The sequence below is a fragment of the Pseudodesulfovibrio karagichevae genome, from assembly GCF_041414475.1.
Lineage (GTDB): Bacteria > Desulfobacterota > Desulfovibrionia > Desulfovibrionales > Desulfovibrionaceae > Pseudodesulfovibrio > Pseudodesulfovibrio karagichevae.
Genome location: NZ_JBGLYH010000027.1, coordinates 1 through 48,831, shown reverse-complemented (window position 1 = coordinate 48,831; position 48,831 = coordinate 1). Strand labels below are relative to the sequence as shown.

Genomic DNA, 48,831 nt, shown 5'->3' with positions numbered 1-48,831 from the left:
GAGGGAAAGCCCTTTTCAAAGGGTTTCCCTCTCCCCTTCCCCCGGCCGCCGGAGGCATCTTCAAAAAAGAAGGCCTCCCGTCGGGGACGGGAGGCCGGTAACGCGGGGTGATTCCTTAGGAGTATATTTTGTAAGTTGCGGTCACAAAACTCCACCCGCGTTATTGTCTGTTAGCGGCCGTCGTCGCACGGCTCGCCCGCGCCTGGGCTTTCGGCGGAGATGCCGGTGGCGCAGGCGGCCGGGTCTTCGGACTCGGGGGACACGGGCTCGGCCCCGGCCATGCGGCTGAGGATGGCGTAGCGGTTGTCGTAGTCCTTTTCGATCTTGTCGCGGTAGGCCCTGGACAGATCCGGGTGGAACCGCTCGAGCATGGCGTAGCGGTTTTCGCCGGACAGGAACTCCTGGAGCGTGCCGTCCGGGGCCTTGGAGTCGAGCTGGAACGGGTTTTGGCCCTGGTCGGCCAGCTCGGGGTTGAAGCGGTAGAGCGGCCAGTAGCCGGAATCCACGGCCAGCTTCTGTTCGAGCTGGGTCTTGCCCATGCCCTTCTTGATGCCCTGGTTGATGCACGGGGCGTAGCAGATGACCAGGGACGGCCCGTTGTAGGCCTCGGCCTCGCGGAACGCCTTGAGCATCTGCTGCTTGTCCGCGCCCATGGATACCGAGGCCACGTAGACGTAGCCGTAGGTCATGGCCATGCGGCCGAGGTCCTTCTTGCCGGTGCGCTTGCCTGCGGCCGCGAACTTGGCGATGGAGCCGAGCGGCGTGGCCTTGGACGACTGGCCGCCGGTGTTGGAATAGACCTCGGTGTCCAGGACCAGGATGTTGATGTCCTCGCCCGAGGCCAGGACGTGGTCCACGCCGCCGTAGCCGATGTCGTAGGCCCATCCGTCGCCGCCGAAGACCCACACGGATTTCTTGGTGAACAGGTCCGCGTCGGCCGCGATGGCCAGCAGGGCCGGATCGAGGGTGCCTTCCAGGGCGGCCTTCAGGGCCGCGCCGGTGGCGGCGGATTCCTCGGGATCGTCCTTGGCGGCCAGCCAGTTCTCCAGGGCGGTTTTTATCTCGCCGGGGGCTCCGCACAGGGCCTGTTCGCAGTTGGCGATGAGGATTTCACGGCGGTTGTTCAACCCCATCTCGATGCCGTAGCCGAACTCGGCCGCGTCCTCGAACAGCGAGTTGCCCCAGGCCGGGCCGAACCCGTCGCGGTTGACGCAGTAGGGGGTGGAGGGGGCCGAAGCGCCCCAGATGGACGAGCAGCCCGTGGCGTTGGCGATGACCATGCGCTCGCCGAACAGCTGGGTCAGGACCTTGACGTACGGGGTCTCACCGCAACCGGCGCAGGCCCCGGAGAACTCCATGAGCGGCTGGCGGAACTGGGAGCCCTTGACCGTGTCGCGCTTGAAGGCGTCCTGGTAGGCGATGGTTTCGGTGAAGTCGAAGTTGGGCACCTGCTCGCCGGTCTGGGAGGCGATGGGCTGCATGACCAGGGCCTTTTCCTTGGCCGGACAGATGTCGGCGCAGTTGCTGCAGCCCAGGCAGTCCAGGGTGTTGACCTGCAGGCGGTAGCGCATGCCCTTGACGTCCTTGCCCTTGGCCTCGACGGTCACGAAGCTCTCGGGCGTGTTTGCGGCGTCGGCTTCGGTGACGAGCACCGGGCGCAGGGCGGCGTGCGGGCAGACAAAGGCGCACTGGTTGCACTGGATGCAGTTGTCCGCAATCCACTGGGGCACGTTGATGGCCACGCCGCGCTTTTCGTATTTGGAGGTGGCGGCGGGCATGGTCCCGTCCTTGGAGAAGGCCGACACCGGCAGGGTGTCGCCCTTCTGGGCCAGCATGGGGCGCATGACGTTTTTCACGTAATCGGGCTCGTCGGTGGCGGGCGCGGGCTCGTCCTTGAGGTCCGCCCAGGAGGCCGGGACGTCGACCTTGACCAGGGCGTCCGCCGCCTTGTCCACGGCGGCGCAGTTCATTTCGACGATCTTCGGGCCCTTCTTGCCGTAGGCGGCCTCGATGCCGCCTTTGAGCAGGCTGACCGCCTGGTCGAACGGGATGACGTCGGCCAGTTTGAAGAAGGCGGTCTGCATGACCATGTTGATGCGCCCGCCCAGGCCGACCTCGGCTGCGATCCTGACCGCGTCCACGGTGTAGAACTGGAGCTTTTTCTCGGCGATGGTCCGGCGCATGGCGGCCGGGAGCTTCTTTTCGATCTCGTCGCCGGTCCAGGGGCAGTTCAGCACGAAGGTGCCGCCGTCCTTGATCCCTTCGAGCACGTCGTAGAGGTTGACGTAGCTCGGGTTGTGGCAGGCCACGTAGTCGGCGGCGGTGACCAGGTAAGTGGACTGGATGGGCTGCTCGCCGAAGCGCAGATGGGAGATGGTGATGCCGCCGGACTTCTTGGAGTCGTAGGCGAAGTAGCCCTGCGCGTACATGTCGGTGTTGTCGCCGATGATCTTGATGGCCTGCTTGTTCGCGCCCACCGTGCCGTCCGAACCGAGACCCCAGAACTTGCACTGCACGGTGCCTTTGGGGGTTGTGTCCAGGGTCCCGGTCGGGACGAGGGAGGAGTTCGTCACGTCGTCGTCGATGCCCACGGTGAAGCGGGTCTTGGGGGCTGCGGCGGCCAGGTTGTCGAACACGGCCCTGACCATGGCCGGGGTGAATTCCTTGGAGCCCAGGCCGTAGCGCCCGCCGACCACGGCGGGGCCGTGGCCCTGCTCGAAGAGCACGGCGCAGACGTCCTGGTACAGGGGGTCGCCCATGGCGCCGGGTTCCTTGGTCCGGTCGAGGACCGCGAGCTTCTTGCAGGAGGCGGGCAGCACGGCCAGGAAATGGGCGGCGGAGAACGGGCGGTACAGGCGGACCTTGATCAGGCCGACCTTTTCGCCGTCCGCGACCAGCCGGTTGACCACCTCCTCGATGGTCTCGCAGCTGGAGCCCATGGAGACGATGACCCTTTCCGCGTCGGGCGAGCCGACATAGTCGAAGGGCTTGTACGCGCGTCCGGTCAGGGCCGAGACCTTGGCCATGTACTCTTCCACAATGGCCGGGATGGCGTCGTAGTTGGGGTTGGCCGCCTCGCGTCCCTGGAAATAGATGTCCGGGTTCTGGGCCGTGCCCCGGATGTCCGGGTGCTCGGGGTTCATGGCGCGTCTGCGGAACGCGGCCACCTTGTCCCGATTGAGCAGGGGCAGCATGTCCGCGTAGTCGATGGTCTCGATCTTCTGGATCTCGTGGGAGGTGCGGAAGCCGTCGAAGAACGAGACGAAGGGCACGGACGACTCGACCGTGGCCAGGTGGGCGACCAGGGCGAGGTCCATGACCTCCTGCACGCTGGCCGAGGCGAGCATGGCGAAGCCGGTCTGGCGGCAGGCCATGACGTCCTGGTGGTCGCCGAAGATGGACAGGGCGTGCCCGGCCACGGCGCGGGCCGAGACGTGGAACACGCAGGGCATGAGTTCGCCCGCGATCTTGTACATGTTCGGGATCATCAGCAGCAACCCCTGCGACGCGGTGAAGGTCGTGGTCAGCGCGCCGCCGGCCAGGGACCCGTGGACCGCGCCCGCCGCGCCCGCCTCGGACTGCATCTGGCGGATCTTCAGGGTGTGGCCGAAGACGTTCTTCTTGTTCTGCGCGGCCCATTCGTCGGCGATCTCGCCCATGGTGGACGAGGGGGTGATGGGATAGATGGCGGCGGTCTCGCTCATGGCGTAGGCCACCCAGGCGGCGGCGGTGTTGCCGTCCATGGTCTTCATTTTGGACATGTCATACTCCGTTTTTTATGTCTCTGGGGTATTCAGCTATATACTATTTTTCGATCAGGGTCTTGGTGGCGTGGGCGATTTCCAGCTCCTCGTCGGTCGGGACCACGAGCACGGCCACCGGGCTGTCTTCGGTGCTGATGCGCCGCACGCCCGGCTCGCGCCGTTCGTTGCGCTCGGTCGAGAGCCTGATGCCGAGTCCTTCCAGCCCCTTGCAGGCCTCGGCCCGGACAAAGGCGTCGTTTTCGCCGATGCCTGCCGTGAAGACCACGGCGTCGGCCCGGCCGAGCACGGCCAGGTACGCCCCGATCTGCGCCTTGACCCGGTAGGCGAACATCTCGAAGGCGAGCTGCGCCTTGTCGTCGCCCCTTTCGCGGGCCGCGTGCACGTCGCGCATGTCGCTTGCCCCGCAGACGCCGAGCAGGCCGCTCTGTTTGTTCAGCAGGGCGTCCACCTCGGTCACGCTCATCTTCCTGTGCCGGGCGATGAACGGGAACAGGGCCGGGTCAACGTCGCCCGAGCGGGTGCCCATCATCAGTCCGGCCAGGGGGGTCAACCCCATGGTCGTGTCCACGCAGCGGCCGTTCTTGACCGCCGCCATGGAGCAGCCGTTGCCCAGGTGGGCGGTGATCAGGTCGATCTCGTCCACGGGCTTGCCGAGGAACTTGGCGGCCTCGCGGGTGACGTACTTGTGCGAGGTCCCGTGGAAGCCGTACTTGCGGATCTTGAGCTCCTCGTAGAGGTCCATGGGCACCGGGTAGAGGAACGCCTTGGGCGGCATGGTCTGGTGGAATTCGGTGTCGAACACGGTCACGTTGGGCGTGCCGGGAAAGAGCTCCAGCGCGGCCTCGATGCCCACCAGGTTGGCGGCGTGCAGGGGCGCGAGCGGGACGTTCGCCCGGATGGTCTCGACCACGTCCGCGTCCACCAGGACCGGGGCCGAGAAGGACTCGCCGCCCTGGACCACGCGGTGGCCCACGGCGTCGATGTCGGTCAGGGAGCCGATGACGCCCCAGTCCTCGCCGATGAGTTTTTCGACCATCAGCCCCATGGCCGCCTTGTGGTCCGGAATCGTCTTGTGCTCCACGGACCTGGCGTCGGGCCACTTGTCCGGGTTGGACTTCTGGGTGATGGAGCCCATGTCCTCGCCGATGCGTTCGATCAGGCCCGAGGCCATGACACGATCGCCGTCCATGTCGATGAGCTGGTACTTGAGCGACGAACTGCCGGAGTTGATGACCAGGATATGCATGCTAGACGTTCCTTTGGGCCTGCGCCTGGATGGCGGTGATGGCCACGGTGTTGACGATGTCGCGCACGCGGCAGCCGCGCGACAGGTCGTTGACCGGCTTGTTCAGCCCCTGGAGGACCGGGCCGATGGCCGTGGAGCCGGGCACGGCCCGCTGCACGGCCTTGTAGGTGTTGTTGCCGGTGTTCAGGTCCGGGAAGATGAAGACCGTGGCCTTGCCCGCCACCTCGGAGCCGGGCAGCTTGGTCCGGGCCACTTCCGGGTCCACGGCCGCGTCGTACTGCAGCGGCCCCTCGATGGGCAGGTCGAGCCCGCGCTCGGCCGCCAGCTTCCTGGCGATGGCCGTGGCCTCGGCCACCTTGTCCACCTCCGCGCCCGTGCCGGACCCGCCCGTGGAATAGGAGAGCATGGCCACATACGGGTCGATGCCGAAGATGCGGGCGGTCCGGGCCGAGCTGAGCGCGATCTCCGCGAGCTGCCCGGCGTCGGGTTTCGGGTTGACCGCGCAGTCGCCGAAGCAGACCACGCGGTCGCCCATGCACATGAGGAACACGGACGAGACAATGGAGGCGTCCGGTCTGGTCTTGATGAATTCGAAGGCGGGCCGGATGGTCTGGGCCGTGGTGGTCACCGAGCCGGAGACCATGCCGTCGGCGTGCCCGGCGTGGACCATCATGGTCCCGAAATAGGTGGGGTCCACGAGGCGGTCCCGGGCGTCCTCCATGCGGATGCCCTTGTGCTTGCGGGCCTCGAAGTAGCGCTTGGCGTAGTCCTCGAACATGGGGGCCTGGGCAGGGTCCACCACGTCCGCGCCGTTGAGTTGCACCCCGAGGTTGGCGGCCTGGGTCCGGATGGCCTCGGGGTCGCCGAGCAGGGTGATGTCGGCCACGTTGCGCCGCTGCAATATTTCCGTGGCCCGGAGGATGCGTTCGCTCGACCCCTCGGGCAGGACGATGCGCATGCGCTGCGCCCGGGCCTTCTCGATCAGGTTGTACTCGAACATGATCGGCGTGATCTTGGTGGACTGGGTGGTCACCAGCCGGTCGCGCAGCTCCTCAATGTCCACCCGTGACTCGAACAGGCCGATGGCCGCCGCGATCTTGGCCGGGTGCTCGGGGTCGATGGTCCCGTGCAGGGCCTGGAGGGTCTGGGTGGCCTTGAAGGTGTGGTCCTCCACGCTCAGAATGGGCAGCGGGATGCCGGTCCAGCCCTCGATGAGCCGGTGCATGGTCATGGACGGCTGGATGCCGCCGGTCAGGACCATGCCCGCGATGTTCCCGTAAGCGGCGGACTGGCGCGAGGAGATGGCCGCCAGGATGATGTCCATGCGGTCGCCGGGGGTGATGATCAGGGCCCCGTCCTCGATGTACTCCAGGAAATGGGAGATGTGCATGGCCGCGGTCAGGAAGCTGTCCACCTGGGTGTCCAGGCTGCCGTGGCCGTAGAGGACCTTGGCGTCCAGCCACTTGATGACGTCGTGGATGGTCGGGTTGCCCAGACGCTTGTCGTCCGGGATGGCGTAGGTCAAAAGCGGGTGCGAGGTGCTGGTCCGGGCCTCGATGTCCTTCAACGTCTCGGGCGAAAAGTCCGGGCGGGCGCGGTTGACGATCAGCCCCATGACCTCCAGGCCGCGTTCCTCGAAGATGGCCACCGTGCGCTGGGCCGAGCTGCACACCTCGTCGTCGGAGCGGTCCATGCCGTTGACTACGACGAGCACCGGGCAGCCCAGGTTGGAGACGATGGAGGCGTTGATCTCGAACTCCAGGGTGGCGCTGCCGCCGATGTAGTCCGTGCCCTCGCAGAGCACGAAGTCGTACTCCTTCTCCAGCTCCTTGAACTTGTTCAGGGTGCTCTCCAGCAACAGCTCCTTGTTCCCGCCGTTGATCAGCCTGCGGGCCTCGCTCAGGGTGTAGCCGTAGGTCCGCTCGTAGTCCTGGTCGAGCTTGAAATGGCGGAGCATGAGGTCGATGTCGTGGTCCCTGCGGCCGTCCACCGGGTCGCTGATGACCGGGCGGAACACGGCCACGCGCTGGAGGCTGGCGCGCAGCAGGTGCATGACCCCGAGGACGATGGCGGACTTGCCGCTGCGGGCTTCGGTGGCGGCTATGTAGAGGCTCTTGGACATATCGGTCTCCTTGGACCGGCCCGGTGGAGAACCGGGAGAAGGCGGTTGTCGGTTCGCCTCCTCCCGGCCGGATGCCGTGGGTGACGTCGGGGCAGTGACGACGGCATCCGCTATGCTCCGTAGGGCATGGGGTATGGCAATGGGTTAACTTTCCGGGGCGCTTTCCCTTTCCTCGGCCAGGAACGGTTCGTCCCGGTCGTAGCAGACCAGGCCGCAGCGCAGGCAGCGGTCGGCCTCGGCCAGGGCCTGCGGTTCGTCGAGCGGGCCCTCCACCTCGTTGAAGGTGCAGTTGCGCTCGTCGCCGTGGCACAGGTGGGGCAGGACCGCCCGCTTCTTGCGCTCCACGGAATCGATTTCCTTGAACAACGTGTACGGGATCATGCCCTTCTGGGTGGTCTCCGGGACCGGGATGGCCGCTTCGGTCAGGTGGTAATGGATGGACCGGGCCGCCTTGCGCCCGTCGCCGATGGCCGAGATGACCAGGTCCGGGCCGGTGTAGACGTCGCCCGCGGTGAACACGCCGGGGATGGCGGTCTCGAAGGTGTCCGGGTCGGCCACGATGGTCTGCCATTTGGTGGTTTCCAGCGGGCAGGTTCCCTCGGGGCTGTCGTCGTACAGGCAGGCGAGGTCCGGCTTCTGGCCGATGGCCGGGATGATCAGGGTGGCCTCCATGCGCTGCTCGGAGCCCTCCTTCTTGACCGGGCGGCGGCGTCCGGACTCGTCCGGCTCGCCGAGCTCCATTTCGTAATATTCCAGGTGGGTGGCCCGGCCGTTCTCGTCGCCGATGACCCGGGCCGGGGCGGCCAGGAACTTGAACCGCACGCCCTCGTCCTCGGCCCCGACGATCTCCTCCACGTCGGCGGGCATCTCGTTGCGGGTGCGCCGGTACATGAGGGTGACTTCCGCGCCCAGGCGCACGCAGGTCCGGGCCGCGTCGATGGCGGTGTTGCCGCCGCCGACCACGATGACTTTGTTCCCGGTCTCGGGCTTCTGGCCCAGGGCGTGGGCGGTCAGGAATTCGATGCCGCCCATGACGCCGTCCAGGTCCTCGCCCTCGGCGTACATGCCCGACGCCTGCCACGCGCCGATGCCGATGAAAACCGCGTCGAAGCCGTCGGCCTTGAGGGATTCCAGGGTGAAGTCGCGGCCGAATTTGGTGTTCATACGCGCCTCGATGCCGAGGTCCAGGATGCCCTGGATCTCCCAGTCGAGGTCCGCCTTGGGCAGCCGGTACTCGGGGATGCCGTAGCGGGTCTGGCCGCCGAGCTTGGGCATGGCGTCGAAGATGGTCGGGCTGTGGCCCAGGCGGCGCAGGAAATAGGCGCAGGACAGGCCGGCCGGGCCGCCGCCGATGACGGCCACGCGCTTGCCGGTGTCCGCGGCGCAGGGCACGGGCAGGTGCACGCCCGAGCGCAGTTCGCGGTCGGCCACGAACCTCTTTAACATGTTGATGCCCACGGTCTCGTCCACGTACTGTCGGCGGCAGACCGTCTCGCACGGGCGGGGACAGACCCGGCCGCAGGTCACCAGCAGCGGGTTGCGCTCCTTGATGGTCATGACCGCGCCGTCGTAGTCGCCCGCCTTGATCTGTTCGATGTAGCGCGGGATGTTGATCTGGGCCGGGCACTTCTGGCGGCACGGGGCCAGGCAGTCGGTGGTCTGGTTGAGGTGCAGGAGCCGCGCGGACATGCCGGACACGCCGATGACCCCGCGCGGGCAGGCGTCCACGCAGTTGCCGCACGCCTTGCACTGGTCCGGGTCGATGACCGGCAGCCCCTCCGGGCCCATGTGGATGGCGTCGAAGGGGCAGGCACGTACGCAGGAGCCGAGCCCCAGGCACCCCTCGGGGCAGGACTTGGACCCGCCGTAGAGCAGGTGGGCGGCCCGGCAGTCGAGCGCGCCCTCGTAGTGGAACAGGTCCGTCGCCCGCAGCCCGCCGGTGCAGTCGCGCACGGCCAGCTCGGGCTCGCGCTCGATGACCTCCTGGCCCATGAGGGCGGCGATGGTGGCGATGGCCTCGCCGTCGGCCACGATGCAGACCGAGGCCGGGGCCTTGCCCGCCACGATGGCGGCCGCCGCGCCCGAGCAGCCGGGGAAGCCGCAGCCGCCGCAGTTGGCGCCGGGCAGGTTGTCCTCGATGAGCGCGATGCGCGGGTCCTCCTTGACGAAGAGGAGCTTCGAGGCGATGCCCAGGATGGCCGCGGCCAGCAGGCCGATGCCGAACAGAGTCAGTCCCGATGTCAGTATCATGATGTCGTCCCGTTCTGCGTTGCAGTCGTTAAATCATGCCCTTGAAGGCGAAGAAGGCGAGCGACATGAGCCCGGCCATGATCAGACCGATGGGCGTGCCGCGCATGGCGATGGGCAGCCGCCGCACGGCCAGCTTCTCGCGGATGCCCGCCAGCAGGACCAGGGCGAGCATGAAGCCCAACCCCGAGGCGAAGGAGAACAGGACCGTCTTGACGAAGCCGAACTCCTCGCGCTGGCAGATGAGCGCGATGCCCATGACCGCGCAGTTGGTGGTGATGAGCGGCAGGAAGATGCCCAGCGACTTGTACAGCGGCGGGACCATCTTCTTGAGGAACATCTCCACGAACTGGACCAGGGCCGCGATGACCAGGATGAAGGCCAGGGTCTGGAGGAAATCCAGGCCGAAGGGGGCCAGGACGTACTCCTGGACCAGCCAGGTGAAGGCCGCGGCCATGACGGCCACGAAGACCACGGCTCCGCCCATGCCCAGCGCCACGCCCGTGTCCTTGGACGTGCCGATGAACGGGCAGTTGCCCAGGTACTGGGCCAGGACGATGTTGTTGACGAACATCGCCCCGATGAAGAGAAGGAAGTATTCCTGCATGATCAGTTCCTCGGGAGGCTGTTGAAAAACGGCGATCTGCGTCGTTGCTTCAAAAAGTTCAACCCCTCGCGTACAGGAAGTACGTTTCGGCCTTGAGCTTTTTTCGCGCCTGGCATCTCACCATTTTTGAACAGCCTCCGATTTTGACTTTTAAAATACCCGTCAACAGTTCTTGTGGCCACAGCCGCCGCACGCGCCGCAGTCGTGGGTCGGGCCCTGGACGGCGGCCAGCCCCTTGCGCTTGCGCCGGACGTTCTCGACGAAGGTCATGATGCACAGCAGCACGCCCAGCGACACGAACGCGCCCGGGGCCTGGACCATGATGCCGATGGGCTCGAATCCGTCCCAGGCCACGTTGACCCCGAAGATCATGCCCGTGCCGAGCAGTTCGCGCAGGGCCCCCAGGAAGGTCAGGGACATGGTGAACCCGAGCCCCATGCCCAGGCCGTCGGCCATGGACAACAGCGGCGGGTTCTTGGAGGCGAACGCCTCGGCCCGGCCCAGGATGATGCAGTTGACCACGATGAGCGGCACGAAGATGCCCAGCCGCTGGTAGAGCGGGTAGGCGAAGGCCTGCATGAGCAGCTCCACGGCCACCACCAGGGAGGCGGCGACCACGATGAAGCAGGCGATGCGCACCTTGGCCGGGATGATCTTGCGCAGCAGGGAGATCATCAGGTTGGACAGGGCCAGGACGAAGACCACGGCCACGCCCATGCCGAGCCCGTTGTCGGCCGTGTTGGTCACGGCCAGGGTGGGGCACAGCCCCAGGACCAGCTTGAACGGGGGCAGGTCGGTCCACAGCCCCTTGGAGAATTCCTTCCACAATCTGCTGTTCATTGTCGGCTCCATGCGGCGGGGCGGCCTACGACCAGCCGCCGGCGAGTTTGTCTTTCAGGGCGTTGAAGATGGCGATGGCCTGGCGCACGGCGGTCACGGTGCCGGTGGACGAGATGGTCGCCCCGGCCACGGCCTCGATGTCGCCGCCGTTTTTCTTCAGGTCCACTTCCTTGAGCGAGTGTCCCCGGAACTGGGTGGTGTAGCCGTGTTCGGTCACGCGCGCGCCCACGCCGGGCGTCTCCTTCAGGGTGGTGATGCCGATGCCGGTCAGGGTCATGGCGTGCACGTCGAAGCCGACCATGACGCCGATGTCGCCGCCGTAGCCCTTGCCCGAGGTCTCGAAGGCCACCGCGGTCAGCTTGCCGCCCTTGAGGGCCGGGAACACGGTCACGGTCCTGCCGTCCACGTCGAATTTCTTGCGGTCCTTGATGGGGTTGTTGTCGTAGCCGCTTAATACCGACTCGATGGCCGGGGCCTGCACGTAGGTCAGGACCTGCTCCTCGATGATCGGGGCCGTGACCTCCTTCAGGGCGGCCAGGGAGATGCCCGCGATGCCGCAGATGAGCGACAGGACGAGCATCATTTTCATCATTTCCTTCATGGCCTATCTCCTTCCGAACGGCTTGGGCCGGATGCGTTCGAGCACCGGGGTGAACAGGTTGGCCAGCAGGATGGCGAAGGGCACGCCGTCCGCGTACGCGCCGTAGACGCGGATGATGATGATCAGCGCCCCGATCATGAGGCCGAAGAGCAGCATGGGCACCTGCCGGTTGGGGCTGGACGGCCCGTCCGTGGCCAGGAAGAAGGCCCCGAACAGGGTGGACCCGGTCAGCAGGTGGAAGGCCGGGGAGGCGTAGATGGACGGATCGAGCCAGTGGAACAGGAAGGCGGCCAGGGCCGCGCCGCCGATGACGCCCACCGGGATGATGGACGAGATGTGCTTGCGCATGACCAGGAGCATGCCGCCCAGGAGCACGCCCGCAATCTGGACCGCGCCCAGGCCGCCGAGCTGCTTGCCCAGGAAGAGTTGCCGGGTGTCGGTGATCTGGACCGCGTCCAGGCCGAAATCCTTGAGTTGGGCCAGGGGGTAGGTCAGGTCCGTGGCCAGCATGGAGGCGTTCACGTCCATGTAGGCGGGCCAGGAGATGCGGCAGATGGCCCAGCCGATGAGCGGGGCGCAGAACGGGCTGCCGCCCAGCGGCCCGAAGACCATCTTGCCGAGCACGATGGAGGCCGCGCTGCCGAAGGCCGCCAGCCACCAGGGGGCCGAGGCCGGAAGCAGGAAGGCGAAGGACAGCCCCACGGTGAAGGCGTGGAGGTCGTGGACATCGGTCTCCCGGTCCATGAAGCGGTCGCAGGCCATCTCGGCCAGCACGGCGGCTGCCATGGACAGGGCCATGACCCGCACGGCGGGCATGCCGAAGGTCATGCCCGCCATGACGGCGGCGGGCAGCATGGCCACCAGTATGATCAGCATCCGGTCCCGCACGGTGGTGCCGCAGTGGCGGTGGGGCGGGACCGAGACGGTCAGGGCAAAGGGGTTGAGGGGCTTCACGGCTGGGTTTCCTCCCCGGACTGGGCTTTGGCCTTCGCCAATTCGCTTTTGGCGAGCCGGATGTATTGGAGCATGGGGCGGCGGGCGATGCAGAAGAAGCCGCACAGGCCGCACTCGAAACAGGCGTCCACGGCCTCGGCTTCGGCCTTGGCGTATTGGCCGAACTCGGCGTAGCTGGTGATCATGGCCGGATCGAGCCGGGCCGGACAGCGCCGCACGCACTCGCCGCAGCCCACGCAGGCCGCGTCCACGGCCACCGGGGCCGGGTTGCGCACCAGGCTGACGCCGGTGGTGGCGCGGTCCACGCCCTGGCCGGGCGAGGCCGCGGCCAGGCCCCGGAGCACGCCGCCCAGGACGATGCGGTCCCCGTCGCGCAGGGTTTCGCCGTCATTGGTCAGGATTTCGCCCACCGGTGCGCCCAGGGTGATGATCCGGGCCGAGTTGCCCACGGTGACCATGGTTTCCATGACCGGCAGTCCGGAGTCCATGATCAGCCCGGCGTGGAAGACCGTTTCCAGGCCGACCACCAGGGTGTTGTCCGGCATCTCGATGCCGGTCACGGCCTTGGCCACCAGGGGGTCGAGGGGCTGGGGATACTGGTCTGACAGGACCTTGACCTCCATGCCCGGCAGGCTCTCGCGGACGCCCCCGGCCACGGCCAGGAACACGTCCACGGGCACGAAGCCCCGGACCAGGGCCTCGGCCCCGGCCTTGAGGATGTCGAGCTTCTCGGCCATGAGGGTCCGGCGGGAGAGCAGGCCGGGCTCCTCGTCCATGCCGTTGATGATCAGGGTGTCCACCTGGTCGCAGGCCGGGACGTCGGCCCCGAGCTCGCGCAGCCGGGCGAGGAGTTCCGGGCCGCTCAGGCCGTCCAGGATCTCGGGGGCCACGGTCCCGCCCTCCTCGTCGGGGGCGATGCGGATGCGGTACGGGTCCACGTGCTCCACGGTCCCGGCGCACGGGGCGTGGATGTCGCCCCGGCCCGGCGCTGACGCGGTGGCGATGCGCTCGCCGCGCTTGACCGTCTGCCCGCAGGTGACCAGCGGGCAGTGCCGGGCCAGGTTCATCTCCGCCTTGGCGGCGGGTGTCTCTTGAATGGTCATATTCCGTCTACCTGCTGATGTGGCATTGGTTGCAGTGGTCCGGGCCGTAGGGGCCCGCGCCCATTTCCTCGTGGCAGGACATGCACTGGTCGTGGAAGGCGTTCATGCGCGGCAGGACCAGCTCCCTGGTCTCGGCCTCGTGGCACTGGTTGCAGGCCGAGAAGTCGCCGTCGTAGTCGGTCATGTCCTTCTGGATGTGGCAGGACTTGCAACTGGACAGCCCCTTGTCGAACATGTCCTCGTGGCACTGGCCGCAGCTCTGGTGCCCGGCCTCGCGCATGGACAGGAGCTTGTCCGTGCTCTTCTCCGCATGGCAGTTGGTGCACTTCTGCGGCTCGGGCTCGATCTCCTTGCCGTGGTGGCAGTCGGAGCAGTCCGAGGCGTACTCGGTGTGGGCCTCATGGTCGAAGTTGATCTTGTCGTATTCCACGTGGTGGCAGCGCACGCAGTAGGATTCGTTGGGAAAGGAATCCACGTGACTGTCCACGAAATTCTTGTCGAACGTGTTCGGATGGCAGGAGCCGCAGGCCAGGGCTCCGTCCTCGGGGCTGACGATGGGCTGGGCCCTGTCGTGGTGGCAGCGGGAGCACTCGATCCCGTAGTCCCGGTGGTGGACCAGATGGGAGAAAATGACCTTGCCCCCGTTGTTCTGGAACAGGATGCGCACGGGCATCGGTTGCGACTGGCCAGAGCGGACATACCCGACGATGGCCACCGCCAGGAGCACGATGGTTGCCGCAATGACCGGAAATATCTTCGATTTTGAACGCATCTTTCCTCTCCGCCGTTATCGGGACGGCAGCACCGGGTTATTACAGGTGAATGATTTGCGTCGATCTGCGGGCGGCCGGAGCCGCCCGCAGGGTTGTGTCGTTACTTGGGAATGACCGCCCAGCTCGGCACGTGGGTGAGATCCACGCCCCACAGCACCGGGAGGATGTAGACCACGAAGGCCGTGATTATGATCGTTCCGAATATGTTCAGCCAGACGCCCGCCTTGGCCATCTGCTTGATGGTCACGCACCCGCTGCCGAAGATGACGGCGTTGGGCGGCGTGGCCACCGGGAGCATGAAGGCGTAGGAGGCCGCGACGCACGCGCCCACGATGGTGGCGAACGGGTGCACGCCCATGGCGATGGCCGCCGAGCCCATGATGGGCACGAGCAGGGTGGCGGTGGCGGTGTTGGAGGTGATCTCCGTCAGGAAGATGGTGATCAGGACGACCACGCCCACGAAGACGATCATGCTGGTGCCCGCGAGCCCGCCGAGCTGGCTCGCGATGTAGGCGGCCAGGCCGGTCTTGGCGAAGCCGTTGGCGATGGCCAGGCCGCCGCCGAAGAGCAGGATCACGTCCCAGGGAATCTTGACGGCGGTCTTCCAATCCAGGAGGAACTCGCCCTTTTTGAAGTTGGTCGGGATGGCGAACAGGATGAGCGCGCCGAGGATACCGATGGTGGCGTCGCCGATGTACTTGAAGTGGGGCATGATGCCCAGAACGAAGGCGGACTTGGCCATGAAGCCGCGCGCCAGCCAGAAGGCGGCCATGAAGCAGCCCACGATGACGATCTTCTTTTCCTCGCGGGACATGGGGCCGAGCTTCTTCACTTCGTCGTTGATGATCTTGGCGCCGCCGGCCAACTCCATGCCGCCGGTGGGGAACAGGATCTTGGTCAGCAGGACCCAGGCAAAGGCCATGGTGATGACGGCGAGGGGAACGCCGAAGAGCATCCACTGGCCGAAGCCGATCTGCACGCCGAACATCTTCTCGACCATGCCGGCCATGACGGTGTTGGGCGGGGTGCCGATGATGGTGGCCACGCCGCCGATGGACGCGGCGTAGGCGATGCCGAGCATCAGGCCTCGGCCGAAGTTGAACTCGGGGCCGACGTGGACGCTGCACTCACGCAGGTGGTCGGTGTCATAGCCCGTGGCCTGCTGGATGACGGCCAGCCCGATGGGCACCATCATCATGGCGGTGGCGGTGTTGGACACCCACATGGACAAAAAGCCGGTGGCGACCATGAAGCCCATGATCATGCGCGCCGGGCTCGTGCCGATGGCCTTGATGGTGTACAGGGCCACGCGGCGGTGCAGGTTCCACCTCTCCATGGTCACGGCCAGGAAGAAGCCGCCCATGAACAGGTAGATCAGATGGTTGGCGTACGGGGACGTGGACGCCGCGGATTTCATGACGCCCAGCAGGGGGAACAGGGCGATGGGCAGCAGCGAGGTCGCCGGAATGGGGATCGCCTCGGTGATCCACCAGATTGCCATCAGCGCGGTGACCGCCGCCACGCGCCAGGCTTCGACCTTCATGCCTTCGGGCGCCGGGATGAGCAGCATGGCAATGAAGACGATGGGCCCCAGGAAGAACCCCATTCGCTTGCCCTTGTTGGAATCAGCCTGATCAGACATTTTACACTCCTCAATTAGTGATTTTTCACCTCGGAAAGGACCGCAACCCCAGACGGCGCTGAGGAAAAATGCCGGGCGGAGCACCCCGCTCCGCCCGGTACTTATTTTTATATTCCAAGATGATAGGTTTCAACGAATGCGCCGACACGCTTGCCGGACTCGGCGATGCGCTTGCCGAGCGAGGCCTTATACTCGTCCAGGTCGAGCTGCCTGCGGGCCACGCCCTCCTCCATGGCGGCCTTGGCCACGGCCACGGAGACGTACTCGATGAGCCGCAGGTCGAGCGCCTTGGGGATGACGTAGTCCACCCCGAACTCCAGCTTGTCCACGCCGAAGGCGTCGCAGACGTATTGCGGGGCCTCGGTCTTGGCCAGGTCGGCCAGGGCCTGGGCGGCGGCCAGCTTCATGCCCTCGGTGATGGCCGTGGCGCCGCAGTCGAGCGCGCCCCGGAAGATGAACGGGAAGCCGAGCACGTTGTTGACCTGGTTCGGGAAGTCCGAGCGGCCGGTGCCCATGATGCAGTCCGGGCGCGCCGCCTTGGCGTCGTCGTAGGTGATCTCCGGGTCCGGGTTGGCGCAGGCGAAGATGATCGGGCAGTTGTCGGACATGGACTTGACCATCTCCTTGGAGACGATGCCGCCCTTGGACAGGCCCAGGAAGCAGTCCGCGCCGACCATGGCCTCGGCCAGGGAGCCGTAAGCCTTCTCGGTGGCGTACTGCTGCTTGAACTCGTTCAGGTCGGTGCGGCCCTTGTTGATGTGGCCGCGCGAGTCGAACATGGCGATGTTCTCGAACTTCACGCCCATGTTCCGGTACAGGTTGGTGCAGGCGATGGCCGCCGCGCCCGCGCCGGAGATGACCACGCGCATCTGTGCCGGGTCCTTGCCCGAGATCTCGAGCGCGTTCATCATGCCGGCGGCGGTGACGATGGCCGTTCCGTGCTGGTCGTCGTGGAAGACCGGGATGTTCATTTCCTTTTTCAGCTTCTCTTCGATGTAGAAGCATTCCGGGGCCTTGATGTCTTCGAGGTTGATGCCGCCGAAGGTCGGCTCCAGGGCCTTGACCACGTCGCACAGGGCGTCGGGATCGGTCACGTCCAGGTCGATGTCGTAGACGTCCACGTCGCCGAAGACCTTGAACAGCACGCCCTTGCCCTCCATGACCGGCTTGCCCGCCAGGGGCCCGATGTTGCCCAGGCCCAGCACGGCGGTGCCGTTGGAGACCACGCCGACCAGGTTGCCCTTGCCGGTGTATTCGTAGACCAGCTCGGGGTCGGCGTGGATGGCCATGCACGCCTCGGCCACGCCGGGGCTGTAGGCCATGGACAGGTGTTTCTGGGTCTTGCACGGCTTGACCGGAACGACCTCGACCTTCCCCTTCCTGCCCTGGGAATGGTAGTCCAGGGCCTCCTGTTTGGTGAATAATGCCATTTGAAATCTCCTTGATGGTTGTGCGTTATTCGATGCCCGCGGCCTTGCGGTCGGGCACGGCGTACAGTTCGCCGCCGTGGGAATCGTTGATGACGAGCAGGGGGAAGTCCTCGACCTTCATCTCGCGGATGGCCTCGGGGCCGAGCTCGTCGAAGGCGATGACGTTGGACTCCACGATGGAGTTGGACAGCAGCGCGCCCGCGCCGCCGGTGGCACCGAAGTACACGGCGGTGTAGTCCTGCATGGCCTGGCGGGTGGCGGCGTCGCGCTTGCCCTTGCCGATGGTCGCCTTGAGCCCCAGGGAGTAGAGGCGCGGGGCGTAGGAATCCATGCGGTAGGAGGTGGTCGGACCGGCCGCGCCGATGGGACGGCCCGGAGGGGCCGGGGAGGGGCCGACGTAGTAGATGGCCGCGCCCTCGAGCTTGAAGGGCAGTTCCTTGCCCGCGTCGAGCAGGTCCACGAGCTTCTTGTGGGCCGCGTCGCGCGCGGAATAGATGGTCCCGGTCAGGAAGACCACGTCGCCCGCCTTGAGCTGGGCGATGGCCTCGTCGGTCAGCGGGGTGTTCAGTTTGTATTCAGCCATTAGAGTACGACCTCCTCGTGCCGCTGGGAGTGGCACTGCACGTTGACGGCCAGGGGAAGGCTCGCCAGGTGGCACGGTTCCATGGTGATCTTCACGCCGAGCACGGTGATCTTGCCGCCCAACCCCATGGGGCCGATGCCCAGCGCGTTGATGGCGTCCTCGAGTTCCTTTTCCTTGGCCGCGATCTCCGGGTCGGGATGGACGTCGTCGAGCTTGCGCAGCAGGCCGCGCTTGGCGATCTTGGCCGCGTGCTCGAAGGTCCCGCCGATGCCCACGCCGATGACCGTGGGCGGGCAGGGGTTCGGGCCCGCCTCGGCCACGCGGTTGATGACGAACTTCTTGATCCCCTCCCAGCCCTGGGCCGGGGCGAGCATGGTCACGCGGCTCATGTTCTCGGCGCCGCCGCCCTTGGCCATGTAGGAGATCTTGAGCTTGTCGCCGGGCACGAAGTCGAAGTGGATGATCGCCGGGGTGCCGTCGCCGGTGTTGGCCCGGGAGAGCGGGTCGCAGGCGGATTTGCGCAGGTAGCCGTCGGCGTAGCCCTTGCGGGTGCCCTCGTTGATGGCGTCGCGCAGGTTGCCGCCCTCGACCCGGACCTCGTCGCCCACTTCCACGAAGTAGACGGCCAGTCCACAGTCCTGGCACAGGGGCAGCTTGGTGTCGAAGGCCAGGTCCGCGTTCTCCAGGAGCTGGCGGAGGACCTCCTTGGCCGAGGCGCTGGTTTCGTCCGCCATGGCCTGTTCGAGCTTGGCGCGCACGTCGGCGGGCAGTTCGGTGTTGGAGCTGACGCACATCTTGGCGACGGCGTCGACGATGTCGCTGGTTTGGATGGTACGCATGCTATTTCTTCCTGAAGATCTGCTTCATTGCGGTGATGCCCATCTTGCGGCGCAGGAAGCCGAGCTGGTTCTGCAGGGGCAGCCCCTTGGGACAGACGTCTTCGCAGGCCAGCAGGCCCATGCAGCCGAAGATGCCGTTGTCGTTGCCGATGACCTCGAAGTATTCGCGGTCCGTGCGCTCGTCGCGGGGGTCGACCACGAAGCGGGCGATGCGGTTCAGGGCCGCGGCGCCCATGAAGTCGTCGCGCAGCCGCGCGGTGCCGCAGGCCGAGATGCAGCAGCCGCATTCGATGCAGCGCTCCAGCTCGTAGATCTGCTCGGCCACCGAGTTGTCCATGCGCTCCTCTTCCTTGGAGGGGTCGAAGACCTTGTTGGTGTGCACCCAGGACTCGGTCTTGGCGTACATCTCGCGGAACCAGACGCCCGTGTCCACGGACAGGTCGCCGACGAGCTTGAAGACCGGCAGGGGGTGCAGGATGATGTGGCCGGGCTGGTCCTTGGTCTTGGTCTGGCAGGCCAGGCCGGGGCGGCCGTTGATGACCATGGCGCACGCGCCGCAGATGCCCGCCCGGCAGCAGAAGTCGAAGATCAGGCTCGGGTCCTGCTCCTCGCGCAGCCGGTTCAGGGCGATGAACAGGGTCATGTTCGGCGTCTCGTCCAGGATGAACTCCTGCATGTGTGGGACGTCGCCCTTCCTCTCGGGATTATACCGGAATATCTCGAATTTCAGTTGTCTACCCATGATATGTTCCTTTCTTGACCGGGTTACTTCTTCTTCCCGATTTCGGTGACGGGGCTCTTTACGGTGCGCTCCGTCACGTACTTCTCGTCAGCCGGGATGATCTTGCCGCCGCCGTAGCCGCGGTCGCCCGGGGGCAGTTCGAACAGCGGAGTGGTGTCCTCGTACTTGAGGTCGGGCATGTCCGCGCCCTCGGGCCAGTAGGCCAGGGTGCGGTTGAGCCACTCGGCGTCGTTGCGCGCGGGGAAGTCCTCGCGGTTGTGGGAGCCGCGCGACTCCGTGCGCATGAGGGCGGCCTGGGCGATGCACATGGCCAGCCTGACCTGTCCCTCCAGCTTCATGGCGGCGGCCAGCTCGTGGTTGGCGCCCACGCCGTCGGAGACCAGGCCGACCTTGCGGGCCTTCTCCATGGTCCCCTGCAGGGTCTCGACGCATTCCTCGAGGCCTTCCTTGTTGCGGAAGACGAAGCAGCCCTTCATGAGCGCTTCCTGCATCTCGTTGCGCACCTCGTAGACGTTCAGCTTGCCGTTGCGGCCGTGGGTGACGTCGTGGATGCGCGCTTCCTGGCGCTTGACCTCGGCGTTGATCACCCCGGTGTCGAAGGTGGTCTCGTAGCCCTTCAGGAACTCGACGATCTTGGCGCCGATGATGCCGCCCGCGACCACGGTCTCGGCCAGGGAGTTGCCGCCCAGGCGGTTGAAGCCGTGCATGTCCCAGCAGGCCGCTTCGCCGGCGGAGTACAAGCCCTTGAGGCCGTAGACCGCGCCGTCCTTGTTGGTCCGGATGCCCGCCATGGTGTAGTGCTGGGTGGGCCGGACCGGGATCAGCTGGGTGCGCGGGTCGATGCCCAGGAAGTGGTGGCAGATCTCGTCCACTTCGCGCAGCTTGGTGGAGATGTGCTTGTCGCCGAGGTGGCGGATGTCCAGCCAGAGGTGTTCGCCGTAGGGGGACTTCACGCCCTTGCCCGCGCGCATGTGCTCGGTCATGCGGCGGGAGACTACGTCGCGGGAGGCCAGCTCGGCCTTTTCCGGCTCGTAGATGTGCATGAACCGCTCTTCGTTGACGTCGAGCAGCGTTCCGCCGTCGCCGCGGCAGCCCTCGGTGACCAGGATGTCGGTGGGCACGATGCCGGTGGGGTGGAACTGGATGGATTCCGGGTTGCCGATGGGCACCAGGCCGGTCTCGTGGGCCAGGATGTGGCCCGCGCCGTCGCAGATGACCGCGTTGGTGGTGGCCTTGTAGATGCGCCCGAAACCGCCGGTGCAGATGGCGGTGGCCTTGGCCAGGTGGACCTCCAGCTGGCCGTTGCGCAGGTCGCGGACCACCGCGCCCATGCACTTGTCGCCGTCGTGGATCAGGGAGACGGCTTCCTTCTTGTCGAACACGTCGATGCCCAGCTGGGCGCAGCGGTTGTCCATGGTGCACATGACCGCGTGGCCGGTGCCGTCCGAGGTGTAGCAGGTCCGCCACTTGGCGGTGCCGCCGAAGGAACGGGCCGTGATCAGCCCCTCGTTTTCTTCCTTTTCATATTTTTCGAATTTCTCGCCGCCCTTGAAGTAGAAGGACTGGCCGGGCACGACGCGGTTCCAAGGCACGCCCCAGGCCGCCAGGCGGCGCATCTCGATGGGCGCGGCGTCGGCGAAGAGGCGGGCGACCTCCTGGTCGCAGCCCCAGTCCGAGCCCTTGACGGTGTCGATGAAATGGACGTCCGGGTTGTCGCCCTCGCCCTTGGCGCAGTTGCCGAGCGCGGCCTGCATGCCGCCCTGGGCGGCCGAGGAGTGGGAGCGCCGGGCGGGCACGATGGACAGGCAGGTGGCCTTGAAGCCGTTCTGGGCGGCCTCGCAGGCCACGCGCTCGCCGGACAGTCCGGCGCCGATGACGAGCAGGTCGGAATAGAATGTCTGCATGGTGTTCACCTCGTTAGCTCAGCGTTATGAAGCGGATCAGGGTGATGACGCCGATGACCATGAAGATGGTGAACAGGGTCGTCTCGAAGCGCTTGAAGCCCTTCCGCTGGTCGGATTTCACGAAACCCCATTTCACGGCGATGCGGTAGAAACCGACGCTGACGTGAAGCTCCACGCTGGGAAGGAGGATCATGTAGAAAAGGAACCACCAGAAGTGCTGCATGCGCGCGGCGGACTTGGCGGCGGTGATGGGCAGGTCGTTGAGCACGACCCACATGTGGATGGCGCCCAGGATCAGGATGATCATGGCGGTCGCGGCCTGGACGACCCACAGCCAGGTGTCGCGGTGCTTCATCATCCTGGCGTGGGCCAGGATGGTGCCCTGCCCCTCGGCGCGGAAGGGGATCTTGCGCGCGGCCAGGGCGAAGTGGACCAGGAAGGTCAGAAAGATCAGCGGGCCGCCGACCTGGGCCATGTAGGTGGCCTCGAAGAAGCCGGCGATGGCGTTCATGACATTCGGGGAAATGACCACTGAGGACACGAGCAGCATGTGACACCACATGAATAGGATCAGGCTCGCCCCCGTCAGCATCTGCAGCCAGTCGAGGGCGGCATCGGTGAGGGACACGCCTGGAACGGATGTCGTAAAGGTTTTCATCATTCTTCACCTGTTGTTCATGATTGATACGAATTGAAAGAACCCTGCCTCTTCAGTCGCATCGCGACGCGCCCGGAACCCGCCCTCCGGACCGGGTCCGGCAAGCGCGTTCCTTCGCGGCTCGATGCGGTTGCCGAGATCCTCCAAAGAACCTCCTCAACACATCGGATATGGATCGCAACGGTTTCGGAAGAGCAACAGGCATGCCAGAAGAGCGTGACAGAAAAGTCACGCAATTCCACAGCTATAATACGTCGTGATAATGAAGATGAGCGGATTCTTGCCGATCGGGGGGCGTTCGGTCGGCAAGAATCCGCCGATGGGCTATTCGGACCGTTTCAGTCCGTATTTGGTCATCTTTTCGTTCAGGGTGCGGCGGGGGATGCCGAGGTCGTCGATGACGTCCTTGATGACGCCGCCGTTGCGGTTCAGGGATTCCTGGATGAGGTGCCGCTCGAACAGGGCGACCTGTTCGCGGAGGCCGACGGCCTGGGACGCGGTGTCTCCGGTCTTGGCGGACATGATCTTGGCGATGCGCTCCTTGGGCGGCAGGGGCGAGAGGATGTAGCGCTCGGCCAGGCTCTTGAGTTCGCGGACGTTGCCGGGCCAGTCGTGGCTCATCATCAGGGGCAGCCCCTCGGGCCCGAGCGGGGCGGCGATCACGCCGTAGGTGTCGGCCGTGCGCTCCAGGAAGAAGGAGAAGAGCAGGGGGATGTCGTCCATGCGCTCGCGCAGGGGCGGGACGTTCAACTCCACGGTATTGATGCGGAAGTAGAGGTCCTCGCGCAGCCGCCCCTCGTCGATGGCCGTGCGCGGATTCTCGTTCATGGCGGAAATCAGCCGAAAGTTCACCGGCCGGGGCGAGTTGGCCCCCAGCGGGGTGATCTCGCGCATCTCCAGCGCGCGGAGCAGCTTGCCCTGGACGTCCAGGGGCATGGAGTTGAGCTCGTCCAGGAACAGGGTCCCGCCGTTGGCCGCCTCAAGCTTGCCGATGCGCTTGCCCTGGGCCCCGGTGAAGGCCCCGCTGACGTGGCCGAACAGTTCGCTCTCGGCCATGTCCACCGGGATGGTCGCGCAGTTGAGCGCCATGTACGGGCCCTTGTTCAGCAGGGAGAGGTTGTGGATGGCCCGGGCGATGACCTCCTTGCCCGTGCCGGTCTCGCCGAAGATGAGCACGTTGGCCCGGGTGGGGGCGATGTGGGAGATCTCCTTCTTGAGCTCGCGCATGGGCTGGCTGGTGCCCACCAGCCGGGAGTCGATGCCCTCGCACTCGGACAGGGCCATCTTGAGCTGGCGGTTCTCGACCACCAGGCGGCGCTTTTCCAGGGCGCGTTTGATGGTCTCCACGATCTGCTCGGGGTCGAAGGGCTTTTCCACGAAATCGTAGGCCCCGCCCCGGATGGCCTCCACGGCCATGGCGATGTCGCCGTGGCCGGTGAACAGGACCACCGGGATGTGCTCGTCGATGGCCATGATCTTTTTCTGGAAGGCCAGCCCGTCCAGGCCGGGCATCTTCACGTCGGTCAGGACGATGCCCGCGTATTCCGGGGTGATGTCGCGCAACGCGACGCGCGCGTCCGCGTAGTCGGCGACCTCGAAGTCCGACAGCTCCAGCCATTGCCGGGCGGAGTCCCGGACCGACTGTTCGTCGTCCACCAATATGACTTTCTTCATGATTTATTCTTATCCTGTTGCTGCTTGGAAAGGGGAATATGGACAAAGAATTCGGCCCCGTTCGGGTCGCGGTTGGCCACCCGGAAGTCGCCCTTCATGTCCTTGACGATCTTGTAGGAGATGGACAGGCCGAGCCCCACGCCGATGCCCTCCTTCTTGGTGGTCACGAAGGGCTCGAAAATCTTCTTGCCGACCTCTTCGGCGATGCCGGGCCCGTTGTCCCAGACGTGGATGGTGGCCTTGTCGCCCTCCACGGACAGGCGCACGCCGATGAGCGGGGAGTCGACCTCCAGCAGGGCGTCCAGCGCGTTGCGGAAGAGGTTGATGAGGACCTGTTCCATGCGCATGCGGTCGCCCCGGATGAGCACCGGCTGGCCGGGCATGGACAGCTTGAGGTCGCAGTTCTCCACCAGGAACTGGTGCTTCATCAGGTTGACCGCCTCCTTGATGGCCAGGCGCAGGTCGAACTCGATGTCCTTGTCCGTGGTCCGCCGGGCGAACGACTTGAGCTGGCCCGTGACCTTGGCCATGCGGTCGCCCAGCTCCGAGACCTTGACCAGGGTGGGGTCCAGGTCGTCGAGCTTCATGCGCTTGAGCATCAACCGGCAGGAGGCCACGTAGGTCTTGGTGGCCGCGATGGGCTGGTTGAGCTCGTGGGCGATGGCCGTGGCCATCTCGCCCAGGGCGGCCAGCTTGCCCGCCTGGACCAGCTCCTCCTGGGCCGAGCGCAGCTCGTGCTCGGTGCGCTTGCGCTCCTCGACCTCCTGGGCCAGCTGGCGGTTGATGTCCCGGATGCGGTTGGCCTCGGCCGCCTGCTGCTTGGAGAGCTGCCGCTGGCGGCGCTCGCGCAGGAACAGGCGGGTCAGCACGGCCAGTCCGAGGAGCACGAAGGTGGTCAGGGAGACGCCCAGCGTCCGCTCCCAGAGCGGCCCCTGGGGCGTGAGATAGCTGATCTTCCAGTCCGTGCCCGGGATGCCCCGCGTGTTCAGCAGGAACCGCTCGGTGCCGATGGTCGTCTCCCGGACGAAGCCGAAGCGGGTCCGGGTGTGCCAGGCCAGGTGCTTGAGCTGGTACTTGGGATAGTGCTCGCGGTCGTGGATCTCCTGGAGCATGCTCGCGTCCAGCGGCGTCAGGGTCATGTACTTCCAGGACGGGCGGCTGGTCAGGACGATGACCCCGTTGGAGTCGGTCACCAGCAGGGTCTCGCCGCCCTCCTTCCAGAGGTGCTCCAGGGGGGAGAGGGCGATCTTGGCCACGGCCACGCCGATGATCTTGTCCCGGTCCTTGATGGGGTGGGAGATGTAGATGCCCGGCTCGCCCCGGGTGATGCCCACGCCGAAGAAGGTCCCCTGGCGGCCCTCCATGGCGTCCTTGAAATAGGGCCGGAAGCCGAGGTCCAGGCCGATGAAGGCGTTGGGCCGGTCCCAGTTGGAGGCCGCCTTGACGATGCCGTCCGTGCCGATGATGTAGACCACGGACGATTCGGCGATGGTGTTCACGCGCTTGAGGAAACGGTTGATGGGCTCGTCCTCGCCGCCCTTGGTCAGGAAGGCGGTGACCATGCCGTTCTCGGAGATGAGGTAGGGCAGGTATTCGTATTTGCGCAGCTCGGAGTCGAGCGTCATCTCGTACAGGGTCAGCCGCTCGTCCGAGACCCGTTCCAGGTCCTGGAGGTAGTCGTACTGCACCAGCAGGCCGACGATGAACGGCAGGCCTATGAGCAGGAAGATGCCCAGGGTCACGGCCGGGGTGTTGAATCGGGTCTCGTTGAAGGCTTTCATGCTGCCTCTATCCGGGTCCCCGCGTCTGCGGGGGTTGGGGCTGTTTCGGTCCGCTTCCCAACAATAGGCGGAAATCCGCCGATCGGGCAAGGGCAAATGCGGCGGCCCGTGGCCGTTGTTTTGTTCAACAACATGAAATCATGGGTATTGTTGATAAACAGGCGCGGCATCACGCCTAGATGCTAGCAAATAGGATACCGACACTCCGGCTCAGGGCCGATGTTTTCCGGGATCAGTGCGGGAAATTGTCGGTGTAGGCCACGGTCCGGTCGGGCAGAAACCAGATGCAGGCGCTGCTGGGCGAGTATTTCCTGAGGAAGGGCGCGCCCTTGGCCGGGCCCATGATGAACAGGGTGGTGGCCAGGGCGTCGGCCAGTTCGGCGGTGTCCGCGATGACCGTCACGCCGATGGACTTGTGGGCCGAGTCCATGGTCGCGGGGTCGATGATGTGGTGGCGCTCGATGGGGCCGCCCTTCCTGTCCGGGGAGACGAACTGGCGGTAGTCGCCCGAGCCGCACACGCCCTTGTCGCGGATGGTGATGGTCTGGAACACGGCGTCGTTGCGCGGGTGGCGGACGCCCACGTGCCAGTCGCGGTCGCCGAAGCAACGGAAGTCGCCGCCCGCCTCGACGATGCCGGACTTCACGCCGTGCTTTTGCAGCAGGGCCGCGGCCTCGTCCACGATGGCCCCCTTGGCGATGCCGCCGAGGTCGAGCGCCATGCCCTCCTTCTTGAGCCGCACCCGGCCGCCGGGCGGGTCCATGAGGACCATGCGGTAGTCCACCAACCCGGACTTGGCCCGGGCCACGGACTCGTCCATGGCGTAGTAGAAGGGCGAGGTGGTCAGGGCCCCCACGGTCGGGTCGAAGACCCCGCCGGTGGCCGCGCTGGACTTGAGCGCCCGGTCGAGCAGGGCGAAGGCGCGCGGCGTGACCTTGACCCAGGCGTGCCCGGCCGCGCGGTTGATCCGGCCGATGGAGCCGCGCGGGTTGCGGTGGTCGAAGTCCTGCTGCAGGGAGCGCATGGCGGTCATGGTCCGGCGGGCCGCCAGCTCGGCGGACTTGCGGCTCGGGGCCTCGATGGTCAGCTTGACCACGGTGCCCATGGCCACGTCGGTGAAGCGGTAGAGGCCGTCCTCGTGGGCTTCCATGCGCAGTGTGGGCGACAGGCTGAAGGCCAGTAGCAGGCCGAGGACCCCGGCGGCCAGCCCGGTGGCGGTCCAGGCCATGCCGCGCCCCCAGTGGAACTGGTCGCGGAAGACGTAGGCCAGCAGGGGCAGGCAGCAGAGCGCGCCGATCAGGCCCGCGATCTTCAGGCCCGGCACCGGGGAGTGTAGGGTGTGGACCACGGCCCCGCCGAGCAGCGGCCCCAGCAGGAAGCCGAGCCCGGAGGCCAGGTTGGCCGCGCCGAAGACCGCGCCCTGCCTGCGGCTCAGGCTCGAGGCGAAGAACATGGAGGCCGGGATGGACAGGGCCGCGCCCAGGCCGAGGAGCACGCCGAAGGTGGCGAATTGCCAGAGCATCCGGCATTCGCCCAGGGCGTAGAGCGCCCCGGCGCTGACGAGCATGCCCAGGACCACGCGGTCCGTGTCCGGGCTCTTGTTGCCGAACCGCCCGGTGAGCAGCAGCCCCAGGAAGGTGGCCAGCCCCGGCGCGGCGAAGGTGGCCGCGACGACCGGCCCGTGTCGGCCGAGCACGTCGGCCAGGACGATGGGATAGAAGGCGGTGGTCAGCCCGATGCCCAGGCTGCGCCCGCCGATGGCCAGGAGCAGGGAGGCGGCGCGGCCCTTCGACCGGACCGGCTCGGCCGTGGGCGAGTGCGGACGGCTGGTGGTCGCCTCGCCCGGCATGAGCAGGAAGGTGGCGGCCAGGGCCAGCCCCAGGCAGGCGGACAGGCCGATCAGGACCGGCCCCATGACCCCGGTGGTGTAGAGCAGGCTGCCGAGGATGGGTCCGGCAAAGGCGGCCGCGTTGAACAGGGCGGCGTGGGCCGCGAACCGGCGGGACAGGGCCGGACCGCTGGCCGAGCCGCCCAGGGCGGCCAGCCCCACGGGCCGGACCAGGCCGGTGACGATGCCCATGGACACCTGCACCGCGTACAGGGCGGTCAGGCCGGGGGACAGGAAATAGGCCAGGGGGATGATGCAGCCCGCGGCCGAGGCCAGGACCAGGACCGGCCTCGGCCCGAAGCGGTCGGCGGCCATGCCGGACAGGGGCGAGACCAGGAGCTTGGCCAGGTAGTACCCGGCGAAGGCGGTGCCCAGCCACGCGCCGCTGACCCGCTCGTCCAGGCTGAGCAGCGGGATGGTGAAGGCGAACAGCCCCACCCCTAGGGAGGTGAAGAGCCCGCCGGTCAGGACGGCTGCGAGTATGCGGTTGTTTCCGTTGGCGGGCATGGCGTCGTCAGTGGATGAACTGCTCGTTGAAGATGCGCTCCTCCAGGGAGTGGTCCGGGGCGAAGAGGATGCGCGCCGGGTGCGTGTGGTCCTCGTGGACCAGGATGTGGGCCACGTCGCGCACCTCGAGAAAGTCGGCGGTGGCGCTGACCGGCCGCAGCCCCGGCCAAAGAATGTCGAACTCCACGTCCGCGGTGTTGGGCAGCAGGGCCCCGTTCCAGCGCCGTGGCCGGAAGGGGCAGATGGGGGTCAGGGCCATGACGTTGGAGCCCAGCGGGATGATCGGGCCGTGGGCGGACAGGTTGTAGGCCGTGGAGCCCGCCGGGGTGGCGACCATGATCCCGTCGCAGACCAGGTTGTCCAGCCGCTTGCGGCCGTTGATGAACAGCCGGATGTGGGCCGACTGCTGGGAGGTGCGCAGCATGGCCACCTCGTTGAAGGCCAGGGCCGAGATGCGTTCGCCGCCGATGGTCGTGGCGGTCATGGCCAGCGGGTTCAGGAGATGCTCCTGGGCCGCGTTGATCCGCTCGATGAGGTTGTCCGGGTTGTACTGGTTGAGCAGAAAGCCGATGGTCCCGCAGTTCATGCCGTAGATGGGCAGGTCCCGGTCCAGGAACTCGTGCACGGTGCGGAGCATGAACCCGTCGCCGCCCAGGGCCACCAGGGCGTCGGCCTCGTCGATGGGGACCAGCGGGTAGCGCTCCTCCAGCACGGCGAGCCGCTCCCGTGCGGCGGAGGTTTTCGAGGCGACGCAGGCGATGCGGCGGATTGTGGTTTCCATGGCGTGACCCATCCTTTTGCTCGGGTTCTTTGCAGGTCCCACTACCTTGCACGGGGCGTGCCGTAAAGAGGGGCGCGCGGAGTTTTCCCGTCCGGGAACGCGAAAAGGCCGCGCGACGCACGCTGCGCCGCACGGCCCCAAAGAGGAGCGGGGTTCGGGTCAGATGGCCTCGTCGCGGTGGCAGTCCTTGGAGTAGATGTACTCCATGCGCTCGCGTCCGATGCCGTAGCACGCCTGCTTGCAGAACGGGGCGATCCAGATGAAGTCGCCGGACTCGACCGGCAGCCATTTCTCGTCGAGCAGGTAGAGCCCTTCGCCCTGGTAGATGTACATGCCGTGCTCCTGCACGTGGGTCTCCACGAACGGGTGGCAGCCGCCGGGCAGGAAGGCCAGGGTGTGGAAGTTCATGTCAAAGGCCTGGTCCACGGGCAGCAGGTCGCGCACGAAGACGTTCTCCATGGAGTCGTACAGGCTCTCGTCGATGTCGCGGATGGAGCCGGTGACCGTCCACGGGGCCTGGACCGCCGGGTCCGGGTGGGGGATGAAGCGCTGCTTGTAGAGCAGGATCTCCACCGGGGCGTCGCCCGTGGAGGCGAAGGACAGCCCCTTGCCCGGGGGCGCGTAGATGTAGCCGCCCGAGGTCAGGGTCGCGGCCTTGCCGTCCACGGTGGCCGTAAGCGAGCCTTCGCCGGACATGACGAAGAGCAGGGTCTCTATGTTCTCGGCCTGGCCGTAGGGCATGGTCGTTTTGCCCTTGGTGGACACGGTGCCGACCATCTGCACGAAGTTGGCCCCGAGCTTGGGCGAGGCCACGATGGACAGGGCGCAGCCCTCGATGCCGGGGATGACGTTGAAGACCCGGCCCTCGGTGGTGATGACCGCGTACTTGCCGGGTACGTACTCGGAGCGGTTTTTCAGAAAGCCTTCGGGATAAGGCATGGTGGTTGTCCTTGTTGCGTTCGGCCTGCTTGGTTCATGGCCGGGACGCGGAGGAGAGGTCGTTCCCCCCGCGCCCCGGTGTAGGGGGGTGTACTACTTTCCGAACTTTTCGCGCCAGATTTTTCCGGTCTTTTCCATGTCCGAATCCGCCCAGGTGCGGCGCATGCGGTTCAGGGTGGGCATGCCCAGGGAGAACTCCTGGAGCCAGTTGCGGGCGAAGATGCCGCGCTCGGTCTCCTCGAAGATCTCCTCCATGGCCTGCTCGTTGATCACGCGCGGGCCGCTGTGGCGCACGGCGAACTCGCAGGTCCGGCTGGCCCGGGAGGTCAGGTAGAACTCGATGCCCACGGCGTCGATGTCGTCGATGATCGAGCGGATGGAGCGGATCGCCTTGGCGTAGGCAAACGAGCGGGGGTAGCCGTTCTTGACCATGATGTTGAACATGGTCCGCATGAGGTGGATGGTCCCGCCGTACAGGACCTGTTCCTCGTAGTTGTCGCCCTCGGTCTCGTGCTGGAAGGTCATGTCGACCACGCCCACGCGGGTGGAGCCCACGGCCTTGGAGATGGCCAGGGCGGTCTCCCTGGCCTGGCCGCTGACGTCCTGGTCCACGGACACGCAGCCCCAGATGCCGGAGCCGTCCTTGTACTTCTGGCGGGTGACCGGGCCGGGGCCGTTGGGCACGAACAGGACCACGTCCACGTCCTTGGGCGGCTTGATGGTCCCGTAGAGGATGGCGAAGCCGTGGGCGAAGCTCAGGGTCTGGCCGGGCCGCAGGTGCTTGTGGATGGATTCGTAGTAGACGGAGGGCTGGGCCGGGTCCTGGAGCAGGATGTGGACGATGTCCGCCTTGTCCACGGCCTCCTCGATGGAGTAGACCGCAAAGCCGTCGGCCTCGGCCTTGTCCCAGCTGGAGTGGCGGGTGCGGTCGCCCGCGCCCACGATGATGTTCACGCCGGATTCGCGCATGTTCATGGATTGGGCGCGGCCCTGGCTGCCGTAGCCGATGATGGCCACGGTCCTGCCGTCCAGCACGGACAGGTCCACGTCTTCGTCGCGGTAGATTTTCTCGAATTCGATGTCGCTCATGGTTGTTCCTTTTTTCGCTGCCGTCTTGTCCGGTGCGGGGGACGCCTAGGCGTATTCCACGCCTTCCGGGTCGTTGCAGGTCTTGATGATGCAGTTCAGGAGCACGTCGGCTCCGGCCGCGCAGTCCGCCCAGGAAGTCTCCTCCACCTCGGCATGGCTCCGTCCGCCGATACTGGGCACGAAGATCATGGCGCTGGGCGCGAACTGGTTGATGTACACGGTGTCGTGGGACGCTCCCGAGACCATGTCCAGGGCGGGCAGGCCCAGCTCCCCGGCGGTCTCGCGGATCATGGAGACAAGGCCCGGGTTGAAGGGCGCACGCTCCACCTCCCAGGTCCTGCGGATGTCCACGGTGGTCCCGGTGACCTCGGCGTGGGTGTGGATGGCCTTCTCGATGTCCGCGCAGACGCGGTCGGTCTCGGTCTCGTCCCAGCCGCGCACGTCGATGGTGAAGTGGAGGTTCCCGGCGATGACGTTGCGCGAGTTGGGTGAGGGATGGACCTCGCCCACGGTGGCCACCACGTTGTCCGAGGCCAGGCCGATCTCGAAGATCTCCGAGGCCATGCGGGCGAAGGCGTAGACCGCGTCCTTGCGCTCGTTCATGGGCGTGGGGCCCGCGTGGTTGGGCACGCCGGTGATGTCCACGTCGTACCAGCGCAGGCAGACGATGCCCTTGGGCACGCCGATGGTCTTGCCCCGGCGCTCCAGGACCGGGCCCTGCTCGATGTGGTACTCGAAGTTGGCGTGCAGCGGCCTGGGGTCGAAGTCCTCCGCGCCCTTGTAGCCGATGCGCTCGAGCTCCCCGCCGAAGGTCAGCCCCTCGCGGTCGGTCAACCCGTACATGGCCTCGCGGTCGAGCTTGCCCGCGAACACGCCGGAGCCGGTGGTGCCCGGGGTGAAGCGGCTGCCTTCCTCGTTGGTCCAGTTGACCACGATCAGGTCGCGCTCAAGGGTCACGCCCGCGTCGTTCAGGGCGCAGACCGCCTCCAGCCCGCCTATGATGCCGAGGATGCCGTCGAAACGGCCGCCCTGGGGCTGGGAGTCGCAGTGGGAGCCGGTCAGGACCGGCGGCAGGGCGCGGTTCCTGCCCGGCCGGGCAAAGAACATGTTGCCCATGCGGTCGATTTTGGTCTCGCAGCCCGCGGCCTCGAACCATTCCTTGAGTTGGTTGCGGGCGTCCCGGTCCTCGTCGCTCAGGGCCAGGCGGGTCACGCCGCCGTTTTTCGTGGCCCCGAAGGCGGCGATCTCGGTCAGGAACCGTTCAAGCCGCGCGGGGTCGGTTTTCAATGTCGCCATGGTTATTTTCCTTTGTTGTTCACGGGAGTCACGGGTCTGCCGGAACCGGCGCAGCCGGTCAGCCGGTGTGTGCCCGTATCGGAATCGAATCGGCAGACCATCTCGCCCCGCAGCCACGTCTGTTCCACGCGGCCCGTGCAGGACATCCCGGCATAGGGGGTCTGTCGGTGCTTGGTCAGGAGATCCTCGGCCCGGATGGTCCACTGGACCTCGGGGTCGAAGATCACGAAAGTCGCCTCGCTGTCCACTTCGAGGGTGCCCTTGCGCGGATATTGACCGATGAACCGCGCGGGGGCGGCGCTGTACAGCCGGACCAGGAGCTCGGGGGAGAGCCCCCGCCGGACCACGCCCTCGGTGTGGAGCAGGGGGAAGAGGAACTGGACCCCGTTGATGCCGCCCCAGCACTGGTCGAAGGAGTCGCGCTCCTTCTCGAAGGTCTCGGCGGGCGAGTGGTCCGTGCCGATGAAGTCCACGGCCCCGTCCTCGATGCGCCGCCACATGCCCTCCACGTCAGCCGCCGAGCGCACGGGCGGGGTGCACTTGAGCCGCCCGCCGATGCTGCGCAGGTCGTCCGTGGTGCAGAGCAGGTACTGCGGGCAGGTTTCCACGGAGACCGGGACGCCGCGCCCCCTGGCCTCGCCGACCAGGTCCACCACCTCGGGCAGGCTGGCGTGGCAGACGTGCAGGTGCGCGCCGGTCTCCTCGCTCAGGCCGATGACATGCTTGGTGGCCTCGATCTCGGCCTCGGGGCAGTGGACGGCCAGGAAGCGGGAAATGTCGTCTTCGTCCCCATGGTCTTCGGCCGCGATGCGGTCCATGACCGCCTGGTCCTCGCAGTGCACGCCCACGAACGAGCCGAGCCGGTGCGCCTCGGCGAAACCGCGCCGCATGGTGTCGGGCTCGGGCATGGGGAAGCCGTCCCCGGCGTCGCAGGTGAACATCTTGAAGCCGTAGGCCCCGGCTTCGGCCATGGGGGCCATCCGGCCCACGTTGTCCTCCACCAGTCCGGCCCAGATGGCGTAGTCCACCACCGAGCCCCTGGCCGCGCGCTCGAACTTGTCGCGCACATCCGCTTCGGAGAGGGTGTACGGCTCATTGGACAGGGGCATGTCCGCGAACAGGGTCACGCCCCCGGCGGCGGCCGAGGAGGAGCCGGTGAAATAGTCCTCGCGCCGGGTCAGCCCCGGCTCGTTGAAATGCACGTGCAGGTCGATGAAGCCGGGCATGACCAGCTTGCCCGCGCAGTCGAGGACCTGTCTGCCCTCAAGGCGTGTGCCGGGCCCGTCGATGCGGGCGACCTCGCCGCCCCTGATGCCGACCACGCAGTCGCGGGTGGCGTCCTCGAGGACCAGGCGGACGTTTTCGAGCACGAGATCAAACATGTTGTTCTCCATTGGATAGGGGCGTTTTCGCCAGGGGGTAGGCGTACCCTCCGGCCTTGCTCGTCGCAAGCCCCAGGGAGGCGAGCGATTCCACGAATTTGACCGCGCAGGCCACGCCCTCGACCACGGGCAGGCCCAGCTCCCCGGCCAGGCGCGGGGCCAGGTGGGCCATGCCGCCGCAGCCCAGGACCAGGGCGTCGGAGCGGTCCTTGGCCAGGACCTCGCGGGCCGCGTCGCGCAGGACCGCGTAAGCGGAGTCGCCGTCCTCGAAGGCCAGGACCGGCAGCTCGGCGGCGTGCACGCCCCGGCAGCGGGCGGCCAGCCCGTAGCGGGCAGCGTTGTCCTCCAGGATGGGCACGGATCGTTCCAGGGAGGTCAGGATGGAAAAGCGGCAGGCCAGCATGGCGGCCGCGTGCATGGCGGCCTCGCCGATGCCGAGCGTTGGTCCGGCGACCCGTTCGCGCAGGGCGTCCACGCCCGTGTCGTCGAAGCAGGCCAGGACGTACCCGTCCGCCGGGCCGCTCTCGTCCACCAGCTTCAGGGTGTGGAAGGCGGCCAGCACGCCGTCCGAGTGGCCCTCGATGGACAGGGGCGCGCCGGGCGGGCAGATGCCGACGATTTCGGTACCGGGCGCGGCCACGGCCTTGCCCGCGTCCGCGATGGTCCGGGTCATGGCCGGGCTGGAATTGGGATTGATGAGCAGGATGCGCATGGGGATTCTCCTAACCGGCCTGGATGCGGTTGCGGCGGCCCTTGAGCAGATGGAGGGCGGCCAGGGTGCCCACGATGGCCGCGAACGAGATGAGCGTGGTCAGGGTGCCGAGCGCGTAGAGCACGGGCGTGGTCACGTTGGTGGTCATGCCGAAGATCTCCAGCGGCAGGGTGTTCTGCGAGCCCGAGGTCATGATCGTGCGGGCGAACTCGTCGTAGGACAGGGTGAAGCCGAACAGCCCCACGCCCACCAGGCTCGGCAGGATCAGGGGGATGACCACGAAGCGCAGGGTCTGGAACGGGGTGGCGCACATGTCCGTGGCCGCGGCCTCGAAGGATTTGTCGAACCGGTTGAAGACCGCGAACATGATCAGCAGCCCGAAGGGCAGGGTCCAGGTCAGGTGCGCGCCAAACGCCGAGCCGTACCAGGTGGGCTCGATGCCCGCCTGGTTGAAGAGCAGGCCGATGCCCAGGCTGATGAGGATGGACGGAATGATCAGGCTGACGATGGTCAGGTAGAAGAGCAGGCCGCTGCCCCGGAACTTCTTGCGGAAGGCCATGCCCGCCGAGAGCGAGATGACCACGGTGGTGACCATGACCGCCAGGGCCAGGAGCAGGGAGCGGGACAGGGACCCGCCGAAGTCGCCCACGGCCTGCGTTTCGAACAGCCTGAAGTACCAGTGCAGGGACACGCCGTTCATGGGGAAGGTCAGCCCGCCGGACGGCCCCTGGAAGGACAATATGCCGATGGTCAGGGTGGGCCCGTACAGGAAGAGGATGAACAGGGCGAAGAAGGCTGTCAGGAAGTAGAAGCTCTTCGGCCGTTTGCCGGTGGTGTTCATGATGCGCTCCCTGGTTCCTTAGAGGTCTTCGCGGATGTTGGCGAAACGGAAGAGGATGGCGAGCATCATCAGGACCGTGAGCAGCAGGGTCACGGCCCCGGCGGCCGCCGCCGGATACTGCAACAGGGTGATCTCGTTGTAGATGAGCACGCCCACCGAGGCGGACAGCCCGCCGGACATGAGGCGCACGGTGATGAAGTCGCCCATGACCAGGGTGAAGACGAAGATGGTCCCGATGGTGATGCCGGACTTGGACAGGGGGATGATCACCTGGGTCAGGACCTGGACGGGCGAGGCCCCGGCGTCGATGGCCGCCTCGATGAGCTTGCGGTCGATGCGCATCATGGAGTTGAAGATGGGCACGACCATGAACAGGGTGTACAGGTGGACAAAGGCCAGGATGACCGAAAAATCGGAATAGAGCAGGAACTCCAGCGGGTTGTCGATGAGCCCCATGGACAGCAGCGCCTGGTTGACCAGCCCGTTGCGCCCGAGCAGGGGAATCCACGAGATCATGCGGATGATGTTGGACGTCAGGAACGGGATGGTCGCCAGCAGGAAGCAGATGGTCTGGACCTTGGTGGTGCGCAGGTGGAAGGCCATGTAGTAGGCCACCGTGAAGCCGATGGCCAGGGTCAGGGCCCAGGAGGTCACGGCGTAGAAGAAGGTCGTGGCGTAGGCCCGCCAGGTGACCGGCGAGGTCAGCAGGAAATCGTAGTTGTCCCAGATGAAGTCCGGGATGATCGAGAAGGCGTTGTAGTCCCAGAAGCTGACCACCACGATCATCAGGGTCGGGATGACCAGGAAGACCAGCATGATGGTCAGCAGCGGAAACGCCTGGAAATATGAAGTGCGGGATTGCGTCATGTTGCGGCCCGTGTTTCGGCGGCTCCCCGGTAGGCCGGGGAGCCGCCGCGTTGATTCCGTTCTAGGAGGCGATGAACTCGTTCCACTTGCGGATCATGTACTTGTTTTCGTCCATGACCGAGTTCCAGCAGGCCACGTGGCCCATGCGCTCGTCGTAGGAGCCGCCGTCGCGGATCGCGCCCTTCTTCTCCATGGTCACGCCCTCGGGGCTGACGATGTCGGCGCTGGCGGCCTTGCCTTCCATCCAGTAGCCCCATTCGTTTTCGGACATGTACTGCCTGGAGGTTTCCGGAGCCGCGCTGTAGTAGCCCTGGCGGTTGAGGTAGGCGCCGGCCCAGCCGGAGATGTACCAGTTGAAGTACTCGTAGGCGGCCTCGAGCTCCAGGCCGGACAGGTGGCGGGCGATGCCCAGGCCGCCGCCCCAGGCGCGGTAGCCCTCTTCCAGCGGCTGGTACTTGCACGGGATGCCCTTGGCGCGGACCGCGGCCACGGCCGGGGACCACATGGACTGGATGACGACCTCGCCCGAGGACATCAGGTTGACGGACTCGTCGAAGGACTTCCAGAAGGCGCGGAACTGGCCGTCCGCCTTGGCTTTCTTGAGCACGTCGATGGTCTTGTCGATCTCGGCGCGGGTCATGTTGCCCTTGTCGCCGTACTTGATGACGCCCATGGACTCGCAGATCATGGCCGCGTCCATGATGCCGATGGACGGGATGTTCAGGATGGAGGTCTTGCCCTTGAAGGCCGGGTCCATGATGTCGCGCCAGTTGGTGATGGGGCGGCCCACCAGGTCCGGGCGGATGCCCAGGGTGTCGGCGTTGTAGATGGTCGGGATCAGGGTCATCCACTGGGTCTCGCGCTTGGCGAAGGCGGTGTCCTCGTTCTTTTCGACGAAGCCCACGGTGTGCGGGGCCGTGCCCTGCGCGATCTTCGCGCCCGGGGTCAGCTGGCCGGTCTTGAAGAGCGGCGAAATCTTGTCGTAGAGCTTGATCTTGGAGGTGTCCATGGGCTGGATCACGCCGCTGGGGTACACCTTCTTGCAGACCCAGTACTCGATGTCCGCGATGTCGTAGGACTTGGGCTGGGTCACCGCGCGCTGGACCACCGCGTCGGAATCCAGCGCGGTCATCTCGATGGTGAACCCGAGGTCCGCCTTGACCTTCTCCGCGATGGCGTTGACGCTGGCCGTGCCCGTGCCGAACTGGCGCAGCTTGATGTTCTTGATGTTCTGCGCCCAGACCGTGGGGAAGCCCGTGATGACCGGCGCCGCCGCCACGGCGGCGGTGGCGACCGCCGCCTTGCCCAGGAAGCTCCTGCGGCTCATCTTGCCGTCTTTCTTCGTTTCCTTGACCATGACTCTCTCTCCTGTGTCGGTTACTGATTGTCGCCTTTCCCGCCTTGAGAGGGGAAGACGTTCATGTCGGCACAGTCCCAGCCCAGGGTAACCCGATCCCCGGGTGCGGGCGTGTCGGCAAAATATCGGTCGTCGGGCTCGCAGACCTGGACGGTCCGGCCCGATTCGGTTTCGCAGTGCAGGACCACGTGGGTGCCCTGGTATTCGGCCATGGTGATGGTCGCTGGCAGGGTCACGTCCGTGTCGGCCCGGCCCTCGCCCGCCAGGCGGACGCGGTCGGTGCGCACGGAAAAGCCGTAGGTCCCGGAGCCCTTGAGGTTGGGCAGGTCGCAGCAGCGCTCGGCGCGGGCCCCTTCGACGGTGAGCATGTGCCCTTCGGCCTGGACCTCGAATTCGCCCTCGAAGATGTTGTGGCCGCCGATGAACCCGGCCACGAAGGGCGAGACCGGGGACTGGAAGACCTGGCGCGGGGTCCCCGCCTGCTGGATGCCGCCGTGGGCCATGACCACGACCTTGTCGGCCAGGGCGAAGGCCTCCTCCTGGGAGTGGGTCACGTGGATGAAGGTCATGCGCAGCTCTTCCTGGATGTTCTTGAGCTCCTTGCGCATCTGCACGCGCAGGAACGGGTCCAGGGCGGACAGGGGCTCGTCCAGGAGGATGGCCGAGGGCTTGGTGATCAGGGCGCGGGCCAGGGCCACGCGCTGCTGCTGGCCGCCCGAGAGCTGGTCCGGTTTGACCTTGGCGAACCCGGCCATGTGCACCAGTTCGAGGTATTCCATGGCCTGGGCGCGGCGGCTCTTCTTGGCCACGCCCTTGAGCTTCAGGCTGAAGGCCACGTTGTCCACGCAGGACAGGTGCGGGAACAGGGCGTAGTTCTGGAACATGAGCGCGGTCTTGCGCTTGGCGGGCGGCTCGTTGGTGATGTTCCGGCCGTCCAGGAGGATGTCCCCGCTGGTCACGTCCTCGTGCCCGGAGATCATGCGCACGGCCGTGGATTTGCCGCATCCGCTGGGCCCCAGCAGGCAGCAGTACTCGCCCGCCCGGACGGTCAGTTCGATGTTCTTGAGCGCCTCGACCTCGCCGTAATACTTGCCCACTGCGGACAGTTCCACTCTTCCGATGTCAGCCATGATGGTTCGCCGTTGTTTCAGTGTTTGTGCCTGGTTGCCGTTCGCCGAGGTCCCCGATGCGTCCGTCGTCCCGCGTGGGATCAGTCGATGGCCCGGATGAACGAAGCCAGCTCCGGGGTGGACGGGGCGGCGAAGAGCGCCCTGGGGTCGCCCTGCTCGTGGACCTTGCCCTGGTGCATGAAGACGACCTTGTCGCCGACCTCGCGGGCGAAGCGCATCTCGTGGGTGACCATGATCAGGGTCATGCCCGCCTCGGCCAGCCGCCGGACCACCTCCAGGACCTCGCCCACCAGTTCGGGGTCGAGCGCCGAGGTGATCTCGTCGCAGAGCAGCACCTTGGGCTGCATGGCCAGGGACCGGGCGATGGCCACGCGCTGCTGCTGGCCGCCGGAGAGCTGGTCCGGGTAGGCGTCGAACCTGTCGCCCAGGCCGACCCTGTCGAGCATCTCGCGGGCCAGGTCGGCGGCCTCGGCCTTGGCGACCTTCTTGACCTGCCGGGGGGCGAGCATGACGTTCTCCCCGGCCGTCAGGTGGGGGAAGAGGTTGAACTGCTGGAAGACCATGCCCACCTTGAGGCGCAGGTCGCGGAGGTCGCGCTCCATGCCGGTGCGGCGGTCGCCGTCGATGATCAGGATGCCGTCGTCGAAGGTCTCCAGACCGTTGAGGATGCGCAGCAGGGTGGACTTGCCGGACCCGCTGCGGCCGATGATGGCCACGACCTCGCCCTCGCCGACCCTGAGGTCGACGCCCTTGAGCACTTCGTTGTTCCCGAAACTCTTGTGAATGCCCTCAGCGGCTACAAGCGCCATGGAGCCTCCTTTCCACCCGCCGGGCCAGGGCCGACAGCGGGAAGCAGATGATGAAATAGCCTGCGGCCACCAGCCCGTAGACGAGCAGCGGGCGGAAGGTCGCGTTGGAGATCATGGACCCGGTCTTGGTGATTTCCATGAAGCCGATGATCGAGGTGACGGCGGTGCCCTTGACCACCTGGACCGAGAACCCCACGGTCGGCGGCACGGCGATGCGCAGGGCCTGGGGCAGGATGACGAAGCGCATCTGCTGCCAGCGGGTCAGGGCCAGGCTCTCCCCGGCCTCCCACTGCCCCCTGGCGATGGACTCGACGCAGCCGCGCCAGATCTCGGCCAGGTAGGCGCTGGTGAACAGCGTCAGGCCCAGCGCCGCGGTCAGGAACGGCGAGATGTCGAAGCCGAGCAGGCCGATGCCGAAGAAGATCAGGAAGAGCTGCATGAGCAGCGGGGTGTCCTGGAAAAATTCGATGTACCCCTTGGCCAGCCGGGAGCCGAGCGGCCGGGGCGAGATGCGCGCGACCAGGATCATCAGCCCGACCAGTCCGCCCGAGGCGAAGGCGAGCAGCGACAGCCCGACGGTCCAGGCCGCGCCCGTGAGCAGGTGGCGGACGATGTCCCAGAGGGTGAACTCGATCATGCCCGCCTCCCATCGATGAACCGGTGCCCGAGGGCGTGGAGGGCGCGCCGGACCAGGATCGCCAGCAGCAGGTACATGAGCGTGCTGAAGGCGTAGATCTCGAACGCCCGGAAGGTCCGGGACTGGAGCAGGTTGGCCACGTAGGTCAGCTCCTGGGCCGCCACCTGGGAGCACACGGACGAGCCGAGCATGACGATGATGATCTGGCTGCACAGGGCGGGCCAGACGTTCTTGAGCGCGGGCCGCAGGATGACGAAGCGGAAGGTCTGCACACGGCTCAGCGCCAGGGACTCGGCCGCCTCGATCTGGCCGCGCGGGATGGACATGACGCCCGCCCGGATGATCTCGGTGGAGTAGGCCCCGAGGTTCAGGGCCATGGCCAGGAACGAGGCCTCCCAGCCGTTCAGCCTGACGCCCATGGCGGGCAGGCCGAAGAAGATGAAATAGAGCTGGACCAGGAAGGGCGTGTTGCGCACGCACTCCACGTAGACCGTGTAGACCGGGCAGAGGAAGCGCAGCCGCCAGGCCCGGGAGACGGCCCCCAGGATTCCGGCCGCGATGCCCACGGCCGAACCGAGCACGGTCAGCAGGAGGGTGGAGAACGCCCCTTCGACGAACAACGGCCAGTTGTTCAGGATGGGCTCTATGGAAAACTGGTACGACATGCTGGGCCTTGGCGGGGCGGGAGGATGGCCCTCCCGCCCCGTGGATCGCTTACAGGTTCGCGGGCAGGGGGTTGTGCAGCCACTTCTCGGCGATGGCCCCGAGGGAGCCGTCCTTCTTGGCGGCTTCGATGATGGCGTTGACCTCGGCCGTGAGCGCGGGCTCTTCCTTGTTCAGGCCCACGTAGCAGGGCGAATTCTTGATCATGAACTTGGTCAGCAGCGGCTTGGCCGGCTTCTTGTCGTTGATGGAGGCGGCCACCACGTTGCCGGTGGCGACCAGGTCCACCTGGCCGGACTGGTAGGCGGAGATGGTCGAGCTGTTGTCCTCGAACCGCTTGATGGTCGTGGACTCGGGCGCGATCTTGGTCAGCTCCAGGTCCTCGATGGAGCCGCGGGTCACGGCCACGGTCTTGTCGGCCAGGTCCGCCGCGCCGCCGACCTTTTCGTCGGCCGTGCCGAACACGCCGTTGAAGAAGGGCGCATAGGCCTCGGAGAAGTCGATCACCGCCGCGCGCTTGGGGTTCTTGCCCAGCGAGGAGATGACCAGGTCCACCTTGCCGGTGGTCAGGTAAGGGATGCGGTTGGTGCTGGTCACCGGGACCAGCTCGGTCTTGACGCCGAGCTTGGAGGCGATCAGCCGGGCCATGTCGATGTCGTAGCCGATGGGCTGCATGTCCGGGCCCACGGAGCCGAACGGCGGGAAGTCCTGGGGAACGGCGACCTTGAGCACGCCGGATGCCTTGATGCGGGTGAGGGCGTTGTCGGCAGCGCCGGCCGGACCGGCCAGCAGGACCACGGCCAGCGCCAGCCCCAGGGCCAACGAGCGGCAGGTGCGGATTACGGTGTTCATCTCTCTCTTCTCTCCGGTTGAAAGCGTTCAGTGGTAAACCGTTTTGACCATCAGGTCAGACCGGTAAAACCTTGGTGGTACATATTGCGGATATTGTCAATGTTAAAAGTAATTCTTTTAAAAAATCTTCTTGAATTTACAAATTAGTAAAAATAAGGCAAAAAACATACAAAAATGTGGCCTCAAAAAAATAAGTGGACAAAAAGCGGCGGGCTGTGGTTTAGATCGGAATGTGAGCTGGTAAGACCAGTTGGCCGGAGCGTCCGGCCGGAACGAGAATGTCGTTTCCTGTACAGAAAAGGTCGATTAAGGATATGAGCGGAGCATACGCAAAGGGGGCAGGTCGCATGTCACGGTCGGACGAGGCGGTTGAGAGCATTCAGACGATGATCGCCAGGAACGGCTGGCCCGGCGGATTCCAGTTGCCCTCCCAGCGGACCCTGGCCGAGGAGCTGGGCTTCAGCAGGCCGACCGTGCGCGAGGCCCTGGTGGCCCTGGAGACCATGGGCCGGGTGGAGATCAAGCCCGGCAAGGGCGCGTTCCTGGTGGACGGCGCGCCGCTGGGCTCGCCCGTGGGCGCGCCCCGCGCGATGGCCGATCCCTCGGCCCTGTCCGGCCGCGAGTCCCAGATGTACCAGTTCCGCTACGCCATCGAACCGTCCATCGCCGGGCTGGTGGCGGTCAACGCCACGGCGGCCCAGAAGCACGACATGGGCGTGGTCGTGGCGGCCATGCGCACGGCCCTGGAGGCCCGGGACCTGGCCGAGTTCTCCCGGCTCGATTTCGCCTTCCATTCCCACATGATCGAAGCGGCCAACAACCGGTTCTTCACCGAGGCCATCACCCCGTTTCTGGGCATATTCTTCGAGAGTCAGACCCTGCCGCTGGTCCTGGACGACAGCGTGTACGACACGGTGCGCGAGCACGAGGAGATCATGGACCACATCCGGGCCGGGCGTTCGGCCGAGGCCCACCGGGCCATGGAAAAGCACGTGCGCGGCGTGGCCGAGCGGGCCGGGGTCAAACTGGTCGAATAGTCCCTTCCATGACGATATTTCCCCTTTCTCCTGGCGGAGTCCTGTCCGAAACCCTGGCCGGAGGCACCGGCCGAAGGAGTTGCCATGAGCAATCCAACCAAGATCGGCATCGTCATCTGCGACCGCTACCGGCGTTGCGCCGGGGGCAAGTGCCTGCGTGCGCTGAATAATCGTGAAGGCGCGTTCTCCCGTTATGAAGGGCGGGACGTGCAACTGGTCGGCTACACCACCTGCGCGGGCTGTCCCGGCGGCAACGTGGAATACCTGGGCGACGAGATGGTCAAGAACGGGGTCCAGGTCATCCACCTGGCCACCGGCCTGCTGGTGGGCTATCCCCCGTGCCCGCACATCGAGACCTTCAAGAAATTCCTGGAAGGCCGCTACGGGATCGAGGTGGTGGTCGGCACCCATCCCATCCCGCAGAATTACTTCACCACCCATACCTCGCTGGGCTCCTGGGACGGCGAGCAATGGCTGACCGTCCTGGCCCCTGCCCTGGCGGACGAGGCCATGCGCAAGGCGTACGACTAGGCCGGGTCGCCGGACTGGACGTTTCGGGGGGCGTCGGCCGAGGGCGACGCCCTTTTTTTGCGCGGATTTTCCCTGCCAGGAGGGTGTGCAGCGCATTGCCTCCCGTAGGGAAATCATCTACTTGGAAAAAAGCGGGGGCCAGGGTTCCCGCCCACATACCAAGAGGTGAAACGTCCCATGAAAGACATACAGAAGTTCATCGCCGGTTTCCGGAATTTCCGAAAAGAGTATTTCAGCCGCGAGGACGCCCCGTTCGAGATCCTGCTCAAGGGGCAGAACCCGACCACCATGGTCATCGCGTGCAGCGATTCGCGCACCGACCCGTCGTTCATCATGCAGTGCGAGCCGGGCGACATCTTCGTGGTCCGCAACGTGGCCAACATCGTCCCGCCGTACGAGAGCGACGAGGGCTTCCACGGCGTGTCCTCGGCCATCGAGTACGCGGTCAAGGTCCTCAAGGTGGAGCACCTCATCGTGCTCGGCCACTCCCTGTGCGGCGGCATCGACGCGTTGATGCACGACGACAAGGTCCGGCACACCGAGTTCCTGTACAAGTGGCTGTCGGTCATGAGCCCGGTGCGCGACGAGGTCGTGGACCACTTCGGCGAGGTCAACAAGAAGTCCTGCACCGCCTGCGAGATGGCGGGCATCCTGCGCTCGGTGCGCAACCTGATGACCTTCCCCTGGATCAGGGAGCGGGTGGACCAGGGCAAGCTCAGCCTGCACGGCTGGTACTTCGAGATGGAGTCGGGCCAGCTGCTCAGCTACATGCGCGAGACCGAGACCTTCGAACCCCTGAGCATGTGCTGCCCGGTCCTGAAAAGGGAGCAGGAGGGCGAGGCGAACTAGGAAACCCATCCCCTCGCGAAGCGGAAAAACCCGCGCCGAAGGCGCAAAAACGGGATGCAAGGGTGCGAACCCTTGCCCGCCGGAGGCGAAATCACCCGACAAACGCCGCGCAGCGGCATCCCCACCTGTCTTTTCCCCAAAAAAGCCCAGGCAGCCCCCCTCTTGCGCGCCGTATCGATTCCGCGTATACACGGCCCTGGTCGGCAGTTCACCCAGGCGTCGCCGCCCCTTTCCGGGGAGCTAAACCTGCCATCATATCCTTTCCATTCGACACCTTGCAGCGTGCCGGGTCGGAAGTCGGCGACCACCGGCAGTCCCTTATCCGCGACAGGCGCGCAAGCGAGGATATGTCATGTCCAAAGTTCCCATGCCCTTTTACGCGGGGGATGTCTCCGCACTGGCGCAGACCCTGCGGCGCAAGCTCCAGGATGCCGAAACCGTGCCCGGCCACGTCGAGATGCTCAATCTCCTCGTCAAGGCCACGGGCTTCCGCAACTTCCAGCACTTCAAGGCCGAGTTCGACGCCCGGCAGGCCGTAGAGCCGCCCGAGACGCGGACCGACGAGGTCAACCTCAAGCGCGTCAAGAAGGTGGTCCGCCTGTTCGACGAGCAGGGCTATCTGACGCGCTGGCCCAAGAAGTACTCCGAGCGGCTGCTCTGCCTGTGGGTCATGTGGTCCCGCATCGCGCCGCGCCGCGATTACAACGAGTGCGAGATCAGCGAACTGCTCGAACAGCAGCACCTGTTCGAGGACCACGCCCTGCTGCGCCGCGAGTTGGCCGACCATCACATGGTCGAGCGGACCAGCGACGGCAGCCGCTACCGGCGCATGGAGACCCCGCCGCCCGCCGAGGCCGTGGAGGTCTTCCGCCAGCTGCGCTGATCGCCCTCCCGCATCACGACAACTCAGGGGCCCCGGTTTCGGCCGGGGTCTTTTTTTCGGGCTGAAATCAGGGATTGAAGGCCGCTACGCGGCGTTTGTCAGGTGACTTCGCCTTGATTCGCCCCGTCCTGGGGCTCACCCCTTCGGGGCGCCGGGAAGCCCGGCGTCCAAATCCGCTGTCCTGCGGATTTGTCGGCGGGCAGCGGCAGCTCTTAGCGAGTCTTCGAGCTTTAGAGATGGCGACAGCAGCGATAGGGTTCGCACCCTTGCATCCCATTTATGCGCCTTCGGCGCGTGGTGGTTCCGGAACGTTCCTTTAGCGTGACGGCCGGGAAAATAATGGCTCGTGCTTGTTTTGGTAAGAATAATCATGGTAGGTTTGCTCCTCGGGCCCGTCCGGCCCGGCTTTCATACCAAGGAGATGCTGAATGCTGATCGCCCCCTATGACGACATCTATAAGGAATTGCTGGCCTTCCTGCCCAAGAACCGGGTCTATACCGACCCCCTGCGCACCCTGGCCTACGGCACGGACGCCAGCTTCTACCGGCTCATCCCCAAGATCGTGGTCGACACGGACAGCGAGGACGAGGTGGTCCGCATCCTGGCCGTGGTCAACGCCCACCAGGTGCCCGTGACCTTCCGCGCGGCGGGCACCAGCCTGTCCGGCCAGGCCATCAGCGACTCGGTGCTGGTCCGCCTGGGCGACGGCTGGCGGCACTACCGCATCTTCGACGACGCGGCCAAGATCGAGCTGGAGCCGGGCATCATCGGCAGCCAGGCCAACAAGTACCTGGCCCCGCACGGCAAGAAGATCGGCCCGGACCCGGCGTCCATCGACACCTGCAAGATCGGCGGCATCGTGGCCAACAACGCCTCGGGCATGTGCTGCGGCGTGGCCGAGAACTCATACAAGACCCTGCACTCCATGCGCCTGGTCCTGGTGGACGGCACCCCGCTCGACACCGGCGACCCGGCCAGCCGCAACGCCTTCGCCCAGAGCCACAAGCACATCCTGGACGGCCTGGCCGAGATGCGTGCTAAGGTTTTGGAAAACCCGACCCTGGCCGAGCGCATCCGCCACAAGTTCAAGATCAAGAACACCACCGGCTACAGCCTCAACGCCATCGTGGATTTCGAGGACCCGTTCGAGATCCTGCAACACCTCCTGGTGGGCAGCGAAGGGACCCTCGCGTTCATCTCCAAGGTCGTCTACAACACCGTGGTCGAACACCCGCACAAGGCCTCGGCCCTGATGCGCTTCCCGGACGTGCGCTCGGCCTGCCGGGCCGCCACCGCCGTGCGCGGCGGGGCCGTGTCCGCCGCCGAGATCATGGACCGCGCGTCCATCGCCTCGGTCCAGGACAAGCCGGGCATGCCCGAGGGGCTCGACAAGCTCGGCCCGGACGCCTGCGCCCTGCTGGTCGAGGTCCGCGCCGGGTCCGCCGACGAGCTGCAAAAGAAGATCGAAAACGTCAAGGAGATCATCAAGGACATCGAGCCGCTCGAACCGCACACGTTCACGGACGTCCCGGCCGAGTTCGGCAAGCTGTGGAACGTGCGCAAGGGCCTCTTCCCGGCCGTGGGCGCGGTGCGCGAGGCGGGCACCACGGTCATCATCGAGGACGTGGCCTTCCCCATCGAGTCCCTGGCCGACGGCGCCCTGGACCTCCAGGAACTCTTCCGCAAACACGGCTACGACAAGGCGATCATTTTCGGCCACGCACTGGAGGGCAACCTGCACTTCGTCTTCACCCAGGACTTCAACGCCCAGTCCGAAATCGACCGCTACGAGGCGTTCCTGAACGACGTCACCGACATGGTCGCCAACAAGTACCACGGCTCGCTCAAGGCCGAGCACGGCACCGGCCGGAACATGGCCCACTTCGTGGAGCTGGAGTGGGGCCGCGACGCCTTCGCCCTCATGCGCGAGATCAAGACGCTCTTCGACCCCAGGGGACTGCTCAACCCCGGCGTGATCATCAACGACGACCCGCGCGCGCACCTCAAGGACCTCAAGCCCCTGCCCGTGGCCGACGACATGATCGACCGTTGCATCGAGTGCGGCTTCTGCGAGCCTGTCTGTCCGTCGCGCACCCTGACTTTGACCCCGCGCCAGCGCATCGTCGCCTACCGCGAAATCTCCCGCCAGGAACAGGCGGGCGACGCGGCCGAAACCAAGCGGGCCTTCCACGACAGCTACGACTACGACGGCGAGGCCACCTGCGCGGCCGACGGCCTGTGCGGCACGCGCTGTCCCGTGTCCATCGACACCGGCAAGTTCATCAAGCAGTACCGCTCCTGGGGCCATGGCCGCTGGGACAACGCGGTGGCCTCCTTCGCCGCCAACACCACCGCCATGACCATCCACGCGGTCTCCGGGGCCCTGCGCGTGGCCGGAGCCGCCCAGGACGTGCTCGGCGACCGCGCCATGGACGCCGTGGCGAACGGCCTGCACAAGGGCACCGGCAAGCGCATTCCCCGCTGGAACACCTCCATGCCCCGCGCCGCCACGCCCGCGCGCCTGACCACCCCGGCCACCGGCAACCGCGTGGTCTACTTCCCCAGCTGCGTGGCCCGGCACATGGGCCCGGAAAAGCACGATCCGGACAAGACCGCCATCCGCGACCGCACCCTGAGCCTGCTGGCTAAGGCTGGCTACGAAGTGATCTACCCGGCCGACATGACCCGGCTGTGCTGCGGCCAGCCCTGGGAATCCAAGGGATTCATCACCCAGGGCGACGCCAAGCTCCAGGAACTCGAATGCGCCCTGCGCGCGGCCAGCAATGGCGGCGAGCTGCCCATCCTCTGCGACACCAGCCCGTGCCTCTACCGCATGAAGGAGCACATCAAGGGCCTCACGCTCTACGAGCCCGTGGAGTTCGCCGTCCAGTTCCTGGCCGACAAGCTGGAGTTCACCCCGGTCAACCGCAAGGTCGCCCTGCACGTCACCTGCTCGTCGCGCAAGATGGGGCTGGCCGAGCCCATGGAGGCCCTGGCCCGCCAATGCGCCCGCGAAGTGGTTGTGCCCGAGGAGGTCTTCTGCTGCGGCTTCGCCGGAGACCGCGGCTTCAACTACCCGGAACTGAACGAAAACGCGCTCAAGGACCTGCGTAAGCAACTCGACGGCTGCACCATCGGCTACTCCACCTCGCGTACCTGCGAGATCGGCCTGTCCCTGCACGGCAAGGTGCCGTACAAGAACATCCTGTTCCTGCTCGACGAGGCCAGCTGGCCGAAGCAGGCAGAGTAAGGGAGGCCTCCGGCGGGCCCTCGCCGGGCGGGCGTCTCCGACGGGCAGGGCGCTGCCCTGCACCCGCCAGGGAGCAAGGCCCCCTGGACCCCCATCGCCTCGCTGCGCTCGGATGCGTGCGGTGGCGGCGGAAGGCTCGGGGTTGACCGCCTCCCGCCGTGCCGGTGTGCGATTTCGGGCGGAAAAAACGGATCGAACGGCGTGCTTCTTCGCGAGAGGAAGTGCGCCGTTTTTTCCGCCCGAAATCGCGGAGGAGGGTGTTTTGGGAAAAAGGAAGAACAGGAACGATACGTTCAGGATAGGTGTGGACCTTCTTATTGCTGAGAGCAATAAATGATTGCCCCCCCACCGATATTCGGCGGTTTTCTTTTTCGTCGCATCCTTACAAGGACAGGGGAGAAGATGATAGTAAGTTTGGAACTGTTACATGCCCTTGAGCAATTGTTTTTCTACATAAGTTACTGTCGCTTGTTCGAGCATTTCCTGCCAACTGGAAAACTGGGTGCGTTCCCGAATTGCGGTTTGGAGTACCTCACTGTCTCCAAGCTCCTCATTTTCTAGATCAATATCAACGAAATCGAAGAATTCCTGAATGTCAGCGAATGAAGTGTATTCACTCATGAAATTTGAGGGGAAAAGTTCGACAAGGCTAACCTCTCGTGTGCCGTCCATTTGTTTGGCGTTGTTTTCTAGCCGTTTCAATTTCTTGTCTAATTCATCAAATCCTTTCATTGTTGTTCTCCGTTGATGTTTAATATTACTGTGGACTATAGAAAAAATATTCAACTCAGTATGTTGTAGAATATGTAATATTCTATGAGTTGCTTAGCAAGAACTATTGCTAGGAAAAGGGTATTCCTCCAACCCCCGCGGTGCGTGGGGTATTTGATAAGTCGCGGACTAAAAGTCCATATTCTTGCTGAATAGCTCGGAGCAAAAGTCGGCTTTTCCGCTTCACTCCCCGCGAAGCGGCGACAAAAAGTTTAGGAAGGGAGAGGGGATGGGGGTCCGGGGGAAGGG

Annotated in this window: 40 protein-coding genes; 5 read left to right on the top strand and 35 right to left on the bottom strand. The window is 65.9% G+C overall.

Annotated elements, in window-relative coordinates:
* Nucleotides 1-170: 170 nt before the first annotated feature.
* From nifJ to AB6M95_RS10640, 34 genes are all read right to left on the bottom strand, one after another.
* Nucleotides 171-3,761 carry a pyruvate:ferredoxin (flavodoxin) oxidoreductase gene (gene nifJ / locus AB6M95_RS10805; RefSeq protein ID WP_371386761.1) on the bottom strand — a complete coding sequence of 1,197 codons (3,591 nt, stop codon included), beginning with the start codon at nt 3,759-3,761 and terminating at the stop codon, nt 171-173.
* 43 nt (nt 3,762-3,804) lie between these two features.
* Nucleotides 3,805-5,010 carry an acetate kinase gene (locus tag AB6M95_RS10800; protein ID WP_371386760.1) on the bottom strand — a complete coding sequence of 402 codons (1,206 nt, stop codon included), beginning with the start codon at nt 5,008-5,010 and terminating at the stop codon, nt 3,805-3,807.
* A 1-nt stretch (nt 5,011) separates the two neighbouring features.
* A complete protein-coding gene (gene pta, locus AB6M95_RS10795; protein WP_371386759.1) occupies nt 5,012-7,132 on the bottom strand; it encodes a phosphate acetyltransferase in 2,121 nt (706 codons plus the stop codon).
* A 144-nt stretch (nt 7,133-7,276) separates the two neighbouring features.
* Complete coding sequence (locus AB6M95_RS10790; RefSeq protein WP_371386758.1) at nt 7,277-9,382, bottom strand: FAD-dependent oxidoreductase; 2,106 nt, start codon at nt 9,380-9,382, stop codon at nt 7,277-7,279.
* A 28-nt stretch (nt 9,383-9,410) separates the two neighbouring features.
* Complete coding sequence (locus tag AB6M95_RS10785) at nt 9,411-9,986, bottom strand: electron transport complex protein RnfA (protein ID WP_371386757.1); 576 nt, start codon at nt 9,984-9,986, stop codon at nt 9,411-9,413.
* A gap of 162 nt (nt 9,987-10,148) precedes the next feature.
* A complete protein-coding gene (rsxE, locus tag AB6M95_RS10780; RefSeq protein ID WP_371386756.1) occupies nt 10,149-10,826 on the bottom strand; it encodes an electron transport complex subunit RsxE in 678 nt (225 codons plus the stop codon).
* A 25-nt stretch (nt 10,827-10,851) separates the two neighbouring features.
* Complete coding sequence (gene rnfG / locus AB6M95_RS10775; RefSeq protein WP_371386755.1) at nt 10,852-11,427, bottom strand: RnfABCDGE type electron transport complex subunit G; 576 nt, start codon at nt 11,425-11,427, stop codon at nt 10,852-10,854.
* A gap of 3 nt (nt 11,428-11,430) precedes the next feature.
* Nucleotides 11,431-12,381, bottom strand: coding sequence for an RnfABCDGE type electron transport complex subunit D (locus AB6M95_RS10770; RefSeq protein WP_371386754.1), 951 nt, complete (start codon nt 12,379-12,381; stop codon nt 11,431-11,433).
* Complete coding sequence (locus tag AB6M95_RS10765; RefSeq protein ID WP_371386753.1) at nt 12,378-13,484, bottom strand: 4Fe-4S dicluster domain-containing protein; 1,107 nt, start codon at nt 13,482-13,484, stop codon at nt 12,378-12,380. The genes AB6M95_RS10770 and AB6M95_RS10765 overlap by 4 nt, the downstream gene beginning before the upstream one ends.
* A 7-nt stretch (nt 13,485-13,491) precedes the next feature.
* Nucleotides 13,492-14,256 carry a cytochrome c3 family protein gene (locus AB6M95_RS10760; RefSeq protein ID WP_371386752.1) on the bottom strand — a complete coding sequence of 255 codons (765 nt, stop codon included), beginning with the start codon at nt 14,254-14,256 and terminating at the stop codon, nt 13,492-13,494.
* A gap of 101 nt (nt 14,257-14,357) precedes the next feature.
* Nucleotides 14,358-15,899: an SLC13 family permease gene (locus AB6M95_RS10755; protein WP_371386751.1), complete on the bottom strand. Its 1,542-nt coding sequence runs from the start codon at nt 15,897-15,899 to the stop codon at nt 14,358-14,360.
* A 107-nt stretch (nt 15,900-16,006) separates the two neighbouring features.
* Nucleotides 16,007-17,329: a malic enzyme-like NAD(P)-binding protein gene (locus AB6M95_RS10750; protein WP_371386750.1), complete on the bottom strand. Its 1,323-nt coding sequence runs from the start codon at nt 17,327-17,329 to the stop codon at nt 16,007-16,009.
* A gap of 25 nt (nt 17,330-17,354) precedes the next feature.
* Complete coding sequence (locus AB6M95_RS10745) at nt 17,355-17,912, bottom strand: Fe-S-containing hydro-lyase (RefSeq protein WP_371386749.1); 558 nt, start codon at nt 17,910-17,912, stop codon at nt 17,355-17,357.
* Nucleotides 17,912-18,751, bottom strand: a complete 840-nt coding sequence (locus AB6M95_RS10740; RefSeq protein WP_371386748.1) for a fumarate hydratase — start codon at nt 18,749-18,751, stop codon at nt 17,912-17,914. Before AB6M95_RS10740 ends, AB6M95_RS10745 begins: the two co-directional genes overlap by 1 nt.
* A gap of 1 nt (nt 18,752) precedes the next feature.
* A complete protein-coding gene (locus tag AB6M95_RS10735; RefSeq protein ID WP_371386747.1) occupies nt 18,753-19,493 on the bottom strand; it encodes a fumarate reductase iron-sulfur subunit in 741 nt (246 codons plus the stop codon).
* A 23-nt stretch (nt 19,494-19,516) separates the two neighbouring features.
* The gene (locus AB6M95_RS10730; RefSeq protein WP_371386746.1) at nt 19,517-21,397 is read right to left on the bottom strand and encodes a fumarate reductase flavoprotein subunit; all 1,881 of its coding nucleotides are present in this window, start codon (nt 21,395-21,397) and stop codon (nt 19,517-19,519) included.
* A 13-nt stretch (nt 21,398-21,410) separates the two neighbouring features.
* Nucleotides 21,411-22,055: a succinate dehydrogenase/fumarate reductase transmembrane subunit gene (locus AB6M95_RS10725; protein ID WP_371386745.1), complete on the bottom strand. Its 645-nt coding sequence runs from the start codon at nt 22,053-22,055 to the stop codon at nt 21,411-21,413.
* 324 nt (nt 22,056-22,379) lie between these two features.
* Nucleotides 22,380-23,729, bottom strand: a complete 1,350-nt coding sequence (locus tag AB6M95_RS10720; RefSeq protein WP_371386744.1) for a sigma-54-dependent transcriptional regulator — start codon at nt 23,727-23,729, stop codon at nt 22,380-22,382.
* Nucleotides 23,726-25,510: a sensor histidine kinase gene (locus AB6M95_RS10715; protein WP_371386743.1), complete on the bottom strand. Its 1,785-nt coding sequence runs from the start codon at nt 25,508-25,510 to the stop codon at nt 23,726-23,728. The genes AB6M95_RS10720 and AB6M95_RS10715 overlap by 4 nt, the downstream gene beginning before the upstream one ends.
* Before the next feature lie 232 nt (nt 25,511-25,742).
* Nucleotides 25,743-27,905, bottom strand: a complete 2,163-nt coding sequence (locus AB6M95_RS10710; RefSeq protein WP_371386742.1) for an MFS transporter — start codon at nt 27,903-27,905, stop codon at nt 25,743-25,745.
* 7 nt (nt 27,906-27,912) lie between these two features.
* Nucleotides 27,913-28,686, bottom strand: coding sequence for an NAD kinase (locus AB6M95_RS10705; RefSeq protein WP_371386741.1), 774 nt, complete (start codon nt 28,684-28,686; stop codon nt 27,913-27,915).
* 159 nt (nt 28,687-28,845) lie between these two features.
* Nucleotides 28,846-29,625 carry a (S)-ureidoglycine aminohydrolase gene (allE, locus tag AB6M95_RS10700; protein WP_371386740.1) on the bottom strand — a complete coding sequence of 260 codons (780 nt, stop codon included), beginning with the start codon at nt 29,623-29,625 and terminating at the stop codon, nt 28,846-28,848.
* A 93-nt stretch (nt 29,626-29,718) separates the two neighbouring features.
* Complete coding sequence (gene ilvC / locus AB6M95_RS10695; protein ID WP_371386739.1) at nt 29,719-30,714, bottom strand: ketol-acid reductoisomerase; 996 nt, start codon at nt 30,712-30,714, stop codon at nt 29,719-29,721.
* 45 nt (nt 30,715-30,759) lie between these two features.
* Nucleotides 30,760-32,010: a Zn-dependent hydrolase gene (locus tag AB6M95_RS10690; RefSeq protein ID WP_371386738.1), complete on the bottom strand. Its 1,251-nt coding sequence runs from the start codon at nt 32,008-32,010 to the stop codon at nt 30,760-30,762.
* A 2-nt stretch (nt 32,011-32,012) separates the two neighbouring features.
* Nucleotides 32,013-33,392 (bottom strand): allantoinase AllB, encoded by a 1,380-nt coding sequence (gene allB, locus AB6M95_RS10685; protein WP_371386737.1) that lies wholly within the window; start codon nt 33,390-33,392, stop codon nt 32,013-32,015.
* Nucleotides 33,385-34,104, bottom strand: coding sequence for an aspartate/glutamate racemase family protein (locus tag AB6M95_RS10680; protein ID WP_371386736.1), 720 nt, complete (start codon nt 34,102-34,104; stop codon nt 33,385-33,387). Before AB6M95_RS10680 ends, allB begins: the two co-directional genes overlap by 8 nt.
* Nucleotides 34,105-34,114: 10 nt before the next feature.
* Nucleotides 34,115-34,945: an ABC transporter permease gene (locus AB6M95_RS10675; protein WP_371386735.1), complete on the bottom strand. Its 831-nt coding sequence runs from the start codon at nt 34,943-34,945 to the stop codon at nt 34,115-34,117.
* A gap of 18 nt (nt 34,946-34,963) precedes the next feature.
* A complete protein-coding gene (locus tag AB6M95_RS10670; RefSeq protein WP_371386734.1) occupies nt 34,964-35,812 on the bottom strand; it encodes an ABC transporter permease in 849 nt (282 codons plus the stop codon).
* 61 nt (nt 35,813-35,873) lie between these two features.
* Nucleotides 35,874-37,169: an ABC transporter substrate-binding protein gene (locus tag AB6M95_RS10665; protein ID WP_371386733.1), complete on the bottom strand. Its 1,296-nt coding sequence runs from the start codon at nt 37,167-37,169 to the stop codon at nt 35,874-35,876.
* 20 nt (nt 37,170-37,189) lie between these two features.
* Nucleotides 37,190-38,299, bottom strand: a complete 1,110-nt coding sequence (locus AB6M95_RS10660; RefSeq protein WP_371386732.1) for an ABC transporter ATP-binding protein — start codon at nt 38,297-38,299, stop codon at nt 37,190-37,192.
* An 80-nt stretch (nt 38,300-38,379) separates the two neighbouring features.
* Entirely contained in the window at nt 38,380-39,108 is a 729-nt protein-coding gene (locus AB6M95_RS10655; protein WP_371386731.1) for an amino acid ABC transporter ATP-binding protein, read from the bottom strand.
* Nucleotides 39,089-39,745, bottom strand: a complete 657-nt coding sequence (locus AB6M95_RS10650; RefSeq protein ID WP_371386730.1) for an amino acid ABC transporter permease — start codon at nt 39,743-39,745, stop codon at nt 39,089-39,091. The genes AB6M95_RS10655 and AB6M95_RS10650 overlap by 20 nt, the downstream gene beginning before the upstream one ends.
* Nucleotides 39,742-40,410, bottom strand: coding sequence for an amino acid ABC transporter permease (locus tag AB6M95_RS10645; RefSeq protein WP_371386729.1), 669 nt, complete (start codon nt 40,408-40,410; stop codon nt 39,742-39,744). Before AB6M95_RS10645 ends, AB6M95_RS10650 begins: the two co-directional genes overlap by 4 nt.
* A 49-nt stretch (nt 40,411-40,459) precedes the next feature.
* Nucleotides 40,460-41,260, bottom strand: coding sequence for a transporter substrate-binding domain-containing protein (locus AB6M95_RS10640; RefSeq protein ID WP_371386728.1), 801 nt, complete (start codon nt 41,258-41,260; stop codon nt 40,460-40,462).
* A gap of 347 nt (nt 41,261-41,607) precedes the next feature.
* Between AB6M95_RS10640 and AB6M95_RS10635 the strand changes: the two genes are divergently transcribed.
* The 5 genes from AB6M95_RS10635 to AB6M95_RS10615 all read left to right on the top strand — a co-directional run bounded on the left by AB6M95_RS10635 (nt 41,608) and on the right by AB6M95_RS10615 (nt 47,811).
* A complete protein-coding gene (locus tag AB6M95_RS10635; RefSeq protein WP_371386727.1) occupies nt 41,608-42,297 on the top strand; it encodes a FadR/GntR family transcriptional regulator in 690 nt (229 codons plus the stop codon).
* Between the two features lie 84 nt (nt 42,298-42,381).
* Nucleotides 42,382-42,828 carry a CGGC domain-containing protein gene (locus AB6M95_RS10630; protein ID WP_371386726.1) on the top strand — a complete coding sequence of 149 codons (447 nt, stop codon included), beginning with the start codon at nt 42,382-42,384 and terminating at the stop codon, nt 42,826-42,828.
* A 177-nt stretch (nt 42,829-43,005) separates the two neighbouring features.
* Nucleotides 43,006-43,677 (top strand): carbonic anhydrase, encoded by a 672-nt coding sequence (locus AB6M95_RS10625; RefSeq protein ID WP_371386725.1) that lies wholly within the window; start codon nt 43,006-43,008, stop codon nt 43,675-43,677.
* Between the two features lie 352 nt (nt 43,678-44,029).
* Nucleotides 44,030-44,560 carry a DUF2087 domain-containing protein gene (locus tag AB6M95_RS10620; RefSeq protein WP_371386724.1) on the top strand — a complete coding sequence of 177 codons (531 nt, stop codon included), beginning with the start codon at nt 44,030-44,032 and terminating at the stop codon, nt 44,558-44,560.
* A 428-nt stretch (nt 44,561-44,988) separates the two neighbouring features.
* Nucleotides 44,989-47,811, top strand: coding sequence for an FAD-binding and (Fe-S)-binding domain-containing protein (locus AB6M95_RS10615; protein WP_371386723.1), 2,823 nt, complete (start codon nt 44,989-44,991; stop codon nt 47,809-47,811).
* Nucleotides 47,812-48,234: 423 nt separating this feature from the next.
* On the opposite strand, the gene AB6M95_RS10610 is transcribed toward AB6M95_RS10615, so the two are convergent.
* Nucleotides 48,235-48,543: a hypothetical protein gene (locus tag AB6M95_RS10610; protein ID WP_371386722.1), complete on the bottom strand. Its 309-nt coding sequence runs from the start codon at nt 48,541-48,543 to the stop codon at nt 48,235-48,237.
* Between the last annotated feature and the right edge of the window lie 288 nt (nt 48,544-48,831).

Excerpts from the sequence above, each read along its gene's own strand:
- nifJ (WP_371386761.1), bottom strand. The coding sequence starts at position 3,761 with ATGTCCAAAATGAAGACCATGGACGGCAACACCGCCGCCGCCTGGGTG.
- AB6M95_RS10800 (WP_371386760.1), bottom strand. The coding sequence starts at position 5,010 with ATGCATATCCTGGTCATCAACTCCGGCAGTTCGTCGCTCAAGTACCAG.
- pta (WP_371386759.1), bottom strand. The coding sequence starts at position 7,132 with ATGTCCAAGAGCCTCTACATAGCCGCCACCGAAGCCCGCAGCGGCAAG.
- AB6M95_RS10790 (WP_371386758.1), bottom strand. The coding sequence starts at position 9,382 with ATGATACTGACATCGGGACTGACTCTGTTCGGCATCGGCCTGCTGGCC.
- AB6M95_RS10785 (WP_371386757.1), bottom strand. The coding sequence starts at position 9,986 with ATGCAGGAATACTTCCTTCTCTTCATCGGGGCGATGTTCGTCAACAAC.
- rsxE (WP_371386756.1), bottom strand. The coding sequence starts at position 10,826 with ATGAACAGCAGATTGTGGAAGGAATTCTCCAAGGGGCTGTGGACCGAC.
- rnfG (WP_371386755.1), bottom strand. The coding sequence starts at position 11,427 with ATGAAGGAAATGATGAAAATGATGCTCGTCCTGTCGCTCATCTGCGGC.
- AB6M95_RS10765 (WP_371386753.1), bottom strand. The coding sequence starts at position 13,484 with ATGACCATTCAAGAGACACCCGCCGCCAAGGCGGAGATGAACCTGGCC.
- AB6M95_RS10760 (WP_371386752.1), bottom strand. The coding sequence starts at position 14,256 with ATGCGTTCAAAATCGAAGATATTTCCGGTCATTGCGGCAACCATCGTG.
- AB6M95_RS10755 (WP_371386751.1), bottom strand. The coding sequence starts at position 15,899 with ATGTCTGATCAGGCTGATTCCAACAAGGGCAAGCGAATGGGGTTCTTC.
- AB6M95_RS10750 (WP_371386750.1), bottom strand. The coding sequence starts at position 17,329 with ATGGCATTATTCACCAAACAGGAGGCCCTGGACTACCATTCCCAGGGC.
- AB6M95_RS10745 (WP_371386749.1), bottom strand. The coding sequence starts at position 17,912 with ATGGCTGAATACAAACTGAACACCCCGCTGACCGACGAGGCCATCGCC.
- AB6M95_RS10740 (WP_371386748.1), bottom strand. The coding sequence starts at position 18,751 with ATGCGTACCATCCAAACCAGCGACATCGTCGACGCCGTCGCCAAGATG.
- AB6M95_RS10735 (WP_371386747.1), bottom strand. The coding sequence starts at position 19,493 with ATGGGTAGACAACTGAAATTCGAGATATTCCGGTATAATCCCGAGAGG.
- AB6M95_RS10730 (WP_371386746.1), bottom strand. The coding sequence starts at position 21,397 with ATGCAGACATTCTATTCCGACCTGCTCGTCATCGGCGCCGGACTGTCC.
- AB6M95_RS10725 (WP_371386745.1), bottom strand. The coding sequence starts at position 22,055 with ATGAAAACCTTTACGACATCCGTTCCAGGCGTGTCCCTCACCGATGCC.
- AB6M95_RS10720 (WP_371386744.1), bottom strand. The coding sequence starts at position 23,729 with ATGAAGAAAGTCATATTGGTGGACGACGAACAGTCGGTCCGGGACTCC.
- AB6M95_RS10715 (WP_371386743.1), bottom strand. The coding sequence starts at position 25,510 with ATGAAAGCCTTCAACGAGACCCGATTCAACACCCCGGCCGTGACCCTG.
- AB6M95_RS10710 (WP_371386742.1), bottom strand. The coding sequence starts at position 27,905 with ATGCCCGCCAACGGAAACAACCGCATACTCGCAGCCGTCCTGACCGGC.
- AB6M95_RS10705 (WP_371386741.1), bottom strand. The coding sequence starts at position 28,686 with ATGGAAACCACAATCCGCCGCATCGCCTGCGTCGCCTCGAAAACCTCC.
- allE (WP_371386740.1), bottom strand. The coding sequence starts at position 29,625 with ATGCCTTATCCCGAAGGCTTTCTGAAAAACCGCTCCGAGTACGTACCC.
- ilvC (WP_371386739.1), bottom strand. The coding sequence starts at position 30,714 with ATGAGCGACATCGAATTCGAGAAAATCTACCGCGACGAAGACGTGGAC.
- AB6M95_RS10690 (WP_371386738.1), bottom strand. The coding sequence starts at position 32,010 with ATGGCGACATTGAAAACCGACCCCGCGCGGCTTGAACGGTTCCTGACC.
- allB (WP_371386737.1), bottom strand. The coding sequence starts at position 33,392 with ATGTTTGATCTCGTGCTCGAAAACGTCCGCCTGGTCCTCGAGGACGCC.
- AB6M95_RS10680 (WP_371386736.1), bottom strand. The coding sequence starts at position 34,104 with ATGCGCATCCTGCTCATCAATCCCAATTCCAGCCCGGCCATGACCCGG.
- AB6M95_RS10675 (WP_371386735.1), bottom strand. The coding sequence starts at position 34,945 with ATGAACACCACCGGCAAACGGCCGAAGAGCTTCTACTTCCTGACAGCC.
- AB6M95_RS10670 (WP_371386734.1), bottom strand. The coding sequence starts at position 35,812 with ATGACGCAATCCCGCACTTCATATTTCCAGGCGTTTCCGCTGCTGACC.
- AB6M95_RS10665 (WP_371386733.1), bottom strand. The coding sequence starts at position 37,169 with ATGGTCAAGGAAACGAAGAAAGACGGCAAGATGAGCCGCAGGAGCTTC.
- AB6M95_RS10660 (WP_371386732.1), bottom strand. The coding sequence starts at position 38,299 with ATGGCTGACATCGGAAGAGTGGAACTGTCCGCAGTGGGCAAGTATTAC.
- AB6M95_RS10655 (WP_371386731.1), bottom strand. The coding sequence starts at position 39,108 with ATGGCGCTTGTAGCCGCTGAGGGCATTCACAAGAGTTTCGGGAACAAC.
- AB6M95_RS10650 (WP_371386730.1), bottom strand. The coding sequence starts at position 39,745 with ATGATCGAGTTCACCCTCTGGGACATCGTCCGCCACCTGCTCACGGGC.
- AB6M95_RS10645 (WP_371386729.1), bottom strand. The coding sequence starts at position 40,410 with ATGTCGTACCAGTTTTCCATAGAGCCCATCCTGAACAACTGGCCGTTG.
- AB6M95_RS10640 (WP_371386728.1), bottom strand. The coding sequence starts at position 41,260 with ATGAACACCGTAATCCGCACCTGCCGCTCGTTGGCCCTGGGGCTGGCG.
- AB6M95_RS10635 (WP_371386727.1), top strand. The coding sequence starts at position 41,608 with ATGTCACGGTCGGACGAGGCGGTTGAGAGCATTCAGACGATGATCGCC.
- AB6M95_RS10630 (WP_371386726.1), top strand. The coding sequence starts at position 42,382 with ATGAGCAATCCAACCAAGATCGGCATCGTCATCTGCGACCGCTACCGG.
- AB6M95_RS10625 (WP_371386725.1), top strand. The coding sequence starts at position 43,006 with ATGAAAGACATACAGAAGTTCATCGCCGGTTTCCGGAATTTCCGAAAA.
- AB6M95_RS10620 (WP_371386724.1), top strand. The coding sequence starts at position 44,030 with ATGTCCAAAGTTCCCATGCCCTTTTACGCGGGGGATGTCTCCGCACTG.
- AB6M95_RS10615 (WP_371386723.1), top strand. The coding sequence starts at position 44,989 with ATGCTGATCGCCCCCTATGACGACATCTATAAGGAATTGCTGGCCTTC.
- AB6M95_RS10610 (WP_371386722.1), bottom strand. The coding sequence starts at position 48,543 with ATGAAAGGATTTGATGAATTAGACAAGAAATTGAAACGGCTAGAAAAC.